Annotated in this window: 61 protein-coding genes and 3 pseudogenes; 58 read left to right on the forward strand and 6 right to left on the reverse strand. The window is 37.9% G+C overall.

Annotation, left to right across the window (positions count from 1 at the left end; translation table 11 throughout):
• Positions 1-98 precede the first annotated feature (98 nt).
• The 15 genes from AB447_RS02145 to AB447_RS24870 all read left to right on the forward strand — a co-directional run bounded on the left by AB447_RS02145 (position 99) and on the right by AB447_RS24870 (position 8103).
• The gene (locus AB447_RS02145; RefSeq protein WP_241494754.1) at positions 99-1649 is read left to right on the forward strand and encodes a DNA polymerase domain-containing protein; all 1551 of its coding nucleotides are present in this window, start codon (positions 99-101) and stop codon (positions 1647-1649) included.
• Entirely contained in the window at positions 1649-2359 is a 711-nt protein-coding gene (locus AB447_RS02150; RefSeq protein ID WP_057957420.1) for a 3D domain-containing protein, read from the forward strand. Before AB447_RS02145 ends, AB447_RS02150 begins: the two co-directional genes overlap by 1 nt.
• Positions 2360-2363: 4 nt before the next feature.
• The gene (locus AB447_RS02155; protein WP_006640523.1) at positions 2364-2582 is read left to right on the forward strand and encodes a YorP family protein; all 219 of its coding nucleotides are present in this window, start codon (positions 2364-2366) and stop codon (positions 2580-2582) included.
• Entirely contained in the window at positions 2579-2722 is a 144-nt protein-coding gene (locus AB447_RS26075; protein ID WP_164918157.1) for a hypothetical protein, read from the forward strand. Before AB447_RS02155 ends, AB447_RS26075 begins: the two co-directional genes overlap by 4 nt.
• A gap of 174 nt (positions 2723-2896) precedes the next feature.
• Positions 2897-3481: a nucleoside/nucleotide kinase family protein gene (locus tag AB447_RS02160; protein WP_048355944.1), complete on the forward strand. Its 585-nt coding sequence runs from the start codon at positions 2897-2899 to the stop codon at positions 3479-3481.
• Between the two features lie 11 nt (positions 3482-3492).
• Positions 3493-3690 (forward strand): hypothetical protein, encoded by a 198-nt coding sequence (locus tag AB447_RS02165; RefSeq protein ID WP_048355945.1) that lies wholly within the window; start codon positions 3493-3495, stop codon positions 3688-3690.
• 88 nt (positions 3691-3778) lie between these two features.
• A complete protein-coding gene (locus AB447_RS02170; RefSeq protein ID WP_082634606.1) occupies positions 3779-4540 on the forward strand; it encodes a DNA-methyltransferase in 762 nt (253 codons plus the stop codon).
• A 782-nt stretch (positions 4541-5322) separates the two neighbouring features.
• Positions 5323-5493 carry a hypothetical protein gene (locus tag AB447_RS25645; RefSeq protein ID WP_156415958.1) on the forward strand — a complete coding sequence of 57 codons (171 nt, stop codon included), beginning with the start codon at positions 5323-5325 and terminating at the stop codon, positions 5491-5493.
• Positions 5494-5774: 281 nt separating this feature from the next.
• Positions 5775-5900: a hypothetical protein gene (locus tag AB447_RS27165; protein WP_017474751.1), complete on the forward strand. Its 126-nt coding sequence runs from the start codon at positions 5775-5777 to the stop codon at positions 5898-5900.
• 18 nt (positions 5901-5918) lie between these two features.
• Positions 5919-6404, forward strand: coding sequence for a hypothetical protein (locus AB447_RS02175; protein WP_017474750.1), 486 nt, complete (start codon positions 5919-5921; stop codon positions 6402-6404).
• Positions 6405-6410: 6 nt separating this feature from the next.
• A complete protein-coding gene (locus AB447_RS02180) occupies positions 6411-6782 on the forward strand; it encodes a hypothetical protein (RefSeq protein WP_009328278.1) in 372 nt (123 codons plus the stop codon).
• 14 nt (positions 6783-6796) lie between these two features.
• Complete coding sequence (locus AB447_RS27170) at positions 6797-6928, forward strand: hypothetical protein (protein ID WP_017474748.1); 132 nt, start codon at positions 6797-6799, stop codon at positions 6926-6928.
• Positions 6929-6949: 21 nt separating this feature from the next.
• Entirely contained in the window at positions 6950-7627 is a 678-nt protein-coding gene (locus AB447_RS02185; RefSeq protein WP_009328277.1) for a hypothetical protein, read from the forward strand.
• Positions 7628-7685: 58 nt separating this feature from the next.
• The gene (locus AB447_RS02190) at positions 7686-7877 is read left to right on the forward strand and encodes a hypothetical protein (protein WP_017474747.1); all 192 of its coding nucleotides are present in this window, start codon (positions 7686-7688) and stop codon (positions 7875-7877) included.
• An 88-nt stretch (positions 7878-7965) separates the two neighbouring features.
• The gene (locus AB447_RS24870; protein WP_231105304.1) at positions 7966-8103 is read left to right on the forward strand and encodes a DUF1653 domain-containing protein; all 138 of its coding nucleotides are present in this window, start codon (positions 7966-7968) and stop codon (positions 8101-8103) included.
• 40 nt (positions 8104-8143) lie between these two features.
• On the opposite strand, the gene AB447_RS02195 is transcribed toward AB447_RS24870, so the two are convergent.
• Entirely contained in the window at positions 8144-8458 is a 315-nt protein-coding gene (locus AB447_RS02195) for a hypothetical protein (protein WP_009328276.1), read from the reverse strand.
• Between the two features lie 397 nt (positions 8459-8855).
• Here AB447_RS02195 and AB447_RS26080 point away from each other — a divergent pair, with 397 nt between their 5' ends.
• The 12 genes and pseudogenes from AB447_RS26080 (at position 8856) to AB447_RS02255 (ending at position 17448) form a co-directional block, all read left to right on the forward strand.
• Complete coding sequence (locus AB447_RS26080) at positions 8856-9029, forward strand: hypothetical protein (RefSeq protein WP_017474745.1); 174 nt, start codon at positions 8856-8858, stop codon at positions 9027-9029.
• Positions 9030-9160: 131 nt separating this feature from the next.
• Positions 9161-9508 (forward strand): hypothetical protein, encoded by a 348-nt coding sequence (locus AB447_RS02200; RefSeq protein WP_017474744.1) that lies wholly within the window; start codon positions 9161-9163, stop codon positions 9506-9508.
• Entirely contained in the window at positions 9508-9909 is a 402-nt protein-coding gene (gene nrdI / locus AB447_RS02205) for a class Ib ribonucleoside-diphosphate reductase assembly flavoprotein NrdI (RefSeq protein WP_017474743.1), read from the forward strand. The genes AB447_RS02200 and nrdI overlap by 1 nt, the downstream gene beginning before the upstream one ends.
• A 7-nt stretch (positions 9910-9916) precedes the next feature.
• Positions 9917-10591: pseudogene (locus AB447_RS02210) on the forward strand (ribonucleotide reductase N-terminal alpha domain-containing protein); the annotation flags it as partial.
• Positions 10592-10840: 249 nt separating this feature from the next.
• A pseudogene (locus AB447_RS24875) lies at positions 10841-13375 on the forward strand (LAGLIDADG family homing endonuclease); the annotation flags it as partial.
• Positions 13376-13852: 477 nt separating this feature from the next.
• Entirely contained in the window at positions 13853-14026 is a 174-nt protein-coding gene (locus AB447_RS26085) for a hypothetical protein (RefSeq protein WP_017474738.1), read from the forward strand.
• Positions 14027-14998 (forward strand): class 1b ribonucleoside-diphosphate reductase subunit beta, encoded by a 972-nt coding sequence (gene nrdF / locus AB447_RS02230; protein WP_017474737.1) that lies wholly within the window; start codon positions 14027-14029, stop codon positions 14996-14998.
• Positions 14988-15707, forward strand: a complete 720-nt coding sequence (locus tag AB447_RS02235; protein WP_017474736.1) for a hypothetical protein — start codon at positions 14988-14990, stop codon at positions 15705-15707. The genes nrdF and AB447_RS02235 overlap by 11 nt, the downstream gene beginning before the upstream one ends.
• 40 nt (positions 15708-15747) lie before the next feature.
• A complete protein-coding gene (locus tag AB447_RS02240; RefSeq protein ID WP_026080849.1) occupies positions 15748-15999 on the forward strand; it encodes a thioredoxin family protein in 252 nt (83 codons plus the stop codon).
• 37 nt (positions 16000-16036) lie between these two features.
• Positions 16037-16423 carry a hypothetical protein gene (locus AB447_RS02245; protein ID WP_017474734.1) on the forward strand — a complete coding sequence of 129 codons (387 nt, stop codon included), beginning with the start codon at positions 16037-16039 and terminating at the stop codon, positions 16421-16423.
• Positions 16424-16735: 312 nt separating this feature from the next.
• Positions 16736-17170 (forward strand): dUTP diphosphatase, encoded by a 435-nt coding sequence (locus AB447_RS02250; RefSeq protein ID WP_017474733.1) that lies wholly within the window; start codon positions 16736-16738, stop codon positions 17168-17170.
• Positions 17171-17265: 95 nt separating this feature from the next.
• Positions 17266-17448, forward strand: coding sequence for a hypothetical protein (locus tag AB447_RS02255; RefSeq protein ID WP_017474732.1), 183 nt, complete (start codon positions 17266-17268; stop codon positions 17446-17448).
• A gap of 45 nt (positions 17449-17493) precedes the next feature.
• Here AB447_RS02255 and AB447_RS26090 read toward each other — a convergent pair whose 3' ends face one another.
• The gene (locus AB447_RS26090) at positions 17494-17658 is read right to left on the reverse strand and encodes a hypothetical protein (protein WP_085959890.1); all 165 of its coding nucleotides are present in this window, start codon (positions 17656-17658) and stop codon (positions 17494-17496) included.
• Positions 17659-17777: 119 nt separating this feature from the next.
• Here AB447_RS26090 and AB447_RS02265 point away from each other — a divergent pair, with 119 nt between their 5' ends.
• The 5 genes from AB447_RS02265 (at position 17778) to AB447_RS02285 (ending at position 20251) form a co-directional block, all read left to right on the forward strand.
• Entirely contained in the window at positions 17778-18065 is a 288-nt protein-coding gene (locus tag AB447_RS02265) for a hypothetical protein (protein WP_048355948.1), read from the forward strand.
• Between the two features lies 1 nt (position 18066).
• Positions 18067-18918, forward strand: a complete 852-nt coding sequence (gene thyA, locus AB447_RS02270; protein WP_048355949.1) for a thymidylate synthase — start codon at positions 18067-18069, stop codon at positions 18916-18918.
• Between the two features lie 143 nt (positions 18919-19061).
• The gene (locus AB447_RS02275) at positions 19062-19427 is read left to right on the forward strand and encodes a hypothetical protein (RefSeq protein WP_043929170.1); all 366 of its coding nucleotides are present in this window, start codon (positions 19062-19064) and stop codon (positions 19425-19427) included.
• Between the two features lie 39 nt (positions 19428-19466).
• Positions 19467-19676: a hypothetical protein gene (locus AB447_RS02280; RefSeq protein ID WP_117612599.1), complete on the forward strand. Its 210-nt coding sequence runs from the start codon at positions 19467-19469 to the stop codon at positions 19674-19676.
• Entirely contained in the window at positions 19673-20251 is a 579-nt protein-coding gene (locus AB447_RS02285; protein WP_048355950.1) for a hypothetical protein, read from the forward strand. Before AB447_RS02280 ends, AB447_RS02285 begins: the two co-directional genes overlap by 4 nt.
• A gap of 574 nt (positions 20252-20825) precedes the next feature.
• On the opposite strand, the gene sspC is transcribed toward AB447_RS02285, so the two are convergent.
• Positions 20826-21044 carry an acid-soluble spore protein SspC gene (gene sspC / locus AB447_RS02295; protein ID WP_017474724.1) on the reverse strand — a complete coding sequence of 73 codons (219 nt, stop codon included), beginning with the start codon at positions 21042-21044 and terminating at the stop codon, positions 20826-20828.
• A 119-nt stretch (positions 21045-21163) separates the two neighbouring features.
• On the opposite strand from sspC, the gene AB447_RS02300 reads away from it, so the two are divergent.
• The 13 genes and pseudogenes from AB447_RS02300 (at position 21164) to glnA (ending at position 31250) form a co-directional block, all read left to right on the forward strand.
• Positions 21164-21979, forward strand: a complete 816-nt coding sequence (locus tag AB447_RS02300) for a metallophosphoesterase family protein (RefSeq protein ID WP_048349901.1) — start codon at positions 21164-21166, stop codon at positions 21977-21979.
• A gap of 48 nt (positions 21980-22027) precedes the next feature.
• Complete coding sequence (locus AB447_RS02305; protein WP_048349902.1) at positions 22028-22216, forward strand: hypothetical protein; 189 nt, start codon at positions 22028-22030, stop codon at positions 22214-22216.
• A 33-nt stretch (positions 22217-22249) separates the two neighbouring features.
• Positions 22250-22423, forward strand: coding sequence for a hypothetical protein (locus AB447_RS25650; protein ID WP_009328256.1), 174 nt, complete (start codon positions 22250-22252; stop codon positions 22421-22423).
• A gap of 59 nt (positions 22424-22482) precedes the next feature.
• The gene (locus AB447_RS02310; protein WP_021837995.1) at positions 22483-22839 is read left to right on the forward strand and encodes a hypothetical protein; all 357 of its coding nucleotides are present in this window, start codon (positions 22483-22485) and stop codon (positions 22837-22839) included.
• Between the two features lie 27 nt (positions 22840-22866).
• A complete protein-coding gene (locus AB447_RS02315; protein ID WP_021837996.1) occupies positions 22867-23094 on the forward strand; it encodes a hypothetical protein in 228 nt (75 codons plus the stop codon).
• Between the two features lie 42 nt (positions 23095-23136).
• Entirely contained in the window at positions 23137-23586 is a 450-nt protein-coding gene (locus AB447_RS02320) for an NADAR family protein (RefSeq protein ID WP_048355952.1), read from the forward strand.
• Positions 23587-23787: 201 nt separating this feature from the next.
• A complete protein-coding gene (locus tag AB447_RS02325) occupies positions 23788-24390 on the forward strand; it encodes a PDDEXK family nuclease (protein ID WP_006640476.1) in 603 nt (200 codons plus the stop codon).
• A 218-nt stretch (positions 24391-24608) separates the two neighbouring features.
• On the forward strand, positions 24609-26300 hold the full coding sequence (locus AB447_RS02330) for a recombinase family protein (RefSeq protein WP_232517675.1): 1692 nt from the start codon (positions 24609-24611) through the stop codon (positions 26298-26300).
• Positions 26275-26697, forward strand: a pseudogene (locus tag AB447_RS02335) (stage V sporulation protein K); the annotation flags it as partial. The gene AB447_RS02330 and the pseudogene AB447_RS02335, both read left to right, overlap by 26 nt.
• A gap of 103 nt (positions 26698-26800) precedes the next feature.
• On the forward strand, positions 26801-28063 hold the full coding sequence (gene hflX, locus AB447_RS02340; protein WP_048355955.1) for a GTPase HflX: 1263 nt from the start codon (positions 26801-26803) through the stop codon (positions 28061-28063).
• A 19-nt stretch (positions 28064-28082) separates the two neighbouring features.
• Positions 28083-29348, forward strand: a complete 1266-nt coding sequence (locus AB447_RS02345; protein ID WP_048355968.1) for a methionine gamma-lyase family protein — start codon at positions 28083-28085, stop codon at positions 29346-29348.
• Positions 29349-29451: 103 nt separating this feature from the next.
• Positions 29452-29859 (forward strand): MerR family transcriptional regulator, encoded by a 408-nt coding sequence (locus tag AB447_RS02350; protein WP_048355956.1) that lies wholly within the window; start codon positions 29452-29454, stop codon positions 29857-29859.
• Positions 29860-29915: 56 nt separating this feature from the next.
• Positions 29916-31250 (forward strand): type I glutamate--ammonia ligase, encoded by a 1335-nt coding sequence (gene glnA / locus AB447_RS02355; protein WP_048355957.1) that lies wholly within the window; start codon positions 29916-29918, stop codon positions 31248-31250.
• A gap of 116 nt (positions 31251-31366) precedes the next feature.
• Here glnA and AB447_RS02360 read toward each other — a convergent pair whose 3' ends face one another.
• Genes AB447_RS02360 through AB447_RS02370 form a run of 3 tightly spaced genes read right to left on the reverse strand, consistent with a single transcriptional unit; the run spans position 31367 to position 34065 of the window.
• Positions 31367-32518, reverse strand: coding sequence for a site-specific integrase (locus AB447_RS02360; protein WP_048355958.1), 1152 nt, complete (start codon positions 32516-32518; stop codon positions 31367-31369).
• Positions 32519-32558: 40 nt separating this feature from the next.
• A complete protein-coding gene (locus AB447_RS02365) occupies positions 32559-33692 on the reverse strand; it encodes an ImmA/IrrE family metallo-endopeptidase (RefSeq protein WP_232517676.1) in 1134 nt (377 codons plus the stop codon).
• Positions 33664-34065 (reverse strand): helix-turn-helix domain-containing protein, encoded by a 402-nt coding sequence (locus AB447_RS02370; protein ID WP_048406756.1) that lies wholly within the window; start codon positions 34063-34065, stop codon positions 33664-33666. The genes AB447_RS02365 and AB447_RS02370 overlap by 29 nt, the downstream gene beginning before the upstream one ends.
• 128 nt (positions 34066-34193) lie before the next feature.
• Between AB447_RS02370 and AB447_RS02375 the strand changes: the two genes are divergently transcribed.
• The 13 genes from AB447_RS02375 to AB447_RS02430 all read left to right on the forward strand — a co-directional run.
• A complete protein-coding gene (locus AB447_RS02375; protein ID WP_048355960.1) occupies positions 34194-34412 on the forward strand; it encodes a helix-turn-helix transcriptional regulator in 219 nt (72 codons plus the stop codon).
• Positions 34413-34526: 114 nt separating this feature from the next.
• Positions 34527-35291: a Rha family transcriptional regulator gene (locus AB447_RS02380; RefSeq protein WP_048355961.1), complete on the forward strand. Its 765-nt coding sequence runs from the start codon at positions 34527-34529 to the stop codon at positions 35289-35291.
• A 14-nt stretch (positions 35292-35305) separates the two neighbouring features.
• A complete protein-coding gene (locus AB447_RS02385; RefSeq protein ID WP_048355962.1) occupies positions 35306-35617 on the forward strand; it encodes a MerR family transcriptional regulator in 312 nt (103 codons plus the stop codon).
• Between the two features lie 109 nt (positions 35618-35726).
• Positions 35727-35996 (forward strand): YqaH family protein, encoded by a 270-nt coding sequence (locus AB447_RS26095; RefSeq protein ID WP_048355963.1) that lies wholly within the window; start codon positions 35727-35729, stop codon positions 35994-35996.
• Positions 35997-36196: 200 nt separating this feature from the next.
• Positions 36197-36754, forward strand: coding sequence for a host-nuclease inhibitor Gam family protein (locus AB447_RS02395; RefSeq protein WP_057957416.1), 558 nt, complete (start codon positions 36197-36199; stop codon positions 36752-36754).
• A gap of 3 nt (positions 36755-36757) precedes the next feature.
• Positions 36758-37690, forward strand: a complete 933-nt coding sequence (locus AB447_RS02400) for an AAA family ATPase (RefSeq protein WP_048356393.1) — start codon at positions 36758-36760, stop codon at positions 37688-37690.
• The gene (locus AB447_RS02405) at positions 37690-38127 is read left to right on the forward strand and encodes a DUF669 domain-containing protein (protein WP_003185383.1); all 438 of its coding nucleotides are present in this window, start codon (positions 37690-37692) and stop codon (positions 38125-38127) included. Before AB447_RS02400 ends, AB447_RS02405 begins: the two co-directional genes overlap by 1 nt.
• Positions 38128-38187: 60 nt before the next feature.
• Positions 38188-40608: a phage/plasmid primase, P4 family gene (locus AB447_RS02410; RefSeq protein WP_057957417.1), complete on the forward strand. Its 2421-nt coding sequence runs from the start codon at positions 38188-38190 to the stop codon at positions 40606-40608.
• Between the two features lie 280 nt (positions 40609-40888).
• Positions 40889-41326 (forward strand): hypothetical protein, encoded by a 438-nt coding sequence (locus AB447_RS02415; RefSeq protein ID WP_057957418.1) that lies wholly within the window; start codon positions 40889-40891, stop codon positions 41324-41326.
• Entirely contained in the window at positions 41323-41862 is a 540-nt protein-coding gene (locus tag AB447_RS02420) for an ERCC4 domain-containing protein (RefSeq protein WP_025807627.1), read from the forward strand. The genes AB447_RS02415 and AB447_RS02420 overlap by 4 nt, the downstream gene beginning before the upstream one ends.
• Complete coding sequence (locus tag AB447_RS24880) at positions 41859-42029, forward strand: Fur-regulated basic protein FbpA (RefSeq protein WP_071583658.1); 171 nt, start codon at positions 41859-41861, stop codon at positions 42027-42029. Before AB447_RS02420 ends, AB447_RS24880 begins: the two co-directional genes overlap by 4 nt.
• 3 nt (positions 42030-42032) lie before the next feature.
• The gene (locus AB447_RS02425) at positions 42033-42548 is read left to right on the forward strand and encodes a putative metallopeptidase (RefSeq protein WP_057957419.1); all 516 of its coding nucleotides are present in this window, start codon (positions 42033-42035) and stop codon (positions 42546-42548) included.
• Between the two features lie 15 nt (positions 42549-42563).
• A partial coding sequence (locus tag AB447_RS02430; RefSeq protein ID WP_241494755.1) for a YopX family protein occupies positions 42564-42883 on the forward strand: 320 nt, incomplete at its 3' end.

The following is a 42883-nucleotide window of genomic DNA, read 5'->3' on the forward strand; positions in this document are numbered from 1 at the left end:
CATTAGGGGGCTAAATAGTTATTGTAGACAACATTGATGAGTTAAAAAGGTTCTATAAGCTCTTTAAAGATGATATTTGGATAGGATATAACTCAAGAATGTACGATCAATACATACTAAAGGGAATCTTATTAGGAATGAACCCTTATTTCATTAGTAAAAGAATCATTGAGGACAATGTAAAGGGATTTAATGTTGTTAGAGAAGGATATAAAATTCCGCTAAACAATTTTGACATAACAACAGGATTCCATAGTCTGAAGCAGCTTGAGGGTTTCATGGGATCGAGAATTAAAGAGTCATCAGTTCCGTTTGATATCGACAGACCTTTAACTCCAGAGGAAATCAAAGAAGTAATTGACTACTGTATTCATGATGTTAAACAAACAATTGAGGTTTTTGACAATAAAAAAGTAGAATTCGAAAGTCAGTTAGCGTTAATCGAGGCCTTTAACTTGAACATGTCGATGTTTACAAAAACAAAAGCCCAATTGTCAGCCTTTATATTAGGAGCAGAAAAGCATGAAAATAGGGAAGATGAATTTGATCTTCAGTTCCCTAAGACATTGAAAGTTGAAAAATACAAGCATATTGTGGAGTGGTATAAAGATCCTGAAAACCTTGACTACTCAAAAAAATTAAAAGTTGATGTGGCAGGTGTTCCTCATATATTTGCTTGGGGTGGGCTTCATGGGGCTATTCCTAAGTATAAGGATGAAGGGATTATTCTATGTTGTGACGTTGCATCTCTATACCCATCCATTATGATTGAATATAGTTATATCAGTAGAAACGTTAGAGATCCTTTAAAGTATAATGAGATTAGGGATACACGCCTTGAACTTAAACGGAAAAAAGATCCTAAACAGGCTCCATACAAGATCGTTCTTAACTCAACATATGGAGCAATGAAAGATCAATACAATCCGCTTTATGACCCCTTAATGGCAAATAACGTATGTCTTGCTGGTCAATTATTGTTATTAGATCTTATCGAAAAAATTGAACCTTATTGCAAACTCATTCAGTCAAATACAGATGGATTGTTTATGAAAGTGGAAAAGGAATCAGATATTGACGTAATCAAAGAAGTTGCAAAAGAATGGGAGAATAGAACTCGTCTTACACTTGAATGGGATGTGTATGAAAAGATTTATCAAAAGGATGTTAACAATTACATAATCATTGATGGAAATCAAAATTACAAATCAAAGGGTGCATATGTTAAAAAGCTTAATAACCTTGATTATGATCTTCCAATTGTGAACAAAGCAATGATCGAATATTTCACAAAAAACATTCCAGTTGAAGAAACGATCAATAACTGTAAGCAGTTGAGAGAATTTCAGAAAATCGTTAAGGTTTCAAATAAATATAAGTATGCTCTGCATGGTGAAGAGAAGCTGCCTGAAAAGGTCTTAAGAGTTTTTGCTTCTAAAAAAGAAGACGCAAAAGGGGTTTTCAAGGTAAAAAATGAAGAAAGAATTGAAAAAATAGCAAACACGCCTGAGAAATGTTTTATTGATAATGATGATGTCAAAACAAAAGAAATTCCAAGCTATTTGGATAAGGATTATTACATCTCTGTAGCAAAGAAAAGGATCGATGATTTCCTTAAAACACCGAAAAAAGGAAAGAAAAAGGATTGATGGAAATTTTCAAAAAACTGATATACATAAACAAATTAAAAGTATATAATATCTATAAAGAAATGAAGATATATTCAGTTATCTTCTTACTGGGGGTGGGATCAACATTAACATACAAATCAATGAATGATCAATTAATGCAGCCAAACAAAGACCCAATAAAAGAGCCATTTTATAAAAAACTCAACATTTGGGATTTCGAATTTGAAAGTGAGGTGCTGCCGCATTTAAAGACAAGTCAAGAGATCATTAATGAAGCGCAAGATAAGTATTTACATATAAAAGTAGAAGAAATAAAAAAGAAAAAACATAAAAACAAATTAAAAGTGAGTTACGAGAGTGAGGAGAAGAGATATGAGCAGAAAACAAAAAAGAAGCCTGAAGAACAAGCTCAAGTCTTTAGTATGGTTGCCACAGCCTACATTTCATTTTGCGATACTGGCTGCATAGGTACAACGAAAACAGGCTACGACGTGTCAAATACGATTTACTACAGGGGGAAGAGGGTCATTGCTGTTGATCCCTCTCTAATCCCTTTAAATTCATTAGTCAGAGTTTCATACGGCAGCAATTCATTTGAAGCCTACGCAATAGACACAGGAGGAGATATTAAAGGAAATAGGATTGATGTTCTTGTTGGATCTGAATCAATTGCAAAAGATTTTGGCCGGAAAAATGTTAAAGTAACAGTTCTTAAAAAAGGGAGATGATTTATTGCCGAAGTACTGGTCTTACGACATTAATGATGAAGTTGAGGTCAACAGTAACGCCAAATATGGAATGCCATCGTATGTTGGGCTTAAAGGTATTATTATTGATCGAATAAACAGTTGGCAATATGATTACGATGTTCTTCATTTCACTAATGGAGAGGTTGGAAGATACAAAGAGTCGGAACTGAATTTAATACATAAAGCGAGTGATACATATTGAAGCTTAACCAAAAGGCATACGTAGATGAAATGGGAACTGGGGTTATTTCATACATAGATCATGAAAACAAAATAGCTGGAATTGATTTTGATGGAATTGGGTATGAGGAATATGACTTTGATGAAATTATTTTGTACTAATTAAAAGGATGTGTGTTTAGTGTGCAAAGTTGATGAGAAAGTCATTGTTAACCATTCCGGCGAAAGAGCTACTGTAAAAACAGTGGACGAACGATATCATCAAGTAGAAGTTCAATATGAAGATGGATCTTATGAGGTATTGGGATTCCATAAAATTCGAAAGGAGGTGGATTAATGCTGATAATTTTAGAGGGAGCAAGAGGGACTGGAAAATCTTCAGTAGCTTATAAACTTAGGCAGCGGCTGAAGCATAGTACATTGATTAATCCGACAGGTTTCCACGAAGATGGTGAAGTTGGGCTTAAGAAAATATCTAATTATTATGATGGCATGTTTGAGCTCTTTCACAAATGGAAGTCAAAGATGAGTGGCTATACAACGATATTAGATCGTTTCTTCCCAACAGAAATGGTGTTCTCATCCCTATATAAAGAATATGATTTTCATCAAAAATTTAAGAGCCTGTGTAAATTGCTACCTACACTCGATGACGAAATCTACATTTTCTTTTTTACGGTATCCGATAAGGATGTGCTTAAAGAAAGATTGAAAAGAGATAAGATTCTGTTTGCTCAAGTGGAGGAAAGTGTGGAAGAATCATTAAAACAGCAGGATTCTTATTATAAATTCATAGATGAATTAAAAAGACATATTGATTGGGATTGCGAGGGAAGTGTGAAGTTGATTGAAATTGATACTGCTCACATGAATCAAGACGAGGTTGTTGATTTCGTATTTAGACAAATTCAAAACGATTGAGGAGGACTATGATGAGTCAAGAAGAGAAAAAGCAGCTTCTAATTTTAGAAATGAAAAGAGTCATTGAAATTCTCGAATCTAAAAAAGAAGTTAAGGTGATGAAAGAAGTAAATGGCTATTTGGAGATTGATAGAGAGACAAGTGAACTAAAGGCCAAACTTCGGGAAATTAGAAGAGACAGCCTTACCTTTGAGAAAACAATTGTATAAAATATCTCTTTTAAAGAGAAAAAGGACGTGAAGAGAAATAGATTACAAGATTCTAAACAAGATACATAACTACGATTGCATTCAGTTTATGAAAGAGTACATAGATAGCTGCTCCATTGATCTAACAGTTACTTCTCCTCCTTATGATGATTTAAGAAATTACAATGGCTATTCATTTAATTTCGAAAAAACTGCTGAAGAGTTGTACAGAATCACAAAAAAGGGCGGAGTGGTCGTTTGGGTTGTTGGAGACAAAACACACAAAGGGTCTGAGTCAGGGACAAGTTTTAAACAGGCTCTATTTTTTAAGGAAATTGGCTTTAATCTGCACGATACAATGATTTATCGAAAAGAAAATCCGCTGCCTCAAAACCATAACAGGTATGAACAAGAGTTTGAATATATGTTCGTTTTTTCTAAAGGAAAACCAAACGTGTTTAATCCAAGAAAAGAACCTTGTCGAACCGCGGGAATGAAATATGATTATTCTAAAAGAGGTGGAGTAGCTTCTATTGAGGAATGCAATCCCGCGGTAAGAAGAAAATCAGTATGCTTAGTTACTAAGGATGAAAAGACTAAGGGGAATATTTGGAGTTATTTAGTTGGCATGCATAAGAGCACTAGTGACAAAATAGCTTTTCAACATCCGGCAATATTTCCAGAGAAGTTAGCCGAAGACCATATCTTATCGTGGTCTAAGGAAGGAGACATTGTTTTTGACCCTTTTATGGGTAGTGGAACAACGGCCAAGATGGCTGCTTTAAATAATCGCAAATACATAGGCACTGAGATTAGTAAAGAGTATTGTGAAATTGCAAATAAACGCCTGAGCAGTTACATAAAAATCTAAATAAAATATCAAATTTAAACAGAGAAAGGTAAGTGAATTTGGGGGAGAATTATTTTAGAGTATTGTGGAACGGGACAAGGGTTAATCTTAAATTCCCGACTAAAAAGAAAGCAATTGCATACATAAACAAACGAAGAGCGTTCAATTGTGAGATCCAAGAGCGCACATATGATCACAAGCTGGTGAATAGTTGGATTATCCATACATACTGAACGGAGGGAAGAAACATTAGCCATCCTTATAGATTCATAGTAGATCACTTAGATTTGATCGAAGATCGCCTTGATAATTTACATACATATTTAGAAGATACAATTTCTGATGAAACCTGGAAACGTGTAGACAATGATTTGATTTTTTCTCTTATTAAAATCAAAGAAATAAAAAATGAAATTTGGTGAATTCTTATTTACTTAAACAAATTAAAAGTATATAATTAAAACATAATTTTAGAGGTTGAATAATGAACTACATATGTGATATCTGCAAAGGATACACCGCACAACCGTTATGTGTAAGGATATCCGAAGAAAAAGTTAGAACAGCAGAAGACAGAATTGAAATTAACTGCTGTAAAAAGTGTGGTAATGAATTATTCTCAAGGATTAGTAACGAATGTAAGGGGATGAGTATTAAGAAAACATTAAATCATATAGGTCTTAATTATCCCCATAAAACTAATTAAAAAGATAATTTGTAATAGAGCGTGGGGGTATTCCTCTTGTAATTTCCTGGGCAAGCGCACATTGTGACAAAAATAGATATAGGAGAAGATAAAAGCAATGCAGTTAGCTATCAATATTCTTGAAATCATTGGTTGTATTCTGATTGGGATTGTCTCTTTGGATGAAGAGGGAAGAAGGTTTCACTCTAATGTACATACGATTATAGCATTATTGGCTGGATTATCATTTATAACAGCAGCATTGTTATTGATTATCGGTTTGATTTAATTAAGGGAGGTGTATCCATATTCTTTATCAAGGATTAGCTTTTTTGCTTATTATATGCGGGGTTTCTTTATTAGCATCAACATTGGTTCATCTAATATTTTATAGAGATTGGAGAGATTTTAAGAATTACTATATTGCATTTTTGGCTTTAGGAACAATCACAACAGGCTTGGGAATTATTCTTAACTCAATAATCTAATTTCCCAGGCAAGCGCATATAACGACAAATCCAAACAAAGATTTGAATGAAATTCAAATTTTATTGAGAGGGAGGCTAATGTATGAAAAATAAATTAAAAAATGCAGTGCACTATATTGAAGCAAACAGAGATGAAATGGGCGATAAGAAAGCACTTGATTTGCTCATTAAAGCTCTTAAGAAAATTGCTGCAGAAGCGTTTGTTTGATTTAAAGGAGGCGATGGTTTGACAAGACATAAAGCAAAATTTACGGGTCAAATTTTATACAAGAATTATATGTTTAATGTACACCCTATGTTGTTTTCTAAAGATGTTGAAATATGTGAAGTCCTTAAGCCTTTTATTAGTGCTATATCTGCATACGATAAACATGGAGTTTATTCATTTGTAGATCACTCTATTGGTGAAAAGAAGATATTTTTTGAAGGGGAGATAGACGGAGAACCTATCAATGTTGGTGAAAAAGTTTATATTAAAGGTATAAATGATTACATTGTTATTAAGGACAGATATCGAAACCTCAATAATGAATGGACGTATGAAACAGATCACATTGTTAAGATTATTGAAGATGAAGAAACAATTTTAAGCAAAGAATGGGCAGTTAAACAGTATGAAGAAGCTCTTATGGATATTGAGCATGAAAAGAGATATGAAAATGCAGATGCAGTTAAGGCTAATAAATCCTGGTTGAAACGGCTGTTTAATTAAAAGGAGGTGAGAATTTTGAATTTTCTTGGTAAAAGTAAAACAAGTACAGTCATCAGCAGTAGCGGTAAAGTCACTGTTAATGGAGTTAGATATGAAGGGAACAACATTACAATAACCAATAACAAAGTTCTTATTGATGGACAGGCTGTAGAGAGCTCTGTATCTGGAGAAGTAAAGGTTAAAATCGAAGGCAGCCCAGTTAAAGTTTACTCTGATGCTTCTGTTGAAGTGAGAGGTGACGTCTTAGGTGATGTTGATTCAGGAGGAAGTGTAAATTGCGGCAATGTTAAAGGGAATGTAGATGCTGGGGGAAGTGTCTGTTGTGGAACTGTAGGCGGAAGTGTAGACGCGGGTGGCAGTGTAAGCATGAGAAGATGAAAGGAGCTGAATAAATGTCTAATGTGAATATAAAAGATTCTGCAATGATTGTTTTTAAAAAGAGTCCATCTGGAGAAATAGTGGATGAAATAAAGGTGGTTACTATGCCGTCGAAGATAGCTGGTCAAAAGTTTTATTTTAACTAAAAAACAAAAAGGGTGATGAAAATGGATTTAAATTTAATTATAAATGACACTCTTACAGAATTAAAAGATCAAGGATACGTTGAGAAAATTGTAAGGAAGCAACTTGAAGAAACCATTCAAGATATTATTAAAGATTCTTTTAAAAGTTGGAGTGACTTTGGGAAAGAATTGAAGCAGCAAGTTCAAGATCAGATACAATTTAATTTAGAAAGTTTGGATATTCCATCTTACAACCAAGTTATTGTAAATATCATAAGAGATGAATTAGAGCGATCTGTCCATGAGGAAGGGGGAAGACGTATTCAAGAAAGTATCCGGGATATTTTGGGTACTGCAAAAGAAGAATACAAGCTGTCTGAACTTATCAATGAAATCGTAGAGCAAGATTGTGAACTGAATGAACTGCACTATGATGATTACAAAGAGATCACTGTAATTGTTGAAAATAAATATGGTGGTAAATACATTTATATCGATCCAGAAGAAGACCAAGACTGGTACAGATGCAAATATCGATTAACACTTGACAACGATTTAACAGTCACACGAGCAGAAATTAATGATAGGGCTTTTGATAATAAGACAATCATGGGCGGATTATATGGCGCAGATGCAACTATTTTCAAAATGTGGACTCGTAAATCAAAGTTGATTATCGATAATTATCAGACGAGCTTTACCAACCCAGAATATGAGTGATTGGTGCCCTACATAGTTTAAATAAAAGGATGATTTTAAAGAAAGAGGAGGAAAGCCCGTGGCTTATGATGAGATTAATGGCAAGTTAATTAACCCAAAAGTAAGTGATGTAATTAAAGCATTACAAGATCAACTTGATTTTTACGGCGACACACCAGTTAACTTCAGGATTGATGGTGAAGAAGCAAGGGATGAGATTCAATTAGATCCATATAAAAATGTTCTTGTGTTGCATTTAGAGGAAGTTTAAGGAGGAAAGCTACAATGGACACTTTTGATTTTATCGATGTTATTTTAAACACTATAAAGGTGGCATTTATAAGGTTATAGGGGAAATCATTCATACTGAAACAGAAGAAATACTTGTTACATATGAAGATCAAGATGGAACACTTTGGGCAAGACCTAAGGACATGTTTTTTGGGAATGTGATTGTAGATGGAAAAGAGAATAAGAGATTTATAAAAATGGATTGAGAAGCCGTTAATCGAAGGAAGAATGGCCGAAGCCATCTCCCTAGAAGCCTAATTGTTTAGCAACATATATGTTTGCTGCTTCTTGTTGCATTTCTTCCCAGTTAAAAAATTTACTGTTTTCCCTAACAAAGTCATCCCATAAATCATCGGGGATTGATTCAAAATCTTGCTGGGTTTCAATGGTGAAAGGAGATTTATCAAGCATTTCATCAAGAGACGAAAATTTCGTATTCTTTTTCATAAATGAATCGGTAAAAAGCTCATTTAATTGAAGTTCTTGTCCCTTTTCAAGTTCACTAGCTTTTTGTTGCATTTTTTTAAGTTTTCGATCGAATTCTTTGAAACCATTACTCATAATTTTTCATCTCCTGTTCATTTTCTTTTTGATTTTGCTTGAGAGAGAACTGAACCTGCTAAACTCTTTGAAGTTTTGCTAGAGCCTTTATTTCTCAAGACTTTTGAAGCGACTTTAACCATTTTTGGCGATGAGACTCTTCTGGAGCTTGGTTTTCTAGGCATATGTATACACCTGCCTTTCAAGGTAGAATATGTGTTCCTTCACAATATATAGTATACTACCATTCAGGGAAACACAATATACTGTGCTCGAGTTGATGAATGTTCACAGTTTGCTTTAGCTAGGAACCTGTGGATAGGAGCTAAGCATTTATTAATGATCAGTAAAGGGAGGTGAAGTACAAAGTTATCGTGTATTTAGGTGGAATTACGGATTTATAGGGAGGTATGATCTCATGGAACTTGAAGCTAGATTGAAAATACACAAAGATTCAGACAATACACATCCACAAGGGAAACTCATCGTAAAACCAAACGGAGAGTATGTAAACCTTAAATTTGATGATTATGGTCGTGAAGTTTCAGTATTGGCTGATGAATTAAGAGCCGTGCTTAATATAGGGAAATGAAAGGAGGAAGATTATGAGTAACCATTTCAAATTTAAACTGTCAAATATCGAAAATGGTGATTTGATTCTAATAATCTAAATAAAATCATAATTTTATATACTAATTAAAAGTAATCTAAGGAGGAAGAGTTATGGGTGCTGCTAAAAAACTGTATGTGAAAAAAGATCAACTTGTGAGCATTGAAGAAGCTAAAAGTAATATGACAATACATACACCGGAAGGCTATTCTGTCCCTGTTGCAGTGGGAGAGCTTGTGGCTACCAATCCAAAAGGAGAGCAATACGTCGTACCTAAAAGCTACAGGAACAAATATGTCGAAGTCAAACAATTTAAGGATGCTTCATTATACGAGTCAATGGCAAAAGGATATCAAGAAATGGCTGCAATTAATTTAGAAGAGGCAAGCACCGGGTTTTCTGCGGAAAATCAAGCAGAAGAAATCACAGAGAAATTTGTTTCAGGAAGTATAAACGAATAATGCTTGTTACATATGAAAGCATGACAGGTAATGTTAGAAGATTTGTAAGAAAGCTTGAGCAAAAAATGCAAATTAAAACTATGGAAATCACTGAGGATTTAAAGGTTGATGAGCCATTCATACATATTACATACACAATTAAATTCGGGCAAATTCCTGAAAAAACTCAGAAGTTTATACATAATAATAAAGATTTTTTGTACGGGGTTTGTTCAAGCGGGAATCGAAATTGGGGTAGCTATTATGCTGCGGCGGCAGATAAACTCTCACAACACTATCAAGTACCAGTACTTCTTAAGTTTGAATTAAGTGGATCAGATTCAGACTTGGACAAGTTAATACAGGAGGTTAAGTTTATTGACATTAATCAATCAGGTGCCAAAGTGGGTTCAACTGAATAACGAAATTATGATTCAAAAAGACGGGAAGTTTCAATTCGAGAAGGACAGGGAAGCTGTACACAGTTATTTTGTTGACTATGTTAATCAAAACACTGTCTTCTTTCACGATCTCAAAGAAAAACTGGACTATCTTTTAGAGAATGATTATTACGAAGAAGAGTTTTTAAGCAAATATACCTTTGCACAGATTAAAGAAGTGTTCAAATTGGCGTATAGCTTCAAATTCAGATTCCCTTCATTCATGAGTGCATTCAAGTTTTACAATGACTATGCCTTGAAGACAAACGATAAAACGAAAATTCTTGAACGATATGAAGATCGAGTGAGTATTGTTGCTTTGTTTTTCGCCAATGGAGATGCTGAAAAAGCAAAAGAATTCACTTCACTTATGATGAAACAGGAATATCAACCATCAACACCTACTTTTCTTAATGCAGGACGAAAAAGAAGAGGTGAAATGGTTAGCTGCTTCTTACTCGAAGTTAATGATTCATTGAATGACATTTCTAGAGCAGTTGATATTTCAATGCAGTTATCTAAACTCGGAGGCGGAGTCGCGCTTAATTTAAGCAAGATTAGAGCAAAGGGAGAACCAATTAAAGACGTCGAAAATGCCACTAAAGGCGTTGTAGGTGTAATGAAGCTGCTTGACAACGCGTTCCGCTATGCAGATCAAATGGGTTAATTTGGCCCCTTTCGTCAGTAATGGCGATCGAAAACCTCTTTAATTGCTGGGAACTCCTTATAGGACAATCAGCAGCGAAGCCTCATTCGAGGAACGTTCAACGACTAGGCAAAAGCCGTAGGCTACAAGCGATTGGTAGTCGAAACTGGAGGCATCCCAATGGGATGAAGATATAGTCTAATCTTCGTGGTAACATGAAGCTGCCGAAAGGCGGGGCGTGTGTAGCGAACACGTCCGAATAGTCTGCAAAGACAAGGGTCAGGAGCTGCTTATCTTAACGTATTTCACCCGGACATCAACGATTTCCTTGATACGAAAAAAATCTCAGCAGATGAGGATGTTAGGGCAAAAACATTATCAATTGGTGTAGTTATTCCAGATAAATTTATTGAGCTTGCTAGGGAAGATAAAGACTTCTACATGTTCTATCCTTATTCAGTTTATAAGGAATACGGGCAACATTTAGACGAAATGGATATTGCAAAAATGTATGATGAACTGGTCGAAAACCCAAATGTCAGAAAGAAAAAAGCGAATGCTCGTAAACTATTAGAAAAGCTTGCAATCTTACGATCAGAATCGGGTTATCCTTACCTGATGTTTGCCGACAATGTAAACCGATTCCACGCTAACAGTCATGTTTCGAAGGTTAAATTTTCTAACTTGTGTGTGACGGGAGATACTCTTCTTTTAACCGAAAATGGGTACGAAAAAGCCTCAGATCTTTATAAAAGTCAAAAAGATTTAAGGGTCGTTATTGACAATCGGACAAAACGGTTTGACAAGGATTGTAAAGGGACTTCAATTGTGAATGCGATACCTATGCAGCTAACTAAAAAGGACGCAGGTGTTTTTAAAGTTAAAACTAAGCAAGGATTTGAAATCAGAGCAACAGAGTGGCACAAGTTTTATGTTAAACGAAATAACGAAATACAGAAACTTCAGCTTAACCAACTTGTTCCGGGGGACAAACTACTGATTCAGTCAGGTGAAGGGGCATATGGGAATATTCATGAACCTGATCTCGCATATATCATGGGGATTATAGCTGGGGATGGAACCATAACAGATAAGACAGCGAAGATTTATTTATATGACAATAAAAAGGTGTTGGAACAAAAGGTTAAAGAGAGTGTTCATCTTGTAATTAATAGACATAAAATTAATCGTGTTTATAAGCACAACACTTCTTTTACTCCAAAATTTAATGCTGCTGATCCAGAGAAACAAGATTTATTATTTATGTCTAGTACAGTGCTCTTTGACATTTTAAATAAATATGGAATGACAAAAGATACAAAAACAAGAGTTCCAGAGTTCTTATATCAAGCTGACAAGGAAACACAAGCAGCTTATTTGTCTGGATTGTTTCAAACGGATGGTTGTGTAAATGCCAATCATAAAGCGAAGGCACTAACAATTGAATTAACATCAGTTGATTTTGAGAGTTTGCAAGATGTGCAAAAGTTACTCATTAATATGGGAGTATATACAACCATTTATACCAATAACAAACGCTCACAGGAGCTTCTCCCTGATGGCCGGGGCGGTTCCAAATTATACAAAGTTAAACCAACTCACAAGCTTAGTATTCAGGACAGAGCGTCGAGAGAATTGTTCATGAGCATTGTTAATTTGAAAGAATATGATAAGTACAAATTCAACATGTTGACTGAAACATTGCAAGCAAAATCACGAAAGCCAAAACATGATTTCACAGCCGAAATTATCAGCATTGAAAAAGATGGGGTAGAGGATGTCTATGACACAACACAAGAAGATTATCATTCTCTAATTTTTAATGGAATTGTAACTGGTAACTGTTCAGAAGTCCTTCAGGCTTCCCAAGTATCGTCTTACACCGATTACGGAGAAGAGGACGAAATTGGCTTGGACATTTCATGTAATCTAGGCTCGATTAATATCTTCAACGTCATGAAGAACGATTCAATTAAGAATACAGTTAAATTAGCTATTGATGCATTGACTCATGTATCGAATAAAACCAATATTACAAATGCTCCAGCAGTTGCTAAGGCAAATAAGCTTATGAGGTCAGTTGGGCTTGGAGCAATGAATCTGCACGGTTTCTTAGCTCAAAATGGTATTGCCTACGAAAGTGAGGAAGCGAGGGACTTCGCGAACACTTTCTTTATGATGATGAACTTTTATTCTCTTGAGCGTTCAATGGAAATCGCCAAAGAAGCCGGGGAAACATATTACCAGTTTGAAGGCTCTACATACAAATCAGGTGAATATTTCAAGAAATACGAAGAACAAAGCTTTAGTCCAAAGTTTGAAAAGGTAAAAAAACTGTTTGGGCAACAGCATATTCCAACAATTGAAGATTGGAAGCAGCTTAAACAAGCTGTGATGAAGTATGGCTTATATCATTCTTATAGACAAGCAATAGCTCCTACAGGAAGCATCTCATATGTTCAATCCTCAACAGCTGGTGTCATGCCGATCATGGAGCGGATTGAAGAAAGAACATACGGCAACTCCAAGACGTATTATCCGATGCCTGGACTTGCGCCGAGCAACTGGTTCTACTATAAAGAAGCGTATGATATGGACATGTTCAGAGTTGTCGACATGATCTCGACGATTCAGCAGCACGTTGACCAAGGCATAAGCTTTACATTGTTCCTGAAAGATACAATGACGACACGCGATCTGAACCGAATTGACTTGTACGCTCATCACAAAGGGATCAAGACGTTGTACTATGCGCGGACAAAAGACACGGGGCAGGAAGGCTGCCTATCATGTGTGGTTTAAATGTGAGTTATCAGATACATTGTGCGCAAGGGAGCAAGGTAAGGTGCCTATACATAGATGTGTTTAGATTTCGCATCCTTACAGTTTATAGTGACACGGAGTGGTACACAAAAGGAAAAACAAGAAAAGTTCCAGTGTGGATCAGCGATAATGGACTCTTCTTTTACAGGTTAGCTATCCGGATAGGGATTCCAAAAACAAAAAGGAGGTGTTTTGATGATTAATTTTACAAGCAAAGTTTTAGAAATTGCTACGCATTTTTCAGTGTTTTTAATTGTATTTTTAGGTTGTTTAACTACCGTAATCATTCTCTTATGTCCAATTTGGCTACTGTTAAACAACATATTATACAAACGGACAAAAGCGTCTATTTATTTTGTATCTTACATTAAAAACAGACATGCGTTTATGGAGTGGAAGAAAGAGAAAAAGACCAAGGTCTATAAGCCATCAATTAAAAAATAAAGAGGTGCAGATGTGCGGAAGGTTAAAATCGAGGGCTACGTGATTTACAACGAGGACGAATTAATTCAAGGAACGTGTGTGACGCATGAAATCGATCATTGGTTATTCAACGAAGATATTCCTCGCGAATGGTCTTTCAGTGCTGTATCAGACGAGGAAGTAGATTATGACGAGGAGGACGAATAATTGACGCAATATACAGCGGCCAACTGGTCGCAGCACGAAGACGGATTCACACAAATGTTTTATGAACAGAACGTTAAGCAGTTTTGGCTCCCTGAAGAGATCGCACTTAACGGAGATTTGCTTACATGGGAATACTTAGGGAAAGATGAACAAGATACATATATGAAAGTGTTGGCCGGATTAACCTTACTAGACACAGAACAAGGGAATACTGGTATGCCTACAATCGCTGAGCATGTGAAAGGGCATCAGCGCAAAGCCGTCCTGAATTTCATGGCGATGATGGAGAACGCAGTCCACGCTAAGTCATACAGCAATATCTTTCTCACTTTAGCTCAGATGGAAACAATTAATGAAGTCTTTGAATGGGTTAAAAACAATAAGTATCTGCAGAAGAAAGCAAATATTATTGTTTCTGTATACAAACAAATTAAAAGTGATAATGAATTGTTGTTGTATAAAGGAATGGTTGCATCTGTATTGCTTGAAAGCTTCCTGTTTTATTCAGGATTTTATTATCCATTGTATTTTTATGGTCAGGGGAAGTTAATGAACAGCGGAGAAATCATTAATTTGATAATTCGTGACGAGGCACTTCACGGTGTATACACAGGATTGTTGGCTCAGGAAATCTATAATAAACAAACTGAAATCAAGAAAAAAGAATTGTATGAATGGGTTATTAACTTGCTGCTCGATCTATATGAAAATGAGCTTGAGTATACCGAAGATGTATATGATCAAGTTGGGCTAACTCATGATGTAAAAAAGTTTATACGATATAACGCAAATAAAGCCTTAAATAATTTGGGCTTCGACCATTATTTTTATGAAGAAGAAATTAACCCAGTTGTGTTGAACGGATTGAGTACAAAAACTAAATCTATGGACTTCTTTAGTCAAAAGGGGAATTCTTACAGGAAGGCTACTGCTGAAGCCTTAAAAGATGAGGATTTTTACTTTGGGGATTGAAAAAGAACTAGTCGGAAGTGTGTTCTCAAATAACCATGGTCAGAAATATAAGGTTCTACGGGTAAATGGGCAAAAGAAAAACGGAACAAAATTGTTTAGAATACGATTCATAAAAACCGGATATGAACGAGATGTAGAAAAAGTTGAAATAATTCGTGGAAAAATAAAAGACCGATATGAACGATCTGTGTTTGGAGTTGGATATCTTGGTGACGCAAAGATGTCAGATGTGAAAAATGTATACTCCGTTTGGAAGGGGATGCTAGAACGTTGTTACGATCGTAGTTGCTCACAGTATTCTAACTATGGCGGTTCAGGGATTAGAGTTTGTGAGAGATGGTATTGTTTCAAGAATTTTCTCGAAGATGTTTCAAAGATAGAAGGATATGATGAGGATCTTTTCAATAACCGAAAGCTCTTTCTCGACAAAGACATAAAACAGCAAAGAACACCGAAAAGCCAAAAGATTTATTCCCTGGAAACTTGTTGCTTTGTCACTAGGGAAGTCAATAATGCTTATCGAGATTTACCGAATACTCGTGTCCACTTTATAGCTAAATCCCCTGATGGTGAAATTATACGAGCAGAAGGACTTCGTCCTTTCTCTGAAAAATACGGACTGCATCGCCCAATAATAAAGAAATGTTTACGAGGGGAACGCTCGAACTATAACGGATGGACTTTTAAACTGATTAAGGAATCGAATTGAAAAAACAAAAGCGCTTAAAGCAAAAGGAGGTATCACTATGATGAAATTAATCAAATTAGAACAGCCTTCATGCACCCCTTGTCAATTAGTCTCTAATTATCTAAAAGAAAAAGGGATTGAATTTGAGGCGATTGATGTTACTGTACGGCCAGAAGTAGCAGCAGAGTATGGAGTGATGGGAGTTCCCGTCACTATCCTACTCGATGGAGAAGGTAAAGAAGTAAAACGCAGCAGCGGTTTTAAGCCAAATGAATTAGATGAATTAATTTTTAAAATCGAAAACTATAAATAATGGGGTTTTTTTAATGAGAATTAAAAGGGGAGATTGAATGTATTTCATTGAAAAACAAGAAGAATTAATCGGAAAAGAAATTGCTTATGTCTGGGCAAATCAGTTTTGTGAACAAACAACTATCATTACAAAAGATAAAGGTGTATTTATGGTTTGCCAAGAAGTTGGCTGGGACGATGGAGATAAAGAGACAAGAGTATTTTATGCACATGAAGCCAAGGAAATATTATATCCTCTTAGAAGAGAATTGCATACAAAAGGAATCATTGACGAATCTGAGTGGGGAGAATATGAAAAAGAATTGAAAAAGAAACAGGAAGCTGAAAGGGAAAGATTCCGTAAAAAACAAGAAGAAAGAGAACGTAAACAGTATGAGGAGTTGAAAGCAAAGTTTGAAAATCAGGCAGAGCCAATTAAGGATTAGGGGGAATAAATAATATCTAAGTGGAAAGTTGATTTTTTTATTGAAGAATTAACCGATCTTGATTTTTTTTATCCAACTACTGTAAGCTCGCACACTAACTTAGATTTGGATATTGTATTTGAAAGACTTATGGAATTAACGCTTGATTGCAAACTAACATTGAAGTTTGAATGGAGGACAGAGGAAGGCACTAAGATTCTTGATTTGGATATAAATTAAAGAGGCATGATCAAATACCTCTACATGAATTATATCCTGTGTTCCAAATTTCCGAAGAATATAAAAGACACTTAAATAAAAGGAGCTTGAAAAATGACACTACAAATCAAAATCAAATATGCAGACGAAAAACAAACGCGCATTTCAAAAATCGAACAGGGTGATTGGATTGATCTGAGGGCTGCGGAAGATGTATCTATTCCAAAGAATGAGTTTCAATTGATTCCTCTCGGAGTAGCGATGGAATTGCCTGAAGGGTATGAAGCCCATGTCGTTCCTCGTTCAAGTACATATAAAAATTTCGGTATCATTCAGACAAATTCAATGGGTGTGATTGATGAGTCATACAAAGGGGACGATGATTTCTGGTTCTTCCCAGCTTATGCGCTACGAGATACTGAAATTAAAAAAGGAGATCGGATTTGTCAATTCAGAATTATGAAGAAGATGCCTGCAATTGAATTGGTCGAGGTAGATCATTTAGGTAACGAAAATCGCGGAGGGCACGGTTCAACGGGCACTAAGTAATTTATTAATTCCTAGATAATGAGGATCTCTTTATCCTGAAACTTTGATAAAGCATTAACGTATTACATTATAGTGGAAATAAGGAGGTTGCTTATATGGGATTAAATTTCTTTAATATAGAGCTAATATGCTCTAACTGCGGAAAAACATTAAAATCAGGCGATGAGATAGTAGCTCATATTACACTTCCAAGTGAGAAGAAGATGCCTGTGGGGAGAATGGACAGAGTGTTAAGCAAACACTCTGATAAGGTTTACTGTAAAAAGTGTAGCGAGTAGATTTTCTGAGGAAGCCCATTAAAGCTTCCTCAGAACTAATATTAATCAATTTAAATTAGAGAAAAGCGAAATAGTAATGACTAAAGTTGATAAAGAGCCTAAAGACATCAAAGAGATCATTTTTCGTTTACTTTGCTCTTTTGAAGGTTTACTTAGCTCGTGGATGACTGCACCCCATAAAAGCATGGATGCCAAAATGATAATACTCATGTCTAACGGAGCTCCTTTACTTATTTTTTATAATTTTACCACATATAGGACAGAGATGCCGATCTAATAAACATCGCTATAAAAGAAGACTTTTATCATAATTGTTAAGGAGGTGCAAAATGAAGAAGGTAGATGAAATAAAGCAACACTTAGAAAAAATTAATAAGCTAGAACAAACCTTGGTTGTTTTTGAGGAGTCAGACGAATTACACCTTGACGTGCTTCATAAAATCCAGGGGGAATTTGATGAGATCATTGATTTAGCTTTGAACGCTTTTCGAGAATTAACTGAAAAAATACGCAATGTAGGAAGCAAAACAATCAACAATAAAATTAAAGCTTTGCCCAATACAGTACAGAAAAGTGTAAAGGAGAATATGGATGAACTAATAAATGAATTAAAATGAGGTGAGTAATATAGTTAACACTGCGGATACAATTTTAAAATCAAATTTATATAAAATACTGTCCGAAGGCAAATCGGATAAAGGGCAAAAGATTCGACCTAAGTGGTCTGATGATACGCCAGCTTATACATTAAAATGCTTTGGAGTGTTGAATGAATATGATTTACAGAAAGAATTCCCTATTGCTACTCTAAGGCCAACGGCTTTTAAATCAGGGTTAAAAGAAATTCTCTGGATATACCAAGATAAATCAAACGATGTTCAGTTGCTTGAAGAAAAATATGGAGTTAAATATTGGCGTAGCTGGGCTAATGAAGATGGCAATTTAGGTTTAGCCTATGGGAGACAGATACAGTATGAGCACAAATACAAAGAAGGATACTTTAATCAGATTGACAGGTTGATTTGGGATCTGAAAAACAACCCATACAGCAGACGAATCATTACAAATTTGTATAATCATCAAGATCTTCATGGAATGACGTTATATCCATGCGCTTTCTTGACAATGTGGGATTATGACGGAGAATTTCTAAACATGACCCTTGTCCAACGCTCGTCAGATTATCTTGTAGCAGGGAACATCAATGTAACTCAATATGCGTTATTACAGCATATGATTGCACAAGTTTGTGGTTATAAGCCAGGGAAATTTCATCATTATATTAACAACTTACATATCTATGACCGACATATCGAACAAGCCAAAGAAATTATTAACCGCGAATCCTTGGCAGCACCAAAGTTAGTAATGGATAATTCAATAAAGAATTTTTATGACTATAAACCTGAACACTTCATTCTAGAAGGATATAGGCCACATAGCCAAATCAAACTTGAGGTAGCCTTATAAAGAATATAGAAAACAATAGACAAACACAAATTAAAAGTATATAATCAGGGTGAGGTCGTTACTCACCCTTTTTCTTAGGATGCCTGGTAAAGGGGATGATTCATTTTAAAAACAAATTAAAAGTATTTTAAGGTGGTGAGAAATTGAGTTCTGAAGCGAATGGCTTACATAAGATTGATCTGGCAGCAAAAAAAGTTGAATTAGAAAAAGAGAGTGAAATCCTTCAAGGGGAAATACTCGAAAAGGAACGTGACATACTACGACTCGAAACTGAACAGGATAAAGAGCAGCTTGATTTATTGTTTGAAATGAGTGAAGTTCTTCAGCAAATTGAAAATAAGAAATGGGTTAGTGCAACAATAGCTTTTAAGATTATTAGAAGTAATCCAGACAAATACTCTGATTTATTTGAAATGAAAGATGGTAAAGCCTACATAGTAAATAAAAGATTCAAAGAATTAGAGCACGAATTTTTCATAATAAAAGGTGAGATGAATGAAATTAAATGATATAAACAAATTAAAAATATTTAATTGAGGATGCGAAGGATGACAGAGAAAAAAGATTACGAAAGAATGAAGGGCGAAATTGCAGACCTACGCTGTGCCGTTGCCGGATTGATTGGGGAAAACGAGCAGTTGAAGAACGCGTTAAAATTAATTGAATCGAAGTCAGAGCTTCCCGAAAAGCCAGTCGATTTAGTTCCGATTACTGAGCTGTTCGAAATAAATTTACACGCGAAGGAGGCGCTAAAATGAGCGAAATTAAAAAGTATGTGCGGATTAAGAGGGCGTATAGTAAAGGTGCCTGGTATGCAAACCAGATCGGGAGCGTCTTTCCTTCACTGGGAACATGGGAGAATGCATATAAAGTCGATAGTCCAGACAGGGCGTTGTATATTCGTCAAGAAGACGCCGAACTCATCGTCACAGAAAAACGTCCAGCCAATAGAAATGATCGAATTTTAATTACGAATGCAGATACGGTACACGGCCTTTATAAGAACGGGGATGAGTTAGTTGTCGATGGACAGCACAAATTCGGAAATGGAGTGTTCGCTTATAAGGAGTACGACGTACATCGATTGGATTGTCACTATGTGACTTATAAAGAATACGAAGTCATCGTCAATAACGAGGAGGCTGACGAAATGGAAAACATTGAAAAACGATATGATACTGCAGTGGAAAATATGAATACTGCTACGGAAAACCTGATTGCTGAAATTGAAGAATTGCGGCTAGCTGCATATGCTCAAGGATACGAAGATGCGAGGCGCGCATTATTGACGACAGCCGGACGGAGGCGATTTAGATCAGTTTTTAGGCGCTGACATCTATCTACTGACAAAATTGATTCTGTATGAAATCTGTATTTTATTTAGATTAAGACACAAAAAATGAAGAGGGTTAACCTCTTCATCAGGTAGTTTTCTTCTTAGGTTCCCAACTGCAGCCTAAAACTGAATTAATAGTCCCAGCTGTTAAGAATCCCAAAAAAACACCTAAGTAATGATTTATATTCACACTAAACCATACACCAAGAGAAATAGCTGTGATTAGAATTTCGGAAATATTTTTAATAAATGGATGTGAATTGAAAAAAATTTTAAACATGTATTGCTCTCTTTCTGCTTTGATTTCTTAAATAGTGATTTTTTTAAACAAAGTATGTAAATAAAAAATTAGGAATCAAGCACAAGGCCAGAAATTAAAGAAGAATACGATTATATTGACCAAACACTTATTTTTCTTTGTTTTGTGCTTATTTTGCCACAAGTTAATACACCTCTAGATGATATTTACATAGAAAATCATACCATTGAAAAATGTGATAGAGCAAGTGAGAGGGTTAAATGTAATGGCAGGGATTAGACAGGAGCATAAAAAGAGGGGATTTACCCCTCCTTAATGAAATTGACCGCCCATGTTCTGTTGAGCTAAGCGAACTAAACGTTTGGTGATTTCTCCACCAACTGAACCGTTTGCACGAGAAGTAGTCTCAGCACCTAATTGGACACCAAACTCAGAAGCTATTTCAAGTTTCATTTGTTCAATAGCTGAAGCTGCTTGAGGAATTAATAACTCGTTATTGTTGTTTGATCTTGATCTACTTTGTTGAGCCATCTTATTCATCTCCTAAAGTTTAATGAAAACAAGCTTGTTTGAATCATATTATGGAGAGATTATTTTAATTTATACACGCCAAAGAAATAAATTTTTTCATTAAGAAAGGTAGGGGGCAAATGAAAATTGATTATGTATCAGATCTCCATATCAATCATTGGATTCCTTGGAATGTAAATCAGATCAAGTGGGAGAAGCGAACAAGGGAAATCGTAAATAGGTTGATCTCAAACGGTAATGGGGAGGTATTGGTCATTGCTGGTGATTTTACTGAATGGAATCAACAAGCCATTTGGGTTTTAGATGAAGTAGCAAAACAGTACGAGAAGGTTTACTTCACATATGGAAATCATGATCTTTACTTAATCAGCAAAAACCAAAAAAGAAAGTACTTAGATTCATTAGGAAGGTTGAATGATCTAACTAAAAAGGCTGTTGACATAAAAAATGTGACACCTTTAATCAAATCAACGGATACATACAAAGGAAAAGTCTTTGCAGGAGATGCTATGTGGTATTTGCCAAAAGGAATTGAAGGATGGGATTTCTTCAAAGGAGTCTCTAATGACTCAAATTACATTAGCATTAATGGTTACAGTAAAGAAGATGGGGTAAGAGCAATGTGGAAAGATTCAATGGATTGGTATGAAACGCTCGAAAACACTCATGTCGATGTATTTGTTTCTCACGTCCCACCTGTTCACAATCCTTATTCTCCTTTTGAGCCTAACAGCTGTTATATGGTCGATGTACCATTCATTAACGCTAAACATTGGATTTGTGGGCATGAACATTTACAAACTGAGTTTGCCAAAGAGGGAACAAGCTTTCATATGAACTGTATAGGCTACCCATATGACTATGATAAGTATCCTAGTGTAAGTGAGGAAGCGGATACCTATAAAACGTTTGAAATCAAAACTTTTGAGATTTAAATTTGATTGAATGAAATTCTAATTTTTTTAAGAAGAGGTGGAATGGGGATGTTTAAATATCATACACGATATGGTACTGTGTCAGTCCAAGTTGGTAAGCAAAATTTTGAAAACATGACGGTCGAAGTAAACGAGGAAGATGGGAATAAATTGACTTGCGATATGCTTCATGAAGATGATGGTGATATTGGATTTGTATATAAAAATGAATCGATTTATTTTCATCACACTATATAAAATGTTGATTTCATTTAGAAAGGTGGAAAAGTATTGACCGTTACAGCTTGGATATTGTTGATTATGTTTGGTTTATTCGCCTTATCAGATTTGAACTTAACTGAAGATGAAACAAAGCATATCAAGTTCTTCATAATAATGAAATTTGTTTCTGTCTTTATAGCTGCTATAGCTGCAGGCGTGATTTGGGGAGGGCTATTTCAATGAGATTAATAAGGAGAATGATCGATAATCTGCTTAATTCAAAATAAGACGGGAGTGGTGGAATGATTCTCAAATGGATAGAAAATAAGGAGAAGAATAAGTTGATGGATGAGTTAAGTACTTTCATCGACAATTTGATTGGTGAAAGAGATTCATTTGCAGAAAAGCTGAGGAACTTCAAAAAAGATGAAGAAATCTCTAAATTGTTAAAAGAAAACGAGAATCTTAGAATTAACAGCCTTCATACATTATCTGAAAAAGAAAGGGAGGAAGCGGATGCTTTTAGGGAAGAACATTGGAAAAAATGTAAAGGTAACACATCTTTTCTTTTAACAGGTGCAAGTATTGGTACAAGAGTAGAGGTGATTTGCTCAAAATGTAAAACCCAAAAAGACATCACAGACATTAGTGTGTGGTAAAGAATAATTTATTTCGAGGTGAATAAAATGGCGAAAGTTTATAAAGCAGAATTTTATATTACAGATATGTCTAATGAATTTTACAGTGTTGATGATCTTAAAGAAAAAATTGAAGAATCGCCAACATTCAGGTGGTCACTTGTTCATGTTTCAGATGTTAAAGAATCCGAAGAATTTGAGTGGGGTAATGATTTGAAAATTAACAATATTGCGGCTGCAACAGAGGATTATGAAGAGTATTTTAAGAAGAAATAAAATCGGTCTGTTAAATAAACTAATTAAAAGGAATGATATGAATTGGATGTAATTGATGAATTTAAAGGTAAGTATTATTTCTTAAGCAATTTTTATTCAGCCCCAGTAATGTATCAAGGGATCACATATCAAAATAATGAAGCAGCTTTTCAAGCAATGAAAGTGACAGACAGATCAATTCACTTGGAGTTTTCAGATTTACCTCCTAATCTAGCAAAAAGGAAAGGGCGTAGAGTTAAACTGAGGCCGGATTGGGAAGAAGTCAAAGAAATGTTTATGTATGAGATCGTGAAAGCTAAATTTGAACAAAATGATCAGCTCAAGAATTGGCTTTTACAAACTGGGGAATCAATTTTAATTGAAGGGAACACTTGGGGAGACAGAGTTTGGGGAGTTTGTAACGGGATCGGAGAAAACAAACTGGGGAAAATTCTAATGAGGGTAAGAAATGAACTGAAGAGGGGAACAGATGGAACAGACCAATCAATTTGAATCACTAATAAACAAGATTCAGAGAAAACTAGATACCACAAAAGAAGCATTAAACGGAAATGATTATTCAAGAGCTCACCGAAACCTTATTAATCTTTCAAACCATAATGAGGAGCTTATGTATCAGTGTCGGGTGATGATGAAAAAGGGATGAGGTCTTAAAGAGAAAGCGAATTAAAAATGAAATGGGAGGGTGGTTTATTGGCAGCAAGTAATCAAGGTAAAGTATTTGAAGCAAACGTTGAAAAATCAGCAAAAGATCAAAACATTTTCTTTTACAGAATAAAAGATGTCAATCCCATGTTTTTGAGAAGAGGGGCTGCAGTATCCAAAAACAAATATGATTGTTTCATTCATTATAAAGGATATTTGTTCCCTGTTGAGATGAAATCGACGAAGAATAAGTCCTTCTCATTCAGCGAGAAAATTATAAAGCCTCAACAAATCAAATATCTCGCGGAAGCAGCTAAATATCCATACATAATTCCTGGATTCCTGTTTCAATTCAGGGAACCGGAAAACAAAGTATATTTCGTACATATTGATGATTTCCTTACATATAAACATATAGCTGAAAATCAGTTAGGACATACATATAAGAATAAAATTAATAAATCAAGTATACCGATCAAGATCTGTGAGGAGATCGGGACTGAAGTCAGATGGATGAAGAAAAAAATCAATTATACATATTATCTGAACAAGCTCTGCAATGAGCTTATACATAAACATATGTCATTGGACAATCCTACATCAACATACATTGATTGCACCAAGTCATCATTAGGGGTGGTACATCAATGAGTAGACGGATAGAATGCCCAGAAAATTATAAAGTAACAACAGAAATAACTGAGGAAGCTCAAAAATGGATTAAGGAGGTGATGCGAAGTAAAAAATTTTATGATTTTGCTGTATCCTTAATGTATAAGTATAAAAAGATATAGGCATTCAAGTGTATCACCTTCGGGTGATATACTTGTTAATTTATATAGCTTAAAGGATAAAGCAATTGGAGGTAGATGAAATTGCTTATACTCAAAGGAGAAGAAAGACTAAACACAGAGCAAATAATGGGGCTGATCGGAAGAATAAATGCAATTATTTATGTAAGGGTGTCTACAGCCGATCAAGCTAAAAAAGGTTATTCATTAGAATCGCAGATTGATAGATGCAAAGAAAGAGCAATAACAAAATTCGGATATAAGGACAGTGAATTAATCACTCTGATCGAGCCAGGTAAAATGGGGGATGACCCCAATAGACCTGCTCTTAATCATGCTTTGTATTTAATGGAAAAAGGATTGGGGAAAAAATTTATTGTCCTACATCCAGATCGATTAACAAGAGATAATACATTACAAGGTATTGTTTCTCGAAAAATTTGGTCAATGGGTGTTGATATTGAATTCATTGAATTTGAAGTAGATCCAACAAATCCAGAATCCATGCTTATGTACAATATCCAAGGATCTATTGCCCAATACAATAAAGCAAAAATCAGTGCAAATTCTAAAAGGGGCAGGTTCGCTAAGGCAAAAAAAGGCGAATTCCCATCGTTTAAAAGGTTATATGGGTATACATTCAATAAAGAAACTGACATTCCAGAATATAACGAAGAAGAACGAGCAATTTTACTTGAAATGAAAAACATGCTCTTAATACAAGGAATGTCTTCAAATGAAATAGCCAAAGAACTTTCACGAAGAGGATTACCTGCACCTGATGGTGACATCTGGTATCAAGCAACAGTTAGCAGAATTCTTCAAAATGAGGATTACACAGGGGATTTTTATTATGGGAAATCCAAGGTGGTTCAAATAAACGGAGAGAAAAAACAAGTCCCAACACCTGAAGAGGAGTGGGTATTAATTAAAATTCCCCCAATGTGGGATCATGAGACAAGAGACCAGATTATAAAACACTTAAAGGCGAACAGAAAAGGTGGACGTCGATCCCCGAGGGACTATTTATTGAAAAATAAAGCGAAATGCGGCCGTTGTGGTAGCGCCTGTGGATCAGGAAGTGTTTCAAGATCAAAATCAGGTGTATATAAGTATTATGCGTGTAGAAGAAAAAATGCAAAGGGCTATCAGAATGGAAAGAAAGTGTTGCAATGTCAAGGTAAGAATTGGCGAGTTGACATTGTGGATGATGTATTTTGGAAATGGTTTAAGAAGCTTCTAAAGAATCCGACTGAATTTTTAGAACGATTATTAGCCGAAACCTCAAATGAAAAGAAAATTGAAGAACTAAAAAATAAAGCGAACAAGTTGGAGAAACAAATTGAAAGTATTGATTCTGAAATTGCAAATTACGTAATTCTTTTTGGTAAAGGAAAAATTAAGGAAGATATGTTTGATAAACTAACTCAACCTCTTGAACAAAACAAAAAGTATGTTGAAAATGAATTGAGCGTAATTAAATCCCAGCTAAAAACAAATAAAGAAGTTGAAGATAAAAACCAAAAAATAATGCAATATGTAGAATCTTTTTCTGAAATGGTTGACAAAGATCTTTCAATGGATGAAAAAAGAAAACTCATTGATTTTTTCATTGAAAGGGTAACACTGTTTGATGATGACCATATGGAAATTGTGTGGAACGGGAAAAATGATCAGAAAACTCAAGGTGTGCTATTTAATGAAGAGATGGGAGCAGTTCTTGATAACTCACACAGAAACTTAAACCATATTCAAACATATGGAGGATAAACGCAATGAATTTATATTAATCCTTGCCGGCTATTCGAGGGAAATGGATCATTTTCTCTCTTTAAACCCGGGTCTTCAGTCAAGATTTCCGATCAGCATCGATTTTCCTGATTATTCGGTATCCCAACTGATGGATATCGCCAAACGCATGATGGCTGAACGGGAATATCAGTTCAGCCCTGAAGCGGAATGGAAGCTGAAGGACCATTTGATGGCAGTCAAAAGCACGGTCAGTCCGGCAAAATTCAGCAACGGCCGCTATGTCCGCAACTTAATCGAAAAATCGATCCGTTCCCAGGCGATGCGGCTATTGATGGGAGACTGCTATTTGAAGAACGAATTGATGACCATTAAAAGCCAGGATCTCGATGTGAAAGAAGACGCGGCGCACGCATGACCCGCGCTTCTTTTTTTATTTTCAAGGAGTTCTGGCAACCTCTCCCTACGTTTGTTATGATAGTACTGTTTATTGACTATGTTTTAGAAAGGAACATGATCATTTGAATGGACAGGATGTCATAAAAGAAAAGGCCATATTAGTCGGATGCCAGCTTCCGCACGTCTCTGACGAGCGCTTCGCCTATTCGATGGAAGAGCTCGCCGCGTTGACGAAAACGGCTGACGGGACGGTCGTCTCCACCGTTACGCAAAAGCGGAACCGGGCGGACGCTGCTACATATATCGGAAAAGGAAAAGTAGATGAACTGGAGGCGCTCTGTGAAGAACTGTCGCCAGACGTTGTGATTTTTAATGATGAATTGTCGCCGAGCCAGCTCAAAGCGCTTGCCACGAGTCTCGACGTGAAAATCATCGACCGGACGCAATTAATTCTCGACATTTTTGCGAAACGGGCCAGAACGAGGGAAGGGAAGCTGCAAATCGAGCTGGCCCAGCTTCAGTATGCGCTCCCGCGGTTAAGCGGACAGGGGATCAACCTGTCAAGGCAAGGAGGCGGTATCGGCACGAGAGGTCCGGGGGAAACGAAGCTTGAAACCGATCGGCGCCACATCAGAAACAGAATTCACGAAATTAACGTTCAGCTCTCAACCGTCATCCGCCATAGAAGCAGATACAGAGAGAGAAGAAAGAAAAACGGCGTCTTGCAGATCGCCCTCGTCGGCTATACAAATGCGGGAAAATCGACGTGGTTCAACCTTTTGACGGACGCTGACAGCTACGAAGAAAACCTGCTGTTTGCAACGCTCGATCCGATGACGCGAAAAATGACGCTGCCGAGCGGCTACAGCGTGCTTTTATCGGATACGGTCGGATTTATTCAGGATCTGCCAACAACGCTAATCGCTGCATTCCGGTCGACATTGGAAGAAGTGAAAGAAGCCGATTTGATTCTTCATATGATCGATTCTTCACACGAAGATTATGAAGGACACGAGGCTACGGTCAAGCGTCTTCTCAAGGAGCTTGAAGCAGATGATATACCTGTGCTCACGATCTACAACAAAAGGGATCAAAAAAGGCCGGACTTCATCCCTTCATCCGGAAAGGGCCATATCATGCTAAGCGCCAAGATCAGCAGTGACTTGCCGCTGTTTAAACAGGCGGTAGAATCCTATATCAAAAAAGAGCTGCTCATTCCGTATACGGTGCACATTCCCGCCTCAGAAGGCAGGCTCCTATCAAAGGTGAAATCCGAAACGATGGTGCAAAACACCGCCTTTCAGGAAGAATGGGAAGTATACGATGTGGAAGGCTATATCCTTCCCGAACAGAACATTTTGGGAGAGCTAAAGAAGTTTATGTAAGAAAGGACACTTGCAAAACATGTTTGAGACATTAAAACACGGAGATTTATTGAAAAAAACAGCAATCGAAACCGAAAAAGACATCGCGGCCGTCCACAAAAAAATCGACGAAATGAGCGAGCGGAACGAGTGGAGGGTGCTGGAAAGCTACCGAAAGCATAGAGTATCAGACACCCATTTTACGCCTTCGACAGGCTACGGCTATGACGATATCGGCCGCGATACGCTTGAAGCCGTCTACGCCGATGTATTCGGCGGTGAAGCGGGGCTTGTCAGGCCGCAGATCATCTCGGGGACCCATGCGATATCGATCGCTTTATTCGGCGTTCTCCGCCCGGGAGACGAACTCCTTTATATCACAGGAAAACCGTACGATACGCTCGAAGAAATCGTCGGCGTGAGAGGCGAAGAACATTCAGGCTCGCTGAAGGATTTCAACATCGGCTACAGCCACATCGAATTGACAGAGCAGGGAACCGTCGATTTTGACAGCGTTGCATCTGCGATTACGCCCCGGACAAAGGCAGTCGGGATACAGCGTTCTAAGGGCTATGCCAACCGGCCTTCTTTTACGATTGACGAGATTGAAGAAATGATTCGGTTTGTAAAAGGCATAAATGAAGACATCATCGTCTTCGTCGACAACTGCTACGGCGAATTTGTGGAAGACCGCGAGCCTTGCCACGTCGGAGCCGATCTGATGGCCGGCTCGCTTATAAAAAATCCCGGAGGCGGACTGGCCAAAACGGGAGGGTATATCGTCGGAAAAGAACAATGGGTGAAAGCGTGCTCATACAGAATGACATCCCCGGGAATCGGCAGAGAAGCCGGGGCATCGCTTTACTCGCTCCAAGAGATGTACCAAGGCTTCTTCCTCGCGCCGCACGTTGTCTCCCAGGCGTTAAAAGGAGCTGTGTTCACCGCCCGCTTCCTTGAAAAGCTCGGCTTTCGCTCAAACCCTTCATGGGATGCGAAACGCACCGACTTGATCCAGTCCGTCGAATTTTCCGGACCTGAACAAATGATCGCCTTCTGCCAGGCGATTCAGTACGCTTCACCAGTCAACGCCCATGTGACGCCATATCCGAGCTATATGCCCGGATATGAAGACGACGTCATTATGGCTGCCGGCACGTTTATACAAGGGGCAAGCATTGAATTATCAGCTGATGGCCCTATACGGCCGCCATATGTTGCCTACGTGCAAGGCGGCTTAACCTATGCCCACGTCAAAAATGCGATTTGCAGCGCTGTCGATGCCTTGATGGACAGACAATTAATATGAAAAAAATAAACAATAAAATTGATGTGAAGAATCCTAACATCATGTTGACACATTTTATTACATCACATATAATACATTTATATAAGAAAAGGAGGAAATTGAGATGAGTGATAAAATTCGCCGCTCAATGCCCTTATTTCCCATAGGAATCGTGATGCAGCTCACCGAATTATCGGCAAGACAAATTCGGTATTATGAGGAAAATGGACTGGTATCTCCCGCTAGAAGCGAAGGGAACAGACGCCTATTTTCATTTCAGGATGTAGATAAGCTGCTCGAGATTAAAGATTTGATCGATCAAGGTGTAAACATGGCGGGAATCAAGAAAATTTTCGCCAAAACGGAAAACGAACAAAAACTTGAGAAACAAGACAAACCGAAAAAAGCCGAAAAGCACGATTTGTCAGATGAAGAATTGAGACAGCTGCTGAAAAACGAACTCATTCAAGCAGGCCGTTTCCAAAGAGGGACGACATTCCGCCAGGGAGACATGTCCAGGTTTTTTCATTAATTCGTTAGCAACTGCATTGCTATATACATTTACCTTTTAGAGGAGGAGTTTTACGAATGGCAAAGTATACAAGAGACGATATTGTTAAACTAGTAAACGAGGAGAACGTCAAATACATTCGCCTTCAGTTTACTGACATTCTTGGAACGATCAAAAACGTTGAAATTCCTGTGAGCCAGCTGGAAAAAGCACTTGATAATAAAGTCATGTTCGACGGCTCTTCAATCGAAGGATTCGTACGCATCGAAGAATCAGATATGTACTTATACCCTGACCTGGACACTTTTGTCATTTTCCCTTGGACAGCCGAAAAAGGTAAAGTAGCCCGCTTCATTTGCGACATTTACAATCCGGACGGCACACCGTTCGAAGGTGATCCGCGCAACAACCTGAAACGCATTTTGAAAGAAATGGAAGACATGGGCTTCTCAGATTTCAACCTTGGACCAGAACCGGAATTCTTCCTGTTCAAGCTTGACGAAAAAGGCGAGCCTACGCTCGAACTGAACGACAAAGGCGGATACTTTGACCTCGCTCCGACTGACCTCGGCGAAAACTGCCGCCGCGACATCGTCCTTGAGCTCGAAGAAATGGGCTTTGAAATCGAAGCGTCTCACCACGAAGTCGCTCCCGGACAGCACGAAATCGACTTCAAATACGCCGGCGCCGTTCGCGCTTGTGACGACATCCAAACATTCAAGCTCGTCGTCAAAACGATCGCACGCAAACACGGCCTGCATGCGACATTTATGCCAAAACCATTGTTTGGTGTTAACGGATCAGGCATGCACTGCAATCTATCACTCTTCCAAAACGGCGTCAACGCCTTCTTTGACAAAGACGCTGACCTTCAGCTGAGTGAGACTGCAAGACAATTTATCGCCGGCATCGTGAAGCACGCAACAAGCTTTACAGCCGTAACAAACCCGACGGTCAACTCTTACAAACGCCTTGTTCCAGGCTATGAAGCACCTTGCTATGTAGCATGGAGCGCGCAAAACAGAAGCCCGTTAATCCGCATCCCGGCTTCCCGCGGCATCAGCACCCGCGTAGAAGTAAGAAGCGTTGACCCTTCTGCAAACCCGTACCTTGCCTTGAGCGTACTGCTTGCAGCAGGCCTTGACGGTATCAAAAACAAACTGGAAGCACCGGCTCCGATCGACCGCAACATCTATGTCATGAGCAAAGAAGAGCGCCTCGAAAACGGAATCGTCGACCTTCCGGCAACTCTTGCAGACGCCCTGGAAGAATTCAAATCAAACGAAGTCATGGTCAAAGCCCTCGGCGACCATCTATTCGAACACTTCGTCGAAGCAAAAGAAATCGAATGGGATATGTTCCGCACACAAGTCCATCCTTGGGAGCGCGAGCAGTATATGTCTCAGTATTAATTTAGAAATCCCTTGGCACAATTGGTGTCAGGGGGTTTTTAAATTTTGGTCAAAAAATTGCAGGGACGTTCTTTTTGGTCTTTGACCAAAATACGACCAAAAAAAATTTGAAGTTATTAATCTAACTCCATAATCGATGAAACATAATCTTCGTAATCTTTGATTCTGTTTTGGTCGAGCTTCTTACTGATATGCGAATAAACATCAGCTGTTACCATCATACTTTTATGACCTAAACGCTCCTGGATATATTTCATGTCTGCGCCGGACTCCAAGAGCAAGACCGCGTGTGTATGACGCAATGCGTGAATAGGCATTCTCTCGATATCTGCCCGTTTTAAAATACGATTAAAAGCATTGAAGAGGGTAGACTTGGGCAAGATGTCTCCATCAACTCGACAAAAGACTAAATTTAAGTCATGTTTATATTCTTCTTGCAGCATTTGTTTATTCTCAAACTGCCACTTCTTATGTTTTTGTAAAGCTGAAGAAAGGGAAGGGCCGATTGAAACTCTTCGCTTTGAATCGTATGTTTTTGGATCCCCAAATAATTCTTCATCAGTTTTTGCTGAGAAATCCAATGTATTATTAATGTCAATATAATTGTCTCGTAAGTTGATATCTGTCCATTGGAGTGCAGCTGCTTCGCCTTTACGCATACCTGTTTCAATGAGTGTTCTGAAAAAAATATAATAAATATAGTTGTACTTATAGGCTTCTTGTAAAAACCGCGGTATGTCGTCTGAAATCATATATTCTAGACTTTCTTTCTTTTTCTTCTTTTTGTTGGCTATTGTTGCTCCGTAACATGGGTTTTTTTCAAGCTTACCGATGATTACAGCTTTATTAAAAGCATTGAACATTGTTCCATGGATAATCTCTACTGTACGTTTGCTATAGCCTTGATCAGTTAAATGATTAAGGAATTTTTGGTACATGATAGGCTTTACATCTGTAACTTTGACGTTTTTAAAGTAGGGAAGAATATGATTCTTGATGTTTCGTTCGTGAAGTTGGTATGTATTCTTTCTAACAGTGCCTTTTTTATATTCCTGCAGCCAGCTCATTAAGAATTGTTCTAGAGTTAGAGGAGCATTGTCGAACTCTAAACCACTTGCTATCAGCTTTTCTTGTTCGGCAGCTGCTTTTTGAGCTTCTTTTTTGGTTTTAAATCCACTCTTAGATTTAATTTTATATTTGAGTGTAAAAGGATCCTTAAAGGAGACGCGGTATTCCCACTTGTCTCCTCGTTTTCTGAAAGTAGCCATTTTTAATCCTCCAATAAAAACTTAACAGCCTTATAGTTTCTCAGAAAGGTAATTCATCTGAGAGTGTTAATTCATTGTTTGGTGATTGTGTTTGATTTTCTGCAAATGGATCTTGTAGTTGTTGCACTTTGTTTTCCTTTTCTTCTTCCCAGTTTTTTAAAATACCTTCCTCATAAAAAGTAGATGTAGAGCCACATTTTGAGCAAAATCGTGCATCACCCTCAAGTAATTCGCCACACCCACCTTCATGAGAATGCCAAAAAATGCGGTAATTGTTGTATTCGTATTCTCTCTCTCCTGGAGTTAGCCCTGTACATTTGTTAACTAAGTAAGTACCACAAACTTGACAATAGTCTCCTGTTACTTTTTCATTTGAGCATTTGGGACACTTTTTTGCATGATGTAAATCTGTCAATTCGATACTTGAATATATCATCTCAAAATAATCTCCTTTACGTATTTCTTGGTTTCCACAGATAAGACAATAGTTTGGGTTTTCTTTAATAAAAGAACATGTACAATTTGAACACCTATATGTATTTTTCTTTTTCCATATGTAATCTTTAAAAATTTTTAGTGAAGGGTGTCTTTTTGAATAAGATATCCCCATCCTAACCCCTTCAAGTAAAAAATTATAAATATTGATAGAAGCTTCATAAGAAATATTACATATATCTGAAATAAAGTGTGGGCTGGCAGGCTTTAACTCTCTTAGTACTGGGGCTGGTGCCAGTAAGTTTCTAGCAAAACAATTAGCCTCTTTCTCAAATGTCTCATATTCGTCATCGGATAATGAGCTTCTTGCGAATATTGCTTTTCCGGTGATTTCATTGTGTTTTAACATAAAATGACCTAATTCATGAGCTATTGTCCATCTTTTTCGTCCATCATTTTCAACAGTATCGTTGTATAAGATCATATATTGTTTTTGGGATTTTATATACCAGCAACAACCTTCATCAGAATCGGTTAATTCACAAACTTCATCAATTGTCAAACCCCATTTTTTTGCATACCATGTATATCTCCTGATCTTTAGGTTTGGGAATTTTTTGGCTAATTTTTTCACCTTTATTGGAAGTTCGTTTACACCACACATCTTGAGTAGTTCGTGAGCTTTTTTTTCTGCTTTTTTATAGTCAGCTTTATAGATCATCGTCATCATCGTCATCATCGTCATCATCTTCCTCGAAAGCATCAACAAATGATAATTTAATCATTTCAACCATACGATCCATCCTATCTCGTTCTGCTTGAGTTTTAAGTTTTTTCTTAGCTCTTTGTATTTGGCGGAGATCATCATCTAATAGAGATACTTTGCCGTTCGGATCGTCAGAACGTCCCAATAAATAATCAGTTGTAACACCAAAAATATTGGCTAATTCTAATAACACATTACCTGGTGGGACAACTCTTCCTGCTTCATAGTTAGCAATATTTGTTCTTTTCATATCTAATTTTTCAGCAAGAGCTTCTTGTGAAATGTTCACATTATTCCTACACTCTTTGATACGCGTTCCGATGCGTTTTTTCTCTTCTGAATTCATTTTTAATATCCTCCATGAAAAAAGTTCAATTAAAATGACGTTTACCTACTTGACGTGTTTTTAAATGACGTGTTATGATGTGGGTGTCAATAAAAAGCACAAAAACACTAAGAAAGGAGAGTTACGCCTTGGTTGATACACGTCGAAGAGATCAATTCCGTAAATATCGGAGTGAATTTAAAGTATCTCAACGTCAATTATCTTTAGCACTTAATGTTAGTGAAAGCCATATTCGAAATATTGAAAGTGGTAGAGGCAACCCAGATGCAAAATTACTTTTCAAAATCGCAAATTATTTTAATGCTTCGCCAGAAGACTTGTTTCCTGACCTTGCTGATATGGATTAGAATATCCAATCTAGAAATTAACTTACAGTCATTATTATAAACCGTCATTTATAATAACGCAACATAAAATGACGTTTTTGAAAAAGTAATATCAGTTTACGAGGAGGTCAAAAAATGGAGTTAAAAGTTATTAATAAAAAGGGTCAATTATTACTTCATAGCCGAGACGTGGCAGAAATGACAGGAAAGAGGCATTTTCACTTAACAAGAGATATTGAAGGTTATATTCGAATTTTATCAACCAATCCAAATTTGGATTCGTTAAACTTCTTCATTCCATCTAATTATAAAGATGGAAAAGGGGAAAGCCGCCCATGTTACCTGCTTACTCGAAAAGGCTGCGACATGGTTGCAAACAAAATGACTGGCGAAAAGGGTGTTCTGTTTACAGCTGCATATGTAACAAAGTTCGAAGAAATGGAAAACAAACTTAAACCTAATATTCCACAGTCTTTGCCTGAAGCTTTACGGCTTGCTGCTGATCTTGCAGAAAGGAATGAAAATCTTCTTTTGGAAAATGCACAGAAGACTCAAGTGATAAGTGAATTACAACCTAAAGCTTCGTACTATGACTTAGTTCTACAAAATAAATCCCTACTGTCAATTAGCAAGATAGCCAAAGACTACGGGATGAGTGGAACTAAGATGAACAAAATTCTTCATGAGCTAGGTATCCAATATAAACAAGGTGGCTGCTGGTTACTTTATCAAAAATTTGCTGATAAAGGATATACACAAAGCAAAACCCATGCAATCGATTCAGAAAAAAGCAAGCTTCATACTTATTGGACTCAAAAAGGACGATTGTTTATTTACGAAACATTAAAAAACAAAAAGGGCATTCTGCCAATAATTGAACGAGAAGAGCGTGCATCGTAAGGAGGTAAGGATAATTGTTCGAATTAACAATGAAAGCAGATACTGATTCATTTAGGGATAATCTCTACGATTTGCTTCAGGAAGTTGCTGCCTCAATTATTGAAGATCATAAACAAGAGAATGAACTTCCTTACATGATCAGTAAAGCTCAGTTAGCCAAACATATTTTTAATGTTAGTTCTCAAACGCTTGATGCTCATGTGATAAATAGACCGGACTTCCCGAAGTTCAAAATAGGCGAAAGAATATTGTTTCCTCGAGACATGGTTCTTGATTGGATTAGAAACCATGTTGAGGTTGTTGAAAAGATCAAACTAACAAGTTAAAGGGGTTGAGGGAAATGAAGATCAAAACAAAAGAATGGCTTGCTTTAAGTGAGGCGGAACGTTTTATGAAGATTTATCAAGCTTTTACAAAAACGAAAGGAGCTCAAGCATGAACCTAAATCATTTTCTAAAAGCTGACCGTGAAAAGGCAGGAAGGCTTATAAAGTCAACTCAATTTCTTATTTCTGAATTGCTTCCCGCAGCTATTGAGGATCAGGATTTTGATGGGTGTGTTGAAATCGCGGCATCAATCATTTCACATTGTAAAGACCTTAAACGAATGGAGCACCCGGAACAGGTTGTTCGGCTTCACGAAGTCGCGTCCAAATTCGCGGGTAGGGGGTTAAACGTTTCAACCGTAGGGAGATCATTTCAATGAATATCGAGCACCCAATGATCACTGAGATTAACCGTTACGGCTATCCTTTGGAATATTTGAAGTATGAAGACAAGGACGGCCAGAACGATGATGACAAATAAAAAAGCCGCCTTGGCAGAGGCGACTCAAAACAATGATGAGCAATTAATTCCATTCTAAATGGAACTCTTAACAAAATCAATAACAGGAGGGCCATATATATGAATCCTTTACAGGCATTCGAATTAAACGAAATTTCAAATAGCAGTATGCCGCAGGAGGGAAGTCCACAGTTTGAGATCACTGACATGAATAGCTTAAATTGGGCGTTTCGGAAAATAGCTGTTTTAAAGACACAGGAAAAAGAAATCAAGGCCCTGGCGGCAACGGAAAGGCAGCGTATCGATGAATGGGAAGAGCAGGAGCTAAAACCTGTCGCGGACAATCTGGAGTTCTTTGAAAACCTAGTCAGCGTTTATCACTCAAAGCAGCTCGATCAGGATCCAAAAGCAAAAACACTTTCCACTCCTTACGGCAAGTCAAAAAGCCGGGCAATTAAAGAACAGCCTAAGCCAGCCGATAAGGATCAGCTTCTCAAGCATGTGAAAGAGGCCGGTCTCACTGAATTTATCAAAGAAGATGTCAAATGGGGCGACCTTAAAAAATCTCTGTCCATCAAAGAGGTGGGCGGCAAAAAGGTTGTCGTTGATGAAAATGGACAAGCTGTTCCGGGGGTAGAAATAGAACCTGCCTCCACAAGCTTCAAAGTGGAGGTGTAATAGATGTTTCAAGTCACAAACGCACAGCGTGAAAAGGAAAAGGCAATTGTCGGCTTTATCGGGCCTAGTGGATCCGGAAAGACTGCCGGCGCCCTGCTTGTTGCTTACGGAATGATGCGGGAAGCATACCCAGAAGCAAGCGATGAGGAAGTCTGGTCAAAGATTGGTGTTGTGGATACTGAGCACCGCCGCGCCAAACTGTATGCAAACCTGCAATTTGATGACGTGCGGATCGGTAGTTTTAAACATATTGATTTTACGCCGCCTTACACCACAGAACGTTATCAAATGGCTGTGGAGGCTATCAAAAACGCTGGGGCCGAGGTGGTCGTAATTGATTCGCTTTCCCACAACTGGCAAGGGGAAGGCGGGATAGTAGAAAAACACGGGAGCATGTCAGGCAACTCATTTCAAAATTGGGGCAAGCTTGCGCCTGAAACAACCAAATTGATTAAGACCTTAACGCAAAACGATGTCCACATCTTGGCGACATTGAGAACAAAAACGGAGTATGTGGTTGAACCGGATGAAAACGGAAAGATGGCACCGCGCAAAGTCGGGACCAAACCGGTACAGAAAGACGAAATGGAATACGAGTTCATGCTCAATTTCAATATCAGTATCGATCATATGGCGGAAACATCCAAAGACAATACCCGCATGTTTGAAGGCTCTTCTTTTAAACTCAATCCAGAAGTCGGCCGCAAGCTTTACCAATGGCTTGAGCTCGGCATTGACGTGAAGGCAGAGGAAGAAGCTGAGCGGCTCCGTTTGATTGAGGAAATTAAAGCGATCGTTTCCGGCAACGAAGCAGCCGCGCAGATGGTTGAAGAATTTCAGATTAAAGCAAATAAAAAACTTGATCAATGGACTATTAAGCTGGCATCCGCCGCACTTGATAGATTACAAGCTTTAAAGACTAAGGAGGAAAATTAATGTTTACAGTAGACCACAGCAAAGGTGAAGCTTTTGAACCTATTAAACCAGGAGAATACGAAGCGACAGTTATCAACTTTGAAGCCAAAACGGCTGCATCCGGAAATGAGCGCCTTGTCGTAGATTATGAAATTCGTTCTGATGTTGAACAGCCATGCCAGGGCCAGAAAATTCTATACGACAATTTCACCGTTACGGAAAATGCAATGTGGAGATTTCACCAAGCATCAAAGGCCGCGGGTTTTCCAAACGGAATGCAATTTAAGGATCATATCGAATGGGCCAAGGCGTTTCTGAATAAACCGGTTCGCCTGCTTGTCGGGGAAAGAGAGCATAACGGCAAGAAATATCCGGAAGTCAAAGCGTTTAAGCCGTCAGAAGCGCCAGCACCGGAAACCGAACCAATTAATATCAGTGACGATGATGTACCGTTTTGATCATAAAAAACACATTTGAGGGAGTGTATAGCTCCCTCGTTTTTAAAGGGGAGTTATCACATGTACGAATTTAAGAACATACCGCAAGAGCTAAAAAGCGCCCCTCAGTGGATTTTATGGCGTTCCGAAGAACGTGACGGTAAGAAAACAAAAGTGCCGTACCAGATTGACGGCAGCATGGCTCAATCCAGTAATAAAAGAACCTGGTCGACATTTCCGACCGTTTTGAAATTTTATAACGATCGAGATTATGACGGGATCGGCTTCATGTTTTCAAAAGATGATCCGTTTATCGGCATAGACATAGATCACTGTGTGGAGGACGGTGTCTTGTCCCCGTTCGCTGAGGAAATCGTTCAGGCTATTGGAAGCTACACCGAATATTCACCGAGCGGCAAAGGGGTCCACATCATCACAAAAGGTAAGATCCCATTGCGCGGGCCGGGTACAGGGAGAAAAAATCCGGAACTTGGGCTGGAAGTATACCGTCATGGCCGCTACTTTACCTTTACCGGTAATAGTCTCGGGATCGGGGCCGTTGAAGAACGAACGGACGAGCTCAAAGAGCTGTTCGAAAAATATTTGAAGGACAAAAAAGAAGAATCGAAACCTTCCAATCCTCCTGCTGCTTCATCCCGTGATATGAGCAATCTCTCCAATAAGGAGATATGGGAAAGGATGTTCAACAGCAAGAACGGGAAGAGCATTCAGGATCTGTTTAACGGTCATCTGATAAACGATGATCACTCTGCCACAGATATGGCTTTGTGTAATCACTTGGCATTCTGGACGGATAAGGATCCCGCAAAAATGGATTCGATGTTTCGGGAGTCAGGGTTGTTTCGGGAGAAATGGGATCGACAGCACTCATCTGACGGCGCTACATATGGAGACATGACCATTGCCGCTGCCGTTTATTCTACTCATACGACAATTTCTGATTTACTGGAAGAGCAGCAGGAACAGCCGTATGAAATATATATTTCCCATCCCGAAAATTCTCAAGTTGAGGATACAGAAGAGATCATTGACACCACGCCGGTCTTTCATTTAACGGAGCTAGGCAACGCGGAACGAATTGTCTACTACCACGGAAAGAATATCCGATACTGTAACGAGCTTGACTGGCTGATTTGGGACGGAAAGCGATGGGAAGAGGACAGTAAACGAAAAATTGAAGCCATTACCGCTAAGACGTTGCGGGCATTGTACGGCGAGGCCGAGGCCACAGAAGACAAAATCCGAAAAAAGCAGCTCAACGATTGGGCGAAGAAATGTGAAAGACGTTCTATCCGAATAAATAGCATACTGGATGTGAGACCAATGGTATCAGTTAAGAAAAAAGATTTTGATAGCTTTAAATTTCTTTTCAATTGCGATAACGGTGTGATTGATCTGAAAACAGGTGAGTTGAGACCACATGATCGAGACTTGCTGCTAACAAAGATGTCACCCATCCCTTACGAAAAAGATGCGGATTGTCCAAACTGGATTGCTTTTCTTGAGAGTATTTTTCTTACTCCGGTCGGTGATCCTGACCATGAATTAATAGAATATCTTCAGAAGGCAATTGGATATTCATTAACAGGTGTTACAAAGGAACAAATTATGTTCTTCCTTTTCGGGAACGGTCGGAATGGTAAATCGACTTTTATTAATGTGATTCAGGATATCCTTGGAGATTATGCCCGTCAGACGAACAGTGATACTTTCCTGAAAAAGAAAAACGATTCGGGGATTAACAATGATGTTGCCCGTCTGGATGGCGCTCGCTTTGTGTCGGCTGTCGAGAGTGAAGAGGGGCAACAGCTGTCAGAGGCACTAGTTAAGCAAATAACTGGGGGAGAGAAGATGTCCGCCCGTTTTCTCCGCCAAGAGTACTTTGAATTTACACCGGAGTTTAAAGTTTTTTTCACAACAAATCATAAACCGATTATCAAAGGCGGCGACAATGGGATATGGCGCAGGATTAAATTGATTCCTTTTACGGTAACCATTCCGGAAGAAAAAACCGATCCGGATCTACCTGAAAAATTAAAAAGTGAAATGCCTGGGATCCTCCGCTGGGCTGTGGAGGGTTGCTTGAAGTGGCAGAAGGAAGGATTAAAAGATCCTAAAGCAATTAAAAATGCTACGCAAGGATACCGTGAAGATATGGATATTTTGGGACCTTTCATAAATGAAAACTGCACGATACATGAGGATGCCAAAATCGAAGCAAAAACCCTTTACGAAAACTATAAAAAATGGTGCTTCCAGAACGATGAAATAGACTTAAAAAATCGTTCCTTTTATCGCCAACTAGAAATAAGAGGATATAAAAAAGAAAATGGAGCGAAAAATAAAGTTTATTTTCATGGGCTTACTTTAAATCAGTATGCTGGACCGAACTTGTTCTCAGGGGTTAAGGAAAAAGCAGAGGGGGTTAATTTAGTTAACCAATCTGAAGAGAATAAAACATCTACTCGAAAGAAGCTTTAACCCCTTATGTATCAAGGGATTTGTGAACATTGGTAAATATGAGTTTTAGGGTTATGGGTTAATGAGTTAATTAAATATCTATGTTCCATTCTCATGAAAAAATAAATAAAAAAATAATATATATATATGTATATAAGGAGTTAAATAGTTTTCGCTATTAATTCGTTAACTCATTAACCACTTTTTTTGAAAATCCTTATATATCAACGTTTTTAACGGTTAATGAATGAATTAGGTTAATAAAAAAATTAACCCTTCTTTATAAAAAGAGGTGATAATTTTGCACCCAAAACAAATTTGTGATGACCTTGCCTTTTTGGGATCACCTTTAGTTCTGGACGGGGATGATCTTTATATCGAGCATCCGGAGAACGTCTATCCAGAACTTGTGGAATTTGTTCAGTCACATAAAAAACGGATCATCCAGTACTTAAAAGGTGAATACTCAATGCAGGATCATAAAATCAAACAAACTATTGATAAAATCATCAATTATTTTATGGGCATAGATCAAGAAATGAATCCAAAAATAGACGACTGGTTCAATCATGATTGGGATGCGGCAACCAAAGCCGCGCGGTTGCTTGTTCTATTTTGGGAGAACGGCTGGAGAGATCTGAACAGCTCCGTTTCGAATTTTGAGGATGAAGAAACGGACAAACTCTCTTTAGAAATCTATGAAAGTGCCATGTCGTACTTTAAGGGGAAGAAAGCATGACGATTATTCATTACAACTATTCGGATACTGAAATGAAAAATATTCTCGACAGCATGATCATTATTGTGGATACGAGGGAGCAGAAGAACCAGCATGTTCTTGACTATCTCCGCAAAAAGAACGTATCCATCAAATTCAAAGGGATGAAGACGGGCGACTATTCCGCCATGATCCCGAAAAACGAGGAATACGGGATTAGCCGGGACATGTATTTGAACGCTGCTATCGAACGGAAAAATGGAGTTGATGAGCTGGTTCAATCCATTAAGGACCGTTCTCGGTTTGAAAATGAATTGATCCGTGCAGCCAAACACCCCTTCACTCTTCTTGTGGAGGATCTGGAAGGCTACCAAAAAATATTGAACGGAAAATATCGCTCACAATATAAGCCGCAGTCTCTGCTTGGCAGCTTAAAAACGTTTGAAGTCCGTTACAATTTCTCAACCGTTTTTATTAATCCGAGCGCGACCGGAAACTATATCTATCACCATTTTCATTATATGGCCCGGGAGCTGTTAAAGGGGGGCCTTGTGTGAATGAATTAATGAAGGCCCTTTATTGTGAAAGGAAAAAGGACGAGCTTAAAGCGCGGCTGCTTAAAATGGGGTATTTTAAAACACCTGACGGTCGGCAGCTGTATGAGCTTTCATTAACTGAATTAGACGAAATATTCAAAAAGAAATTAATTGAGAGGGGAAAATGACCCATGGCATTTGTGGGTTTTGAAGAATCACAAGAGGTGCGGCAGCTTGCCGAAAGTTTAATCGATAAGCATCACCCACATTTAAAAGATGCAAAGGAACACATCGGTTTTTACATTCGGGAAGGTAACAGTAAATGGGCTGGGAAGGCGAAAAAATGCACGGCCTTTGAGCGCCATATGACTGATTACATGCTTTTTGTATTCATCAATAAAGAAGCCTGGAAGACGATGAACCAAGAGCAGCGCGCCGCCCTGGTCGATCATGAGCTTTGTCATTTTACCCGCGCGGAATGGGAGGAACCGGATCCGAATGATTCAAGCAAATGGGTTACTATGTACGGGCCCACAGAAGATCCTGACAGTTGGGGGATCCGCGAGCATGATGTTGAAGAGTTTTCAGAAATCATTGAGCGTCATGGCCTTTGGGAAAAAGGGATTGAATCATTTGCTGCTGCCGTCCGAGAGGCTGACTATCAAATGAATATTGATGATGTGAATAGACTTCAAAGGGTGAAATGATGGGAGGTAGAACGGATGAGAGAGATTAAGTTTCGATATGTGTTAAGAGATCGGGCGACCGAGAAGATTTTCGATAGATTTCTCAGTTTAAATGACTTAGAAACAGGTTTAGAGGTTGCTTATGACTTTGATTCACCAAGATTTATAGACTGTGAATTGGTTGGTCGATGTGAATACACCGGATTGAAGGACGAAACTGGCCGGGAGATTTGGGAGGGAGACATCCGAAAAGACGGTTGGGGGAGAAAATTTAAGGTTGTTTACGACAACGATTTAGCTGCATTTTACGGTGAATATATTAACGGGCCTTCTGAGTCTCTTGCCGATTGCGGGCC

It is taken from the genome of Bacillus glycinifermentans, assembly GCF_001042475.2.
Lineage (GTDB): Bacteria > Bacillota > Bacilli > Bacillales > Bacillaceae > Bacillus > Bacillus glycinifermentans.

Excerpts from the sequence above, each read along its gene's own strand:
- AB447_RS26080 (WP_017474745.1), top strand. The coding sequence starts at position 8,856 with ATGGAACTTGAAGCTAGATTGAAAATACACAAAGATTCAGACAATACA.
- AB447_RS02345 (WP_048355968.1), top strand. The coding sequence starts at position 28,083 with ATGTTTGAGACATTAAAACACGGAGATTTATTGAAAAAAACAGCAATC.
- AB447_RS02245 (WP_017474734.1), top strand. The coding sequence starts at position 16,037 with ATGTATTTCATTGAAAAACAAGAAGAATTAATCGGAAAAGAAATTGCT.
- AB447_RS02420 (WP_025807627.1), top strand. The coding sequence starts at position 41,323 with ATGACGATTATTCATTACAACTATTCGGATACTGAAATGAAAAATATT.
- AB447_RS02410 (WP_057957417.1), top strand. The coding sequence starts at position 38,188 with ATGTACGAATTTAAGAACATACCGCAAGAGCTAAAAAGCGCCCCTCAG.
- AB447_RS02315 (WP_021837996.1), top strand. The coding sequence starts at position 22,867 with ATGGCGAAAGTTTATAAAGCAGAATTTTATATTACAGATATGTCTAAT.
- AB447_RS02280 (WP_117612599.1), top strand. The coding sequence starts at position 19,467 with ATGACAGAGAAAAAAGATTACGAAAGAATGAAGGGCGAAATTGCAGAC.
- AB447_RS02305 (WP_048349902.1), top strand. The coding sequence starts at position 22,028 with ATGTTTAAATATCATACACGATATGGTACTGTGTCAGTCCAAGTTGGT.
- AB447_RS27170 (WP_017474748.1), top strand. The coding sequence starts at position 6,797 with ATGTCTAATGTGAATATAAAAGATTCTGCAATGATTGTTTTTAAAAAG.
- AB447_RS02380 (WP_048355961.1), top strand. The coding sequence starts at position 34,527 with ATGGAGTTAAAAGTTATTAATAAAAAGGGTCAATTATTACTTCATAGC.
- AB447_RS02365 (WP_232517676.1), bottom strand. The coding sequence starts at position 33,692 with ATGATGACGATGATGACGATGATCTATAAAGCTGACTATAAAAAAGCA.
- AB447_RS02200 (WP_017474744.1), top strand. The coding sequence starts at position 9,161 with ATGGGTGCTGCTAAAAAACTGTATGTGAAAAAAGATCAACTTGTGAGC.
- AB447_RS02145 (WP_241494754.1), top strand. The coding sequence starts at position 99 with ATGTACGATCAATACATACTAAAGGGAATCTTATTAGGAATGAACCCT.
- AB447_RS02405 (WP_003185383.1), top strand. The coding sequence starts at position 37,690 with ATGTTTACAGTAGACCACAGCAAAGGTGAAGCTTTTGAACCTATTAAA.
- AB447_RS02195 (WP_009328276.1), bottom strand. The coding sequence starts at position 8,458 with ATGAGTAATGGTTTCAAAGAATTCGATCGAAAACTTAAAAAAATGCAA.
- AB447_RS02255 (WP_017474732.1), top strand. The coding sequence starts at position 17,266 with ATGGGATTAAATTTCTTTAATATAGAGCTAATATGCTCTAACTGCGGA.
- AB447_RS02300 (WP_048349901.1), top strand. The coding sequence starts at position 21,164 with ATGAAAATTGATTATGTATCAGATCTCCATATCAATCATTGGATTCCT.
- AB447_RS02370 (WP_048406756.1), bottom strand. The coding sequence starts at position 34,065 with ATGAATTCAGAAGAGAAAAAACGCATCGGAACGCGTATCAAAGAGTGT.
- AB447_RS02185 (WP_009328277.1), top strand. The coding sequence starts at position 6,950 with ATGGATTTAAATTTAATTATAAATGACACTCTTACAGAATTAAAAGAT.
- AB447_RS02240 (WP_026080849.1), top strand. The coding sequence starts at position 15,748 with ATGAAATTAATCAAATTAGAACAGCCTTCATGCACCCCTTGTCAATTA.
- AB447_RS02170 (WP_082634606.1), top strand. The coding sequence starts at position 3,779 with ATGAAAGAGTACATAGATAGCTGCTCCATTGATCTAACAGTTACTTCT.
- AB447_RS02395 (WP_057957416.1), top strand. The coding sequence starts at position 36,197 with ATGAATCCTTTACAGGCATTCGAATTAAACGAAATTTCAAATAGCAGT.
- AB447_RS26095 (WP_048355963.1), top strand. The coding sequence starts at position 35,727 with ATGAACCTAAATCATTTTCTAAAAGCTGACCGTGAAAAGGCAGGAAGG.
- AB447_RS27165 (WP_017474751.1), top strand. The coding sequence starts at position 5,775 with ATGAAAAATAAATTAAAAAATGCAGTGCACTATATTGAAGCAAACAGA.
- AB447_RS02160 (WP_048355944.1), top strand. The coding sequence starts at position 2,897 with ATGCTGATAATTTTAGAGGGAGCAAGAGGGACTGGAAAATCTTCAGTA.
- AB447_RS02150 (WP_057957420.1), top strand. The coding sequence starts at position 1,649 with ATGGAAATTTTCAAAAAACTGATATACATAAACAAATTAAAAGTATAT.
- AB447_RS02265 (WP_048355948.1), top strand. The coding sequence starts at position 17,778 with ATGAAGAAGGTAGATGAAATAAAGCAACACTTAGAAAAAATTAATAAG.
- sspC (WP_017474724.1), bottom strand. The coding sequence starts at position 21,044 with ATGGCTCAACAAAGTAGATCAAGATCAAACAACAATAACGAGTTATTA.
- AB447_RS26090 (WP_085959890.1), bottom strand. The coding sequence starts at position 17,658 with ATGAGTATTATCATTTTGGCATCCATGCTTTTATGGGGTGCAGTCATC.
- AB447_RS02165 (WP_048355945.1), top strand. The coding sequence starts at position 3,493 with ATGAGTCAAGAAGAGAAAAAGCAGCTTCTAATTTTAGAAATGAAAAGA.
- AB447_RS02250 (WP_017474733.1), top strand. The coding sequence starts at position 16,736 with ATGACACTACAAATCAAAATCAAATATGCAGACGAAAAACAAACGCGC.
- glnA (WP_048355957.1), top strand. The coding sequence starts at position 29,916 with ATGGCAAAGTATACAAGAGACGATATTGTTAAACTAGTAAACGAGGAG.
- AB447_RS02360 (WP_048355958.1), bottom strand. The coding sequence starts at position 32,518 with ATGGCTACTTTCAGAAAACGAGGAGACAAGTGGGAATACCGCGTCTCC.
- AB447_RS02425 (WP_057957419.1), top strand. The coding sequence starts at position 42,033 with ATGGCATTTGTGGGTTTTGAAGAATCACAAGAGGTGCGGCAGCTTGCC.
- AB447_RS25645 (WP_156415958.1), top strand. The coding sequence starts at position 5,323 with ATGCAGTTAGCTATCAATATTCTTGAAATCATTGGTTGTATTCTGATT.
- AB447_RS02330 (WP_232517675.1), top strand. The coding sequence starts at position 24,609 with ATGAAATTGCTTATACTCAAAGGAGAAGAAAGACTAAACACAGAGCAA.
- AB447_RS02400 (WP_048356393.1), top strand. The coding sequence starts at position 36,758 with ATGTTTCAAGTCACAAACGCACAGCGTGAAAAGGAAAAGGCAATTGTC.
- AB447_RS02285 (WP_048355950.1), top strand. The coding sequence starts at position 19,673 with ATGAGCGAAATTAAAAAGTATGTGCGGATTAAGAGGGCGTATAGTAAA.
- nrdI (WP_017474743.1), top strand. The coding sequence starts at position 9,508 with ATGCTTGTTACATATGAAAGCATGACAGGTAATGTTAGAAGATTTGTA.
- AB447_RS02310 (WP_021837995.1), top strand. The coding sequence starts at position 22,483 with ATGATTCTCAAATGGATAGAAAATAAGGAGAAGAATAAGTTGATGGAT.
- AB447_RS02350 (WP_048355956.1), top strand. The coding sequence starts at position 29,452 with ATGAGTGATAAAATTCGCCGCTCAATGCCCTTATTTCCCATAGGAATC.